The 55345-nt window shown below is 71.4% G+C and carries 54 protein-coding genes and 1 pseudogene (1 of these 55 cut by a window edge); 23 read left to right on the top strand and 32 right to left on the bottom strand.

All coding sequences use genetic code 11. The features are described 5' to 3' along the window. The 13 genes from fxsT (ACIRR9_RS29005) to ACIRR9_RS28945 all read right to left on the bottom strand — a co-directional run. Positions 1-776, bottom strand: partial view of an FxSxx-COOH system tetratricopeptide repeat protein gene (fxsT, locus tag ACIRR9_RS29005; protein ID WP_403757594.1) — the start only. Its footprint begins 2821 nt before the window's first position; 776 of the gene's 3597 nt are visible here — the first part of the coding sequence; the start codon lies at positions 774-776; the stop codon falls past the left edge of the window. A gap of 5 nt (positions 777-781) precedes the next feature. Next, positions 782-2086 carry a CHAT domain-containing protein gene (locus ACIRR9_RS29000; protein WP_403757591.1) on the bottom strand — a complete coding sequence of 435 codons (1305 nt, stop codon included), beginning with the start codon at positions 2084-2086 and terminating at the stop codon, positions 782-784. Further along, a complete protein-coding gene (locus ACIRR9_RS28995) occupies positions 2076-3890 on the bottom strand; it encodes a magnesium chelatase (RefSeq protein WP_403757589.1) in 1815 nt (604 codons plus the stop codon). Before ACIRR9_RS28995 ends, ACIRR9_RS29000 begins: the two co-directional genes overlap by 11 nt. 9 nt (positions 3891-3899) lie before the next feature. Further along, complete coding sequence (locus ACIRR9_RS28990; protein ID WP_403757586.1) at positions 3900-4841, bottom strand: AAA family ATPase; 942 nt, start codon at positions 4839-4841, stop codon at positions 3900-3902. Further along, positions 4838-5215: a CU044_2847 family protein gene (locus ACIRR9_RS28985; RefSeq protein ID WP_403757583.1), complete on the bottom strand. Its 378-nt coding sequence runs from the start codon at positions 5213-5215 to the stop codon at positions 4838-4840. The genes ACIRR9_RS28990 and ACIRR9_RS28985 overlap by 4 nt, the downstream gene beginning before the upstream one ends. 99 nt (positions 5216-5314) lie before the next feature. After that, positions 5315-8317: an FxSxx-COOH system tetratricopeptide repeat protein gene (fxsT, locus tag ACIRR9_RS28980; RefSeq protein ID WP_403757580.1), complete on the bottom strand. Its 3003-nt coding sequence runs from the start codon at positions 8315-8317 to the stop codon at positions 5315-5317. Positions 8318-8438: 121 nt separating this feature from the next. Continuing rightward, complete coding sequence (locus tag ACIRR9_RS28975; RefSeq protein ID WP_403757940.1) at positions 8439-9839, bottom strand: aKG-HExxH-type peptide beta-hydroxylase; 1401 nt, start codon at positions 9837-9839, stop codon at positions 8439-8441. Continuing rightward, on the bottom strand, positions 9839-10993 hold the full coding sequence (locus ACIRR9_RS28970) for an FxsB family cyclophane-forming radical SAM/SPASM peptide maturase (RefSeq protein ID WP_403757578.1): 1155 nt from the start codon (positions 10991-10993) through the stop codon (positions 9839-9841). The genes ACIRR9_RS28975 and ACIRR9_RS28970 overlap by 1 nt, the downstream gene beginning before the upstream one ends. A 178-nt stretch (positions 10994-11171) precedes the next feature. Next, positions 11172-11324, bottom strand: coding sequence for an FxSxx-COOH cyclophane-containing RiPP peptide (gene fxsA / locus ACIRR9_RS28965; RefSeq protein WP_123974197.1), 153 nt, complete (start codon positions 11322-11324; stop codon positions 11172-11174). Positions 11325-11351: 27 nt separating this feature from the next. Continuing rightward, a complete protein-coding gene (locus tag ACIRR9_RS28960) occupies positions 11352-15137 on the bottom strand; it encodes an SAV_2336 N-terminal domain-related protein (protein ID WP_403757575.1) in 3786 nt (1261 codons plus the stop codon). A 7-nt stretch (positions 15138-15144) separates the two neighbouring features. Next, positions 15145-16176, bottom strand: coding sequence for an AAA family ATPase (locus ACIRR9_RS28955; RefSeq protein WP_384571118.1), 1032 nt, complete (start codon positions 16174-16176; stop codon positions 15145-15147). 112 nt (positions 16177-16288) lie between these two features. Continuing rightward, positions 16289-18547: a trypsin-like peptidase domain-containing protein gene (locus tag ACIRR9_RS28950; RefSeq protein ID WP_403757572.1), complete on the bottom strand. Its 2259-nt coding sequence runs from the start codon at positions 18545-18547 to the stop codon at positions 16289-16291. Further along, entirely contained in the window at positions 18544-19005 is a 462-nt protein-coding gene (locus tag ACIRR9_RS28945; RefSeq protein ID WP_403757569.1) for a CU044_2847 family protein, read from the bottom strand. The genes ACIRR9_RS28950 and ACIRR9_RS28945 overlap by 4 nt, the downstream gene beginning before the upstream one ends. A 226-nt stretch (positions 19006-19231) precedes the next feature. Here ACIRR9_RS28945 and ACIRR9_RS28940 point away from each other — a divergent pair, with 226 nt between their 5' ends. Then, positions 19232-19414 carry a DUF6104 family protein gene (locus tag ACIRR9_RS28940; protein ID WP_018571400.1) on the top strand — a complete coding sequence of 61 codons (183 nt, stop codon included), beginning with the start codon at positions 19232-19234 and terminating at the stop codon, positions 19412-19414. A gap of 159 nt (positions 19415-19573) precedes the next feature. Here the strand turns inward: ACIRR9_RS28940 and ACIRR9_RS28935 are convergent, their stop codons facing one another. Then, positions 19574-20377 carry a hypothetical protein gene (locus ACIRR9_RS28935; RefSeq protein WP_403757566.1) on the bottom strand — a complete coding sequence of 268 codons (804 nt, stop codon included), beginning with the start codon at positions 20375-20377 and terminating at the stop codon, positions 19574-19576. A gap of 268 nt (positions 20378-20645) precedes the next feature. Between ACIRR9_RS28935 and ACIRR9_RS28930 the strand changes: the two genes are divergently transcribed. After that, entirely contained in the window at positions 20646-21584 is a 939-nt protein-coding gene (locus ACIRR9_RS28930) for a DUF4097 family beta strand repeat-containing protein (RefSeq protein WP_365350914.1), read from the top strand. A gap of 1 nt (position 21585) precedes the next feature. Further along, positions 21586-22656: a PadR family transcriptional regulator gene (locus ACIRR9_RS28925; RefSeq protein WP_403757563.1), complete on the top strand. Its 1071-nt coding sequence runs from the start codon at positions 21586-21588 to the stop codon at positions 22654-22656. 51 nt (positions 22657-22707) lie between these two features. On the opposite strand, the gene ACIRR9_RS28920 is transcribed toward ACIRR9_RS28925, so the two are convergent. Together ACIRR9_RS28920 and ACIRR9_RS28915 are read right to left on the bottom strand one after the other, a co-directional pair. After that, positions 22708-23673 (bottom strand): zinc-binding dehydrogenase, encoded by a 966-nt coding sequence (locus ACIRR9_RS28920; protein ID WP_365350912.1) that lies wholly within the window; start codon positions 23671-23673, stop codon positions 22708-22710. A gap of 290 nt (positions 23674-23963) precedes the next feature. Then, positions 23964-25196, bottom strand: a complete 1233-nt coding sequence (locus ACIRR9_RS28915; RefSeq protein WP_365353061.1) for an NADP-dependent malic enzyme — start codon at positions 25194-25196, stop codon at positions 23964-23966. Between the two features lie 582 nt (positions 25197-25778). Between ACIRR9_RS28915 and ACIRR9_RS28910 the strand changes: the two genes are divergently transcribed. From ACIRR9_RS28910 to ACIRR9_RS28900, 3 genes are read left to right on the top strand one after another with little or no spacing between them, the layout of a single operon-like run. Beyond that, on the top strand, positions 25779-26741 hold the full coding sequence (locus ACIRR9_RS28910; protein WP_365353060.1) for an ABC transporter substrate-binding protein: 963 nt from the start codon (positions 25779-25781) through the stop codon (positions 26739-26741). A 39-nt stretch (positions 26742-26780) separates the two neighbouring features. Continuing rightward, positions 26781-27710, top strand: coding sequence for an amino acid ABC transporter permease (locus ACIRR9_RS28905; protein WP_403757559.1), 930 nt, complete (start codon positions 26781-26783; stop codon positions 27708-27710). Beyond that, positions 27707-28507 carry an amino acid ABC transporter ATP-binding protein gene (locus ACIRR9_RS28900; RefSeq protein WP_123974209.1) on the top strand — a complete coding sequence of 267 codons (801 nt, stop codon included), beginning with the start codon at positions 27707-27709 and terminating at the stop codon, positions 28505-28507. The genes ACIRR9_RS28905 and ACIRR9_RS28900 overlap by 4 nt, the downstream gene beginning before the upstream one ends. 69 nt (positions 28508-28576) lie before the next feature. On the opposite strand, the gene ACIRR9_RS28895 is transcribed toward ACIRR9_RS28900, so the two are convergent. From ACIRR9_RS28895 to ACIRR9_RS28885, 3 genes are all read right to left on the bottom strand, one after another. Beyond that, entirely contained in the window at positions 28577-29305 is a 729-nt protein-coding gene (locus tag ACIRR9_RS28895; RefSeq protein ID WP_403757556.1) for a hypothetical protein, read from the bottom strand. Next, positions 29302-29790, bottom strand: a complete 489-nt coding sequence (locus ACIRR9_RS28890; RefSeq protein ID WP_365353053.1) for a SigE family RNA polymerase sigma factor — start codon at positions 29788-29790, stop codon at positions 29302-29304. Before ACIRR9_RS28890 ends, ACIRR9_RS28895 begins: the two co-directional genes overlap by 4 nt. Before the next feature lie 146 nt (positions 29791-29936). Beyond that, a complete protein-coding gene (locus ACIRR9_RS28885) occupies positions 29937-30707 on the bottom strand; it encodes a class I SAM-dependent methyltransferase (RefSeq protein ID WP_403251016.1) in 771 nt (256 codons plus the stop codon). A gap of 100 nt (positions 30708-30807) precedes the next feature. Between ACIRR9_RS28885 and ACIRR9_RS28880 the strand changes: the two genes are divergently transcribed. Beyond that, positions 30808-31449 (top strand): CGNR zinc finger domain-containing protein, encoded by a 642-nt coding sequence (locus ACIRR9_RS28880; protein ID WP_403757553.1) that lies wholly within the window; start codon positions 30808-30810, stop codon positions 31447-31449. On the opposite strand, the gene sodX is transcribed toward ACIRR9_RS28880, so the two are convergent. After that, positions 31341-31787, bottom strand: coding sequence for a nickel-type superoxide dismutase maturation protease (gene sodX, locus ACIRR9_RS28875; RefSeq protein WP_403757937.1), 447 nt, complete (start codon positions 31785-31787; stop codon positions 31341-31343). The genes ACIRR9_RS28880 and sodX overlap by 109 nt on opposite strands. Before the next feature lie 145 nt (positions 31788-31932). On the opposite strand from sodX, the gene sodN reads away from it, so the two are divergent. Then, positions 31933-32328, top strand: coding sequence for a superoxide dismutase, Ni (gene sodN, locus ACIRR9_RS28870; protein ID WP_055634112.1), 396 nt, complete (start codon positions 31933-31935; stop codon positions 32326-32328). A gap of 146 nt (positions 32329-32474) precedes the next feature. Here sodN and ACIRR9_RS28865 read toward each other — a convergent pair whose 3' ends face one another. Beyond that, positions 32475-33173: an IclR family transcriptional regulator gene (locus ACIRR9_RS28865; RefSeq protein ID WP_403757550.1), complete on the bottom strand. Its 699-nt coding sequence runs from the start codon at positions 33171-33173 to the stop codon at positions 32475-32477. A 139-nt stretch (positions 33174-33312) separates the two neighbouring features. Here ACIRR9_RS28865 and ACIRR9_RS28860 point away from each other — a divergent pair, with 139 nt between their 5' ends. After that, on the top strand, positions 33313-34689 hold the full coding sequence (locus ACIRR9_RS28860) for an MATE family efflux transporter (RefSeq protein WP_403757547.1): 1377 nt from the start codon (positions 33313-33315) through the stop codon (positions 34687-34689). Positions 34690-34699: 10 nt separating this feature from the next. On the opposite strand, the gene ACIRR9_RS28855 is transcribed toward ACIRR9_RS28860, so the two are convergent. The 4 genes from ACIRR9_RS28855 to ACIRR9_RS28840 form a co-directional block, all read right to left on the bottom strand. Beyond that, positions 34700-35197 (bottom strand): GNAT family N-acetyltransferase, encoded by a 498-nt coding sequence (locus ACIRR9_RS28855; protein ID WP_403757544.1) that lies wholly within the window; start codon positions 35195-35197, stop codon positions 34700-34702. 152 nt (positions 35198-35349) lie between these two features. Continuing rightward, a complete protein-coding gene (gene ppk2, locus ACIRR9_RS28850) occupies positions 35350-36255 on the bottom strand; it encodes a polyphosphate kinase 2 (protein ID WP_403757541.1) in 906 nt (301 codons plus the stop codon). Positions 36256-36296: 41 nt separating this feature from the next. Continuing rightward, on the bottom strand, positions 36297-36527 hold the full coding sequence (locus tag ACIRR9_RS28845; protein WP_365350591.1) for a hypothetical protein: 231 nt from the start codon (positions 36525-36527) through the stop codon (positions 36297-36299). Positions 36528-36541: 14 nt separating this feature from the next. Further along, complete coding sequence (locus ACIRR9_RS28840; RefSeq protein WP_403757538.1) at positions 36542-37696, bottom strand: anion permease; 1155 nt, start codon at positions 37694-37696, stop codon at positions 36542-36544. 106 nt (positions 37697-37802) lie between these two features. Between ACIRR9_RS28840 and ACIRR9_RS28835 the strand changes: the two genes are divergently transcribed. The 6 genes from ACIRR9_RS28835 to ACIRR9_RS28810 all read left to right on the top strand — a co-directional run bounded on the left by ACIRR9_RS28835 (position 37803) and on the right by ACIRR9_RS28810 (position 41809). Continuing rightward, entirely contained in the window at positions 37803-38201 is a 399-nt protein-coding gene (locus ACIRR9_RS28835; RefSeq protein WP_362725594.1) for a helix-turn-helix transcriptional regulator, read from the top strand. Positions 38202-38374: 173 nt separating this feature from the next. Beyond that, complete coding sequence (locus ACIRR9_RS28830; protein ID WP_403757535.1) at positions 38375-38743, top strand: hypothetical protein; 369 nt, start codon at positions 38375-38377, stop codon at positions 38741-38743. Between the two features lies 1 nt (position 38744). Next, the gene (locus tag ACIRR9_RS28825) at positions 38745-40061 is read left to right on the top strand and encodes a tetratricopeptide repeat protein (RefSeq protein ID WP_403757533.1); all 1317 of its coding nucleotides are present in this window, start codon (positions 38745-38747) and stop codon (positions 40059-40061) included. Then, a complete protein-coding gene (locus ACIRR9_RS28820) occupies positions 40042-40539 on the top strand; it encodes a Clp protease N-terminal domain-containing protein (RefSeq protein ID WP_403757530.1) in 498 nt (165 codons plus the stop codon). Before ACIRR9_RS28825 ends, ACIRR9_RS28820 begins: the two co-directional genes overlap by 20 nt. Positions 40540-40576: 37 nt before the next feature. Then, on the top strand, positions 40577-40996 hold the full coding sequence (locus tag ACIRR9_RS28815; protein ID WP_403757528.1) for a VOC family protein: 420 nt from the start codon (positions 40577-40579) through the stop codon (positions 40994-40996). A gap of 39 nt (positions 40997-41035) precedes the next feature. Then, positions 41036-41809 carry a VOC family protein gene (locus tag ACIRR9_RS28810; protein ID WP_403757525.1) on the top strand — a complete coding sequence of 258 codons (774 nt, stop codon included), beginning with the start codon at positions 41036-41038 and terminating at the stop codon, positions 41807-41809. Here the strand turns inward: ACIRR9_RS28810 and ACIRR9_RS28805 are convergent. The 4 genes from ACIRR9_RS28805 to ACIRR9_RS28790 form a co-directional block, all read right to left on the bottom strand. Then, complete coding sequence (locus tag ACIRR9_RS28805; RefSeq protein WP_365350578.1) at positions 41769-42107, bottom strand: DUF952 domain-containing protein; 339 nt, start codon at positions 42105-42107, stop codon at positions 41769-41771. The two genes, ACIRR9_RS28810 and ACIRR9_RS28805, sit on opposite strands and share 41 nt — an antisense overlap. Positions 42108-42116: 9 nt before the next feature. Then, a complete protein-coding gene (locus ACIRR9_RS28800; protein ID WP_403757521.1) occupies positions 42117-42347 on the bottom strand; it encodes a hypothetical protein in 231 nt (76 codons plus the stop codon). 179 nt (positions 42348-42526) lie between these two features. After that, positions 42527-43627 (bottom strand): family 2 encapsulin nanocompartment cargo protein polyprenyl transferase, encoded by a 1101-nt coding sequence (locus ACIRR9_RS28795; RefSeq protein WP_403757519.1) that lies wholly within the window; start codon positions 43625-43627, stop codon positions 42527-42529. Between the two features lie 113 nt (positions 43628-43740). Next, complete coding sequence (locus tag ACIRR9_RS28790) at positions 43741-45147, bottom strand: family 2B encapsulin nanocompartment shell protein (RefSeq protein ID WP_403757516.1); 1407 nt, start codon at positions 45145-45147, stop codon at positions 43741-43743. A gap of 285 nt (positions 45148-45432) precedes the next feature. On the opposite strand from ACIRR9_RS28790, the gene ACIRR9_RS28785 reads away from it, so the two are divergent. Together ACIRR9_RS28785 and ACIRR9_RS28780 are read left to right on the top strand one after the other, a co-directional pair. Beyond that, positions 45433-46023: an N-acetylmuramoyl-L-alanine amidase gene (locus ACIRR9_RS28785; protein WP_403757513.1), complete on the top strand. Its 591-nt coding sequence runs from the start codon at positions 45433-45435 to the stop codon at positions 46021-46023. Between the two features lie 33 nt (positions 46024-46056). Then, on the top strand, positions 46057-46938 hold the full coding sequence (locus tag ACIRR9_RS28780; RefSeq protein WP_403757511.1) for a 1-aminocyclopropane-1-carboxylate deaminase/D-cysteine desulfhydrase: 882 nt from the start codon (positions 46057-46059) through the stop codon (positions 46936-46938). A gap of 79 nt (positions 46939-47017) precedes the next feature. On the opposite strand, the gene ACIRR9_RS28775 is transcribed toward ACIRR9_RS28780, so the two are convergent. Further along, positions 47018-48613, bottom strand: coding sequence for a Na+/H+ antiporter (locus ACIRR9_RS28775; protein WP_403757508.1), 1596 nt, complete (start codon positions 48611-48613; stop codon positions 47018-47020). A gap of 61 nt (positions 48614-48674) precedes the next feature. Between ACIRR9_RS28775 and ACIRR9_RS28770 the strand changes: the two genes are divergently transcribed. The 3 genes from ACIRR9_RS28770 to ACIRR9_RS28760 all read left to right on the top strand — a co-directional run bounded on the left by ACIRR9_RS28770 (position 48675) and on the right by ACIRR9_RS28760 (position 50748). After that, entirely contained in the window at positions 48675-48935 is a 261-nt protein-coding gene (locus ACIRR9_RS28770) for a UBP-type zinc finger domain-containing protein (protein WP_365350564.1), read from the top strand. A gap of 272 nt (positions 48936-49207) precedes the next feature. Continuing rightward, positions 49208-49621, top strand: coding sequence for an anti-sigma regulatory factor (locus ACIRR9_RS28765; protein ID WP_004925829.1), 414 nt, complete (start codon positions 49208-49210; stop codon positions 49619-49621). After that, positions 49618-50748: an RNA polymerase sigma factor SigF gene (locus tag ACIRR9_RS28760; protein WP_403757505.1), complete on the top strand. Its 1131-nt coding sequence runs from the start codon at positions 49618-49620 to the stop codon at positions 50746-50748. The genes ACIRR9_RS28765 and ACIRR9_RS28760 overlap by 4 nt, the downstream gene beginning before the upstream one ends. Before the next feature lie 103 nt (positions 50749-50851). Here the strand turns inward: ACIRR9_RS28760 and ACIRR9_RS28755 are convergent, their stop codons facing one another. Continuing rightward, the gene (locus ACIRR9_RS28755; protein WP_123974241.1) at positions 50852-51292 is read right to left on the bottom strand and encodes a hypothetical protein; all 441 of its coding nucleotides are present in this window, start codon (positions 51290-51292) and stop codon (positions 50852-50854) included. 137 nt (positions 51293-51429) lie between these two features. Here ACIRR9_RS28755 and ACIRR9_RS28750 point away from each other — a divergent pair, with 137 nt between their 5' ends. Both ACIRR9_RS28750 and ACIRR9_RS28745 read left to right on the top strand, forming a co-directional pair. Further along, positions 51430-52398, top strand: coding sequence for a diacylglycerol/lipid kinase family protein (locus ACIRR9_RS28750; RefSeq protein ID WP_403757502.1), 969 nt, complete (start codon positions 51430-51432; stop codon positions 52396-52398). 320 nt (positions 52399-52718) lie between these two features. Beyond that, positions 52719-52976 carry a WhiB family transcriptional regulator gene (locus ACIRR9_RS28745; protein ID WP_010353616.1) on the top strand — a complete coding sequence of 86 codons (258 nt, stop codon included), beginning with the start codon at positions 52719-52721 and terminating at the stop codon, positions 52974-52976. 185 nt (positions 52977-53161) lie between these two features. Here ACIRR9_RS28745 and ACIRR9_RS28740 read toward each other — a convergent pair whose 3' ends face one another. Beyond that, positions 53162-54628: a sensor histidine kinase gene (locus ACIRR9_RS28740; protein WP_403757934.1), complete on the bottom strand. Its 1467-nt coding sequence runs from the start codon at positions 54626-54628 to the stop codon at positions 53162-53164. Between the two features lie 602 nt (positions 54629-55230). On the opposite strand from ACIRR9_RS28740, the pseudogene ACIRR9_RS28735 reads away from it, so the two are divergent. Beyond that, positions 55231-55345 (top strand): annotated as a pseudogene (locus ACIRR9_RS28735) (glucosamine-6-phosphate deaminase); the annotation flags it as partial.

Below are 55345 nucleotides of genomic sequence, written 5' to 3'. Positions count from 1 at the left end.
AGGTCCACCAGGGTCTCCTCCGCCGGGGAGTCCCAGCGCACATGGGAGACCCGGACGCCCCGCCGCTCCAGCCTGTCCCCGATCCACGCCGCCCAGGCCCGGTCGAACCCGGCGAAGCTGACGGTTACCGTCACGCGTCCGTCCTGTTCGCCTCGTTCGGTCCGCCGAGGTGGCACGGGCGCTTCGGCCCGGACCTCAGGGCCGGACTGATCGCTCGTCGCGCCCCCTGCGAGCAGGCGCGACAGCACTCCGCGGAAGCCGCGCCGGTCCCGGTCGGCGGACGGCGTCCTCGGCCCTTCCTCCTCGACCGTGATCGCCGGCTGTTCCCGGACCGGACGGGCCTTCGGTACGCGGTCGGGCTCACGTCCCTGGATCTCCGAGCGCAGCTCCACCTTGCGCACCGGCACGCCCCACTGGTTGCTGATCGTCAGCCAGAGGGAGGCGGTCCCCGGCTCGCTCCCCGTCGACACGGCGAAGCGTGCCGGACCGTATGTGCCACCGAAGCGGTGGAGTACGACGACGGGTTCGTCGAGGGCCGCGCACACGAGGGGCCCGGCGCCTTCCAGGGCGACCGAGAAGGTGAACTCCTCCTCCGCCCAGGGCCAGTTCGGCTCCGTGTCGTCGTCGGCCGGCAGTGGGCCGCGCAGGTCGACGGTGACCAGGTAGTCGCAGTCGGTCTCGGCCTCGCGCGGCCATGCGACGACGGGCTCGATCAGCAGTGGCGCTTCGTCGGCGCCCCTGGCTTCCGTCCCCTCCTGTGCGGCGTGGCCGTTCATCCTCCTCAGCTGCTCCGTCCTTCGTCGTGGTCGACGAGTCGCAGCGTGGTGAGCGGGTGCCCGTAGTAGTGGAACATGAAGGCGTAGAGGAGGCGCAGGACCCGTTTCTGACCGACGGCGTCGACCTCTCCGTCGTCGTTGCGGACGTTCGGGATGGCGGCCAGGCCCCCGAACTCGCGCACCGCGTCGGCCCGGAACGCCCGAAGCTTCTCGGTGAGAGGCTGCTGCGACCGGGCGGTGACCTCTCGTACCAGTCGGTGCACCATCGCCCGCGCCTCCGGATCCCCGATCGCTCCCGCCGTGACGATGCAGCCGCCCGCCCCCTTGCGCAGGAACAGTTCGGCGAACCCCCGCAATGCCTCCTCGCCCTGCGCCCGGTTGTCGACGAAGCGGCCGGAGTGGCAGGCGTTGAGACAGACCAGGGAGTGGTCCCTGCGCAGCAGGTGCATCTGCTCGCCGTTGAACTCGGCCCAGGTCCGTCCCGCCAGTTGCAGTCGGGTGACGGTATGGCCGTACTCGCCGTGGCAGCCCATGTAGACGAGGCCGGTCCGGTCCGTCGACGCTTCAAGGGCCCTGAGGAACGGGGTGATCTCCTTGTGCGGCCGTGGGGCATAGGGCTTGAGTGCGATGTGATCGCGTTCCATGTCCCGGTGCAGATAGGCGAGGACGCCGCCATGGAACGCGCCGGTCTCACGCGGCAGGTCGTACCCGGTGTCGTGGACGGTGGTCCAGCGGGCGACCGCGACCAGGGCGCCCAGCAGTCCGCCTCCCAGGCCGAGTTCCGGATCGTCCGGCAACCGGAAAAGCTCCCACGGCAGTTCGTACCCGGTGTCGTCCCAGACGATGAGGCGCAGCCGCGCCCCGTGCCGTCGCCGGGCCTGGTTGATCCAGTGGGCGAGTGCCCGCTGGTTGTCCGACCAGTGCAGGACGGCCCGCAGGACCTCCGAGGGGAACTCGCCGTCGCCCCGCCTCAGGGTGCCGAGGCTGACGGCCGGGGCGATCAGCCGGGTCGGCCCGGGCGCGCAGCTGACCTTGAGCGAGCCGCACCAGCCGTGCAGCCGGTATCCGTCCCGGGAGTCGCGGGTTTGGCTGCGCTGCACCCGCAGGAGTGCGAAGCCTTCCGGCAGCCGGGAGCCGGGCCGGGCGTCCGTCCTGCCGAGACCGGCCGTCGGCTCCTCGGACCGGCGCAGATGCAGCACGGAGCTCTTCTCCCGGCGCACCGCCGCCGTCAGCCCCGGCAGTCCGGCTCGGCGTACGGCACTGCCGGCCTCGGCCATCCAGCGGGGAGCGCGCGGCTGTTCACCGATCACCCTGGTCCCCCTCGTCGTTCAGGGGGGCACGCCCCACGATCACCATCCCGCCGAGCGCGTCGGCGAGTTGGCCCGGCAGGTGTCCGTAGGCCGCCGGAGCCGGGTCCACGACGGCCGTGTGCACGCGGGTCCGGTCCATGGCCGCAATCCGCCGCGCCGTCTCCAGCGCGTCCGTGATGCCGGCCGCGCCCACCTCGTACGGCGGCCGCCCGCCATGGCTGACGCTCAGCGGCACGTTGCCCCGGCCGTCGGTGACCACGACCACCCAGGCCTCGGCGAGCCCGTTGCCGTGCTGGCGGAAGGCCCGCCGAAGCACCCGTGACGCCTCCTCGATGCCATGGGCGAGCGGGGTGGCCCGGCCCGACTGCCGGTACAGGGAGGCAACCACGTGCGGGTCGAGGACACTGCGGGCCGAGAACGATGAGGCCCGCAGTTCGTCGGTGGTCCGGGCGCCGCCGACCTCGATCATCTGTACGGCGGCCCGTTCGGTGTAGGCCCACTGCAGGAACGGGGTCAGCGCGTCCTGCCAGTCCCAGTCGTCGTCCCGGCAGGTGTGGTCCAGGACCAGTACCAGCATGCGTTCGGGGGCACCGGCCCGGACGTGGCTGTGCAGGTCGACCGGCGAGATGGTGAACCGCCTGTTGTGGCGCAGGCGTTGGTGCACGGCGGCTTCGCGGACCGTGCGGACATGGGCGAGGTCGCGCAGGTTCCCGGCGCGCCTGGTGCCGATGACCGCGCCGCGCGCCGAGGCAGGACCCACGGTCCGCTGCCATGGGCTGCGCAGCGGCGCGAAGTCGCGGGGTTCCCCGGTCTCGTCCTCCGGGAAGGGGGTGGCGAGGACGACGGGGGTACCGCCGGGGGTCCTGCCGATCGGCTCGGCGGGCTCCGTTTCCAGGAGCGGCTGCACCGCGGGGGCCGGTTCGCGCGCAGGAACGGTCTCCTCGGCCGTGCTGCGCGGCGGCGAGATGCGGAACCGTCCGGCAGGCGGCAGGGGCGCATCCTGGCCATGGGCCTGGGAGGGGGTGGGGCGCGGGGGGTCCGGCACGGTCAGGCCCATGAGCCGGGCGGCCGCTTCGCAGTGCGCGACCCCTGCGGTGCGATCGCCCTGCAGGGCGGCGACGGCACGGGCGAGGCGGGCCAGGGCGAGCTCTCTGCGGACACCGGACGCGGCGCCGAGGAGGGTGCGCACGCGGTCGAGAGCGTCGTCGGTGACCGGCACGGCGGGAGCCGTGTCGCGGGCGACCGCCCCTGTGTCCGGCAGCGGAAGCCGGAGACCCGCCACGGACAGCCGTACGGCGAACCTGTCCAGCAGGTGGGGGCTGAGCCGTCCGGCGTCGGCGGACGGGCAGGCCGCCAGCCAGCGGCCTCGGGGGCGGGCCGTATGGCTCAGACCGGTGTGCTCGACCACGGCGACGTCGGCACCCAGGAGTTGTACGGCCGCGCGCATGCCGGCGACGCTGAGCCGGGCCAGATCGGGCACCACGATCAGCGGCGGCGCCCCGAGGCGGCCGTCACCCGCTATCAGTGGCCCCGGCTCGACACGAAGAGTGATGCCGTCGCGTGCGCGGTGGAGCCGGGCACGGGTCCAGAAGTCCTCGTCGCGGCCGGTCGCACCGAGCATGACCGGCGCCCCGGCAGTCCCGAGAATGCCGGCGAAGTGGCGCGCGACCGGGTCGACCAGCCGGGGTTCCAGATCGAAGAGCAGGACGCCGGACAGGGCGGGGTCCAAGGCGGCGCAGGTCAGCGCGAGGGTGAGTCTCTCCGTGAGGTCGTCCGGATCCACGCGGATCCCGTCGGTGGCCATGGTCCGCCCTCAGTCCGTCCCGAAGAGGTCCCCGAACTGGGCGTCGTCATCGGGCCCCCAGTCGAACTCGGCGCCGTGCGCGGTTTCGGGTCTGCGGTGCCTCAACGCCATGGGCAGGACCCTTCGCAGGTGTTCGGGCCCCACCTCGTCCGCTCCGTCCAGCGCCGCCAGGGCGCGGGCCGCCAGCATCGCGACGATCTCGCCGCGCTGCCCGACGGCGTCCACCCGCTCGGCCGTCGCGGCGCACAGCCGCAGGACCTCGTCGGGGACATGGACGTGCGGGGCGCGGCTGCGGGCGGCCGCCAGGCGCTCCCGGACGTCCGTGTCGTCCTTCTCGGCCGCGGCCAGCCAGTCGGACCTGTCCTTCGTCAGTTCCTGGTCGAAGTCGAGTACGGTCCGGAGCATGCGCCGGCGGGCGTCCGCGTCCAGCTGCCCGGCGGTCACCATCAGACCGAAGCGGTCGAGCAGTTGGGGCCGTAGCCCGCCCTCTTCCGGGTTCATGGTGCCGACCAGACCGAACGAGAGGTGCTTCGCGGTGTCGAGACCCTCGCGCTGCACGGACAGCACGCCGGTGGAGACGACGTCGAGGATGATGTTGACGAGGTGGTCGTCGAGAAGGTTGACCTCGTCCACGTAGAGCAGTCCCTTGTCCGCCTCTTCCAGCAGGCCCGGCTGCGGGCGGGTCTCGCCCCGGATGAGGGCGTCGAGGTCCCAGCCGCCGAGGACGCGGTCGTCGGTGGCGTTGATGGGCAGCGTGACGGGGAATCCGCCGTACGCCATGAGCGTGAACGCCCGGACGAGGGTGGACTTGGCGGTACCGCGAGGGCCGGCGATCAGCACCCCGCCGATGCGCGGCACGATGTGGTTGAGCTGGAGCGCCAGCTTCAGCTGCTCCTGCCCGACCACCCTCGAGTACGGCAGGATGTGCACACCGTTCGCGGCCCGGGTCATGAATCGGCTCCGGTCCCGGTGCGCCACCGGAAGGTGACCTGGAGCTGGGCCTCCGCCCCGCTCTTGACCAGCGCGACCACCCCGGCGTCGACCTTGATGGCGAGCTGCATCTCGATCTCGTCGGGCCGGACGTCCTCGCCCAGTTCCCCGAACCGGCGGACCGCCTGGGCGGCACACCGGCGGGCCAGATCGAGGGCGTCGGTGTACGCGTCACGGGCGACCCGCACTACGCGCTGCGCCGCTCCGTCCCGGGTGGCCTCGTCGCCGTATACGAGGTCGAGACCGTCGTGGGCGGCCGGGCGCAGGTCGGTCTCCACCTCTATGGGAATGGGGCCGTCCACGCCGTCCGGCTCGGGCCCGACCAAGATCACCACACGTCCCCCTGAGTGAACTCACGTGTGTTGCATGCTTGTTGGACCCGACTCCTTCCCCGGCGGGCGGCGTTTATGCGCGCCGGGGAAGTACCGCGGCCGTCAGCTCGCCTGGGGCTCGAAGTCCCAGTACGGCCTGTTGCGGGCGCGGGCCGAGATCGTGTGGACGTGCTGCCTGCCCAGCGTCGTCTCCAGGTCGGACAGTGCCTCCTGCTCGACCTTCTCGGCCTGTTGCCGGGAACGCAGTCCGCGCAGGTCGGCCGCATGGGCGATCCTGGCCGACAGGGTGAGCGGGTGGGTACGGCCGAGGACCTCGGTGGCCCGGGCGACGGTGATCCTGCTCAGTTCGGCGGCGGACTCCGTCTCACCGATGAGGTTGCGCAGAGCGGAGGCGTTGATGGCACAGCCGAGTGTGTAGGGGTGGTTCTCACCCACGGCCTCGGTCATGTCGGCGAGCGCCTGTTCGATCAGGACATGAGCGGCCTCGCGTTCACCGACGTTGCGCAGGACCAGGGCCTGGTTCGCCCGCGCGCCGACGGTGAACGGATGCCCCTCCGCGAGCAGTTCCTCGTAGCGGGCGAGGATGGACTCGCTGGTCTCGCGGGCCAGGTCGATGTCACCGTGCTCACGGTTGAAGCAGCTGTGGCTGACGGCGGCGGACAGTGTGCGGAGGTGGTTCTCGCCGAGTTTCCGCTCGTACCCCTCCAGCACCTGGGTGAGCAGCAGCCCCGCCCCGGCACGGTCCCCGCCCCGCAGCTGGCAGAGCGCCAGGTTGAGCTGGGCCCGCAACGCGTCCGGACTGCCCAGGCCGCCGACGTTCAGGTACTCGCGGACGTTCCGCTGGTGAATGGACTCGGCCTCCGCGTAGCGGCCCAGCAACCTGAGGTCGATGGCGTAGGACACCTCGGAGAAGAGAGTCATGAGGTGCCGGCCGGTCAGCACGAGGCGGCGTGTCTCCAAGGTCTGCCGGTCGGTCTGCATGGCCTCCTCGTACCGGCCCATGAGCCGCAGCGTGTACCCCTTGTTGTTCAGGGCGTTGAGGGTCCGGGAGTCCTGTTCGCCCAGGAGCTCCCGGTAGGCCGGGTACAGCCAGTCGTCGAGTTCGAGGGCCTCCTCGTAACGGGCCAGTTCACGGAGGTCGGCCCCGAGTCCGTTGGCCGCCCGAAGGTACTCCAGGGACCGCTCCCCACCCCGGCGCAGGTGCTCCATGGCTTCCCGGTCGAGCGCTTCGGTGTCCTCGAACCGGCCTGCCGACCGCAGCAGGTTGGCGTAGTGGTGCGTGGCCTCCCACACCCGCGGGTCCGACTCGCCCAGCAGCTCACGCCAGGCGTTGACGGTCCGCCTGCCGAGCTTCCAGCCCGAGGTGTACTCACCCGCCCACCACATGTACCGCAGGCAGTTGAGGACCAGGTTCTGTACTTTGCGGTCCGTGCTGTTGAGGACGTCGGCGTACTTCAGGTGCGGCACGAGTTCCGCGTACGCCTCCCAGTTGCGGGTGTCGGTCGGACGGCCGGGGTCGGCCTCGGCCAGCGCGCGCCGCACCACTTCGATGAACTCCCGCCGATTCTCCTCCGGCATGTCCTTGCCGACGATCTGGTGGACCATCCGGTGGAGGTACACCGACTCACCGGGCGAGGGGATCTCCTCCGAACCGACCTCGTGGGACTCCAGCCGGACCACGGAGTACTGCCGCAACTGGTTGATCGCCTTGTTCCAGAGCAGCGGATCGTCGAACAGCCTGGTCAGCTGTTCCGGCAGGTCGTCGGTCGACATCTCCCGCAACATGCGTACGGGGATGAACCCCGGCGCGAAGAACGTGCACAGGCGCAGCAGGTCGACCGACTCCGGAACGGTCTCGCGCAGCTTGTTCAGCAGTATCGCCCACGCGGTCTGGAAGGCCAGCGGGAAGTCCGCCGACACCTTGACGACGTCCGGGTCGACGCCGTCCTCCAGCAGGGCGATGTAGTCCTCGACCGAGAGGTCCGAGTCGTTGAGCCAGCCCGCCGTCTGGTCCAGCAGCAGGGGCAGGTCCTCCAGTGCCTCGGCGAGCTGGTCGGCTTCCGGCTCGGTCAGCCGGGGCGCGCGGCGCCTGATGAAGGCGACCGACTCGTCACGGTCGTAGACGTTCACCTCCAGCAGCTTGCTGTTGTGCTCATTCCACTCCGGGTTCCGGGAGGTGATGATCACATGCCCGGGGCCGGTCGGGACGAGGTCCCAGATCTGTTCCGGCTCGTCCGCGCCGTCCAGGATCAGCAGCCAGCGGGAGTAGGGATTGCCCCGCCGCAGCGAGTCACGCACCGCGCGCAGCCGCTCTCCGTATTCGTCACCCGTGGAGAGACCGAGTCTGGCGGAGAGTTCGGCCAGCACCCGGCGGTAGGTGACCCGGCTCTCCGAGTTGACCCACCACACCACGTCGTACTCGGAACCGAAACGGTAGACGTACTCGGCGGCCAGCTGGGTCTTGCCCACTCCGGGCATGCCGTGCAGCGTGAGGACGCCCGCGCCCGAGTCGCTGCCCTGGAGCAGGTGGTACGCGTCGTTCAGGACCGGCTCACGCCCCGTGAAGCGCGTGTTGCGACGCGGTACGCCACCCCATACCTCCGGCAGTGCGGCCGGGAACCGCGGGCCGCGGGAGCCGTCCAGCACCGGCCGGCCGTCGGTCGGCAGGTCCAGCCGGTCCAGCAGGCGGCGCTCCGCCTCGTCGGCGCCCATGTTGGTCAGGTCGACCGGGCCCAGCACCGCGATCGCCGCGGGCACCTGCGTGTTGGTGACGGAGACGGCCGCGAACTTGGACGGGTCCGGCCCGACCACTTCGCGCAGCGCCGCGTTCCACTCCTCGAAGGTCCGGGGACCGAGCTGGAAGTACCGCTCACTGACCAGGATCAGGATTCGGCCCTCCGCGAGCGCGAGACCGCGCAACAGGTCCACCAGGGTCTCCTCGGCCGGGGAGTCCCAGCGCACATAGGAGACCCGGACGCCCTGCCGCTCCAGCCTGTCCCCGATCCACGCCGCCCAGGCCCGGTTGAACCCGGCGAAGCTGATCGTGACGGTCTGCCTCGCGGCCCCCCTCTCGGTCGACCTGACCGGCGTACGAGTTTCAGACATGCGACGGCCTCCACGCGTAGTCATAAAATCCTAGAACCTCGGTGCGGCCCTGGGGAGTCCGCCGACTTCGGAACCGGCACCTCGGCTCGACGATCTTTGCGCAGCAGCGCCTGAGAAGTCGTCATTTCCGGGATTCACCACGGGGTTGACGCTGAGTCCACAGCGTACGCACCGCCTTGACGTACTCCTGCGCGCGCGCCGCGTGTCCCCGGGGCGCGGGGTGCGTCGTGTGCCGTTCGTGCGCCGCCGCCATCTCGTCCACGAACCGCCGGCCCACCGCCGTGAGGTCCGAGGACGCGACCAGCGCGGGCAGCGCGGCCCCCACCTGGGCGTGGTAGCGCGCGTACTGCGCCCACGCGCCCTCGCTGAGCGCCGGCTCCACGGTGAGCGCCCGGCGCTGGAAGAAGTCCGCCAGGGCGAGATGCGAGTACGCGCCCTGCAGCAGGCCGTCGTACGGCCTCGGGTCCGGGCGCCAGGGCGCGAAGTACAGGGCCCCGGGACCCGCCCGGTGCAGCTCCACCATCTCGCTCAGCGCCGCCAGTTTGGTGTGCTGGAGCTCATGGACGAGGGTCGCGGCGAAGGCGACCGGGGTCACGGGAGCGCTGCTGAGCAACGCGCCGAACGCCTCCCGCCGGGTTCCGCTGCAACTGCCCCGGCTCCCCGCCCCGGGCGGCATCTCCAGCGGGACCAGGCATCGCAGCAGCGCCAGCGCCTCCGTGAGCCGCCCCTCGCCGCCCGTACGGAGTACCGCGGCCGTGCCGGACCAGCTCTGCAGCCACCGCTTGCGTTCGGCGTCGTCCGGGCGGGCCGGACCGCTCAGCGCGTACTGGTCGGGTTCGCGGGGCGGTACGCGGTAGGGGTCGAGGTCGTCCAGGGGCATGGGGGCCGCGCCGGGCACCAGGCCCGGCAGCGCGTACGCCGAGGTCCAGGCGTGCGAGCCGGACCAGGCGCCGGTCCCGTTCTCCAGGAAGACAGTGGTGTCCTGGCCGAGGGTCATACGTGACCGGTCGTAGGACACCCGGACCCGGACGTCCCCCTGTTCCGCCGTGCGCAGGGCACCCAGCGACGGAAGGACCAGGATGCCGTCACGGGCCGTCAGGTCCACGGCGAACGGGATCCCGGCGCGGGCCGCGGCCACCGCCGCCACCGCGCTGAAGTAGGCCAGATCGCAGGCGAGTTCGCGGCGCTGTTCCTGCGTCGGGGGACCGGTCCGCGGGTCGAGGCCGGTCAGGCAGCGGCGGACCCAGGGACCGAGCAGCGGATACCCCAGCCTGGTCCGCGCCGGGGAGTCCGGGCCGCCGGCCCGGTCCGCCGCCGTCAGCAGCGCCCAGTCCTCCCGCAGCCTCGCCTTCGCCGACGGCGGGCACAGCTCCGGATCCGCCGTCTCCGCCGCGTCCAGGACCGCGCGCAGCAGGAGCAGCCGACGGGTGTCCTGGTCCCGGACGAGCAGGGCCAGCGTGTCGGCGTCGCCGTCGGTGCGCCCGAGTTCGGCGAGGGCCGTCTCCGGGACCGCCGGAAGTATCACGGGGTGCCCCCTTCACCAGAGGCCACAGCCGGCACCGCGTCCGCGGCGAGCCGGCCGGCCGCATGTCGGATGAAACGCTCCAGGTCGGCGCAGTACACCGAGGGATTGCGGAAGCCGTGCCCGGCCCGGTACCGGTGGGCGTAGTGGCCGCCGCCGCACACGGACAGCAGCGGACAGGACCGGCACTCGTCGGCGAGGGCCGCCGCGCCCGCCTGCCGGGCGGCGACCCCCGGGTGCCGCAACGCTTCGTCGAACGCGTGCCTGAAGACGTCCAGGCCGGTTCGCGCGGCCCCCTCGTACGCCGACTTCAGCGAGTCGACCTGCTCGATCGACCCGTCCGTCTCCACCACGAGCGCGTCGAAGGGGGCCAGGCCGAGGGACTCGGTGGCCGCGGGCAGGCCGAGCAGCAGGGCGAGACACTCCTCGAAGAGGCGGACCCGGGTCTCCCGGCGGCCGGCCGACCACCAGCGGTCGAAGACCGCACAGAGCCAATCACCGTACCGGACACCGGACTTGTGCGGCGGCGGCACCGACCAGTTGCCGTGCGGGAGGAGCAGGTCGATGACGGGTGGCCCCAGTTCGAGCAGGGACTCGTACGTCTCCACCGGATCCAGCATGGGGTCCACGACCGTCAGGAGGCCCGCGTACGACTCCGGGAAGCGGTCGGCGACCAGGCGCACCCCGCGTGCCGCGGCAGGCCAGGACGGGCGGCCCGCGTGGTCGACGCGACGCGCGTTGTGCCGCGCGCGGCCGCCGTCGAGGCTGATGCCGATCTGGATACCGTGCCCGGCCAGAGCGCTCACGCGGTCCTGCGTCAGCAGGGTGGCGTTGGTCTGGACGGTGGCCCGGACCGTGCAGTCCTCGGGGACGCGCAAGCGTACGGCTTCAGTGAAGCCGGCGAGCGTGCCGACGCCCGCCAGCAGGGGTTCGCCACCGTGCAGGACCAGGGAGACCGTGGTCAGGCCGTGGGTGCGGGCGTGTTCGGCGATACGGTCGGCGGTGCGGTCGAGGACGGCGGGCGGGGCGGTGGCGGGGCGGGTGCGCCAGGTGCTGTCCGGACCCTCGTAGAGGTAGCAGTAGGTGCAGGCCAGGTTGCAACGGCCGTGCACCTTCACTATGAACTGACGGAAAGGGTGACCGGTCGCAGACACTCCAGCACCCCCATGCCGTACGCCTTTCCACCCGTTTCAGGCCGCATCAGGCCGCATTCCCGGTCGAAGGCCGGACGCAAACCCGCCGCGATCGAAGTAGCCCTCTTCTGATTCCATTTGACCGAACGCGACCGTTTTTCGCTGCGCCATCTGGCTCACAGCGCGGCCTCCGCGCGGTTCACATCGCGTTGTTGAAACCCCAGAGCATCTCGCTCGGCCGTTCCGCCCGTTCTCGCAGCCCCTCCAACACCTCGCGCAGGACCGGGTGCTGAGCCGTCCTCAGCTCCTCCAGGTCCAGATCCAGCAGCTCCGGCAACGGCTCGTCCGACATGTCCCCGTTCCTCTCCCTCGTCCCCGCTCACTCCAGCGCAGCCAGCCGCTCCGCCGTGTCGTGCGCCGTCGGCTCGCCCGTGCTCAGCGTGCCGTCCGGCAGTCGTGACCACTCCGTGCGGGCGGCCCGGTAGGCCTCGCGGGCCGCCCTCGGGCGGGCGGCCGCCTCATAGGACATACCCCGCCAGTGGTGGGCCTGCGCGCCCAGCACCACCGCTTCCTGGCGGCCGCGCTCGGTGCGGGCCTCCTCCTCCGCCTCGCGGGCCGACTCGGCGGCGAGCCGGAAGGCGTCCACCGCCTCGTCGAGCCTGGTCGGACGGCCCAGGCTGCGGTAGGCCTCGTACTGCGCCTGGCCCAGCTCCAGCCGGCAGCGGGTGGCCAGCAGCGGGTCGTCGGCCGAGATCGCCGCATGCGCCGCGAGGCCGAAGAGGTACTCCGCCTCGCGCAGGTCCACCCGGTCGCCGCGCCGGTGGTAGCGCAGGATCAGCGCCCTGCCGAGCAGGAGCAGACGGTAGCCCGTCTCACGGTGTCCGGACGGGGTCTCCCGGCGGCAGTCCCGGAGCACCCGGATCGCCTGGGACAGGGGTGCCCAGGCGCGGTCGCCCGTCTCCGAGGCCGCCCGGCGCAGCAGGGCCTCGCCCCACTCGGCCAGGACCTGGGAGTAGGCCGGGTCGTCCCGGGGTACCTCCGCGGCCGCGTCCGCGAACGCGGCCGCCGCCTCCTGCAGTTCGCGCGGGTCGCCGGTCTCGGTGTACCGGGCGACCCGGATGCGCCCGGCCCTCAGGTGCAGGGCGGCGCGCCGGCCGCGCTTGCGGGTGACCGCCAGCGCCTCGTCGACCCGGTCCTGGGCCTCGTCCAGGGCGCCCCCCGCACGCAGCAGGGCGTCCACCAGGTCGAGCCGTACCGTCCCCCGGTCGGGGGCCTCGGCGCCGGACTCCAGGGCGTCGCGCAGCGAGCGGGACGCCTGTTCGGCGTAGCCGCGGGCCAGTTCGGGGTCGGCCGTCGCGTCGGAGAGGCGGAGGAGGAGGCGACCGTGGGCCCGGGGCAGTTCGGGCGGGCGGTTGCGGCGGTCCGGCCAGGCGTCGGCGAACGCCTCCAGCATGCCGACCGCGCCCTGCAGCAGCGCGCTGTCCCCGCCCAGGCTCCACTGCGCCTCCAGCGCGCCGACCCGTTCCAGGGTCAGCCGCAGCGCCTCCCGCTGGTCGAGGTCGGGGGCCCCGCAGGCCACCACGTACTCCCGGTCGGCGCGGCGCAGCAGGTCGAGGGCGCCCTCCCGGTCGCCGCGCCGCCTGCGGTCGGTGGCCGCCGCCCGCAACACCCTTGCCAACACGGCCCGTTCCCGCTGGGCGTGCGGATGGGCCACGGCCCGTTCCGCCGCCTCCTCGGCCTCGCGCAGCAGATCGGCGCCGCCCTGGACCTCCCACAGCCGCAGGGTGCAGAGGGCGTACTCCGCCCACAGCTCCGGGTCGGCGTCCACGGGATCCTCGTGCTCGGTGGCCCCGCGCAGCAACTGCACGGCGTCGATGAGGTCCTGGACCATGCCCTCGGTGTCGAACCGGGCGAGCAGGGCGCGGGCCCGGCCGACCGCCTGGTGGGTGGGGCGTTCGCCCGGTCGTACGGCGGTGTCGCGGCCGCCGTAGAGGCGGAACTGCTCGGGGAGCGGCATGAAGCGCTCCAGCACCCGGGCGGCGACCTCGGCGAAGGGCTGCGGGACCAGGGTCGCGTGACCGTTGTCGCCGTTACGGACCGGGTAGCCGGTGCCGGGCGGGGTGTACGGCCGTCCGGAGCCGCCGTCGCCGAGCTGGGCGAGGGCGAGGGCCGGGAAGTTGGGCCCACCCTTGCCGAAGCGCTGCTCGATGTACTCGGAGCAGTGCTTGAGGACGAGGAGGGCCTCGTCGCGGCCGAGGGTGGAGAGGAGGGCCTCCTGGACGTCGGGCTCCATCTCGTACCACTGGGTGCCGTCCGTGCCCTGGTCGACGTGGTCCTCTCGGGCGCGGCTGACCAGGCCGCCGAGCAGGACCTCGGCGAGTTCGGAGGGGCCGGAGTCGGGCAGCATGGTCCGCTGGACCAGTTGCATCACCGGCAGGCAGAGCGGGGCGGCGGCCAGATAGACGGCGAGGCGGCCGGCGCTCGGGGAGGCCACGGACTGGAACCTGCTGACCCGCTCGATCGGCGACGGCTGCCGCCCGGGGCGGGCCGCCGGCGCGGGCGGCTGGTCCGCGCGCACCCAGCCGACCGCGCCCGCGACCGGCCCGGCGCCGATCCCGGAGAGCAGCCTCGCCCACGCCCCGAGCGCCACCGGCTCGGGCGGCAGCACCGGTACCGGTACGGCGCCCCGAGGCCCGCCCGAGGCGGCACCCGCGAAGGTGCGCACATGCAGCGCGGTGGCGCCGCCCAGCGTCTCACCGCGGCTCAACTCGCCGTACGTCACGGGCAGTCGGGTGCGGCTCCACATCCGCTGCGGCAGTGGCTGGAGCACGGCGACCGGGGCCTGCCGGGACAGCTGGTACAGCAGCCGGTGGGCCCGGCCGCTGCGCCACAGCGGTCCGGCGCAGTCGCTGACGAGGACGGTGATACGGCGCCCGGTCGGGTCGCTGAGCCGGTCGGCGGTGTGCAGCGGGGCCGCGTGCACGTCGGCGCTGCGGCCGACCGCCGCCTCGCCGTCGGGCCCGGTGTGCAGATGGCTGATCTGGATGTCACCGAAGGCACCCAACTGACCGAAGACCTGGACCAGTTCGGCGAACATCCGGTCCCAGACCCGCATCGACGGGGAGGCCTCCAGGACCAGTTGGAGCCGGGCGTCGCCCCGGGTCACCGCGCGGTACACGGGCAGGATCAGGCCGCCCGCGCGGGCGCTGTGCTCGGCGGTCCCGGTCTCGTCCAGCTCAGTCCGCAGCGGCGGCGCGGCGCTGCGGTAGGCCTGCAACGGCCGTAAAGCGCGCTGGAGTTCGAGTGGTGCGGGCAGGGCAGGGGCCGCGGGTACACCGACCGGCAGCCCGGCGATCCGCCCGGCCGCCCGACTGTGCCCGGCGCCGTGCTGCGGCAGGGGATAGAGGGAGGCCCGGCGGTCGGCTCCGGTGGCCTCCGCGCCGGCGGGTCGTGTCCGGGACGGCGTGCCCGGTCCGGCCTCGGACGGGGTGTCCCGCCGCGGCTCGCTCACCGGCACGGCGGACCCGGACGAACCCCCTGGGCCGGACCCGCTGACCGACGGCTCCTCGGGCACCTCAACCGCGGGCCGCGCCCACCGGGCCAGCCACAGGGCGTCGCTCAGCCCCTCGGTATCCGGATCGAGCCCGACCTCCCGCAGCCTGCGGACAAGCTCGGCGAGCGGATCCCCGCCGGAGGACCCACCCGGGTCACCACCACCGCCGTCACCGTCACCGTCACCGAACCCACCGGGCTCACCCTCCCCAGAGCCCCCGCCGGAGTCACCGACACCATCCGCCCGCGAACCACCACCGGACACATCGGCACCATCGACCCCGGGACCACCACCGGACACGCCGAGGCCATCCGGCCCAGAGCCGCCATCGGAACCACCCACACGATCCGCTGCAGGACCGGCGCCGGACACGCCAGGGCCACCCGGCCCAGGAACCCTGTCGTCGACGTCAGTGAACCCGGCTGCCGAAGCCACCGCCGACGCGACGGAGCCACCCGTCGGCCCGGCGAAGCCCCCCGTCGGCGCGGTGAAGTCGCCTGCCGGCGCGGCGGAGTTGGGCGGTGGCGGGGTCGTGGTCGGTGTGGGTGGCCCGCTCGGCGGCCTGCCGGGGGTGGGTGGGACCGGGCCGTGTCGCGGTGCTGCGTCCGGCATCAGCGGCTCACCTCGGGCGGTCGAGTCGCTGGATGAGCAGGTCGGCGAGACGGTCGCGGCTCGGCGGGGCGGCCGCGTCGGTGAGGTAGATCGCGTTCAACAGCTGGTCGGCGGCGAGGAGTTCACTGCGGGAGCGCTCCAGGAACCGGTTGATCAGGTCGTCGCCCGCGCGGGCCGCCTCGTCGCCGAGGTGGGCGCGGACGAACGTGGCGAGCCGGTTGTGGTCGGGGCGGTCCAGCTGGAGATGGATGCAGCGGCGCATCAGCGGGGCCGGGAAGTCCCGCTCGCCGTTGCTGGTGAGGACCACGAACGGGAAGGCCCGGCAGCGCACCCGACCGTCCCGGACCCGGACCTTCGTGCCGTCGGCGGTCAGCACCTCGGCCTCGCCGTCCGGCAGCCGGTCGGCGATCCGCTGCAGCTCGGGTATCTCGAACTCGCCCTCCTCCAGTACGTTCAGGAGGTCGTTGGGCAGGTCGATGTCGCTCTTGTCGAGCTCGTCGATCAGCAGGACGCGGGGCGTGTCGGAGGGCAGGAGCGCGGTACCGAGCGGGCCGAGGCGGATATAGCTGCCGATCGCCTCGACGGCACCGGGGTTGCCGCCCGCCGCGCCGTAGCCGCCCTGCGCGGCGATCTGCACGTCCTGGAGGCGGGCGATGGCGTCGTAGTCGTACAGACCGTCATGGAGTGCGGAGCGGCTGACGATGGACCAGCGGAGCACGTTGCCCAGGCCCAGCTCGTACGCCACCGAGTGCGCGAGGGTGCTCTTGCCCGCGCCGGGGCTGCCGGTGACGAGGAGCGGGCGGCGCAGATACAGCGCCGCGTTGATCATCTCCAGCTCCTCGGCGCCGGGCCGGTGCAGCTCGGCCAGATGCCGGTGCGCGCCAAGCCTGCGGTCCCGGGAGCCGTCGCCGCCGTCGGCGCCTTCCTCGGCGTCCCGGCCGGAGAAGTCCCGCCAAGGGGGCGGCGGGGGCAGCCGGTCCATGCCGTCGTGAGGTTCCCCGGCGCCTCGGTAGATGAGCCACTCACTGGATTCGGTCATGTCCGGTCCTCGTCGTCACTCGTCCGTCCCGTCCCCACGGCAGCCGTCGAACGTGCATCACGTTATCGACCTTCACGAGACCTCGTAAGGGCCTCACACAGGGCGCGTGAGTTCACGGCGCCTCCAGCAGGTCACCGGCACCGGGCAGGGGTCGGTGCGGGTCGTCGTACAGGAGAGCGATGTCCTTGGCCCAGAACGCCTCCGTGAGCCCCTCGCGCACCTGTTTGCGCAACCCGTACACCAATTCGGGCAGCGCCCCGGCGCCGACCGCGTCGTAGACGGTCATCCGGGCGCCCCGGTGGAACTCCCCGCACACGGAGTCGGTCTGGCGGTTCCAGCGGCGCCACAGCACCACGCCGTACCCCGCCCGGACGATCCGCCCGAGTGCGGTGGCGTCGTCCGGGTAGCGCTGGTCGCCCTGGCGGCACAGCACCGGGACGGTCCCGTGCGCGAGGCCGCGCAGCACCGCCACGTCCGACACGGGCCGGCGCACCGCGTCGTCGCAGTCCAGTATCTCGGCCCTGGCGCGGGTGTCCGGGCGGTCGTGCCGGTCGTGCACCCACTGCCAGCGTTCGCGGCGGTCGGACTCCTCTTCGTCGCCGGGGAGTTCACCGCCGTAGCCGCCGGAGCCGTCGTAACTGCCGTAACCGCCGTAACCGCCGGAGCCGTCGTAACCTCCGTCCTCGGCCGGCAGTTGGTCGCGGTCCTTGCAGCGGACCACCACCGGCCGTTCTGCGCCCAGTGGTTCGGCACCGGACCGCAGTCGCCACTCGTCCACCGGCAGGTCGAGCAGCAGGTGCGGAAGGGCTGCGTGCAGCGGGACCGGGCGCCCGGGCTCGTCACAGCGCCGGAAGGCCTCGACGAGCGACTCGGCGACCCGGCCGGCGAGATCGTCGAGCGGGGCGCCCTGTCCGTCGCTCAGCGGGGTCGCCTCGCCTTCGGGCCCCACCACGGCGATCGACCAGTCGCAGTGGCCGCGGTTCCAGGCCAGATGCTCCACGTCGAGCAGGACGGAGAGGGAGAGCGGGACGGCCTCGTCCCGCGAGGTGCCGGGCGGGTGCGCCCGGGCCTGCTCCGGCGGCGCGCCCCCGGTCCGGTGTTCGGCTCGGTCGCGGCCGGGCCGCTCGCGCCGCCGGTCGCCGACGTGCTGCGCGCGCCTGCGGGCGAGATCGCTGCGGGTGTCGCTGTCCAGCCGGGTCGCCGCCTGCTTGATCCACTCCCACAGGGCTTGTTCGGCGTCGAGCACGAAGGGCGTGACCGGGCGCTCCGCGGTCATGACCCGCATCGCGTACTCGGCGACGAGCCGGAGGGTGCCGTCCTGCCGCGCGTTCTCGTACAGCGCGCCCAGTCCGTCGCGCCAGCCGCGCGGTGCGGGCGACAGCGTCGGTAGCCGGAAGCCCGGCAGCGAGTGGAGGATGTCGAGAAGGCCGCGGGTGCTCTCCGGAGGCGGCAGATCGGCGAGCCGGCCGAGCAGGTCGACCCGCTCGTCGGGGCTCAGCGTCCGGCCCGGACGGGTCCCCAGTTCGGCCTGGAGGTCGGTCCAGGTGGGGCGCCCGGAGTCGGTGGGCTGCTGCCGGTCGCGGTGGTAGCGGTCGTGGGCGTGGAAGACGGCCTGGTAGAGGTCGTGCTGGTACGGATCGTGATGGCGCAGACCGTGCCGGTACAGGTCGTGCGGCCGGTCGCCCGGCGCCACCGGCAGGGTGCGCAGCCGCTCGATCCCGATCGACGTGCCGCCCGATCCGTGGTCCGCACGGGACTTCAGCACGCCGACGACCTCGCCGCGCGCCGGGTCGATCACGGGCCCGCCGGAGACGCCGAGCGGCAGGTCGTTCTCCCCGAGGCGCAGCTGGGCACCCGTCGACCAGCCGCCGATGGTGCCGTGCACGGTCAGCGAGCCGTCGTGCGGCTGCGGCTGCCCCTGGAAGGGGGCCCAGCCGGCGTAGAACACCCGTCCCTCGGTGTAGTGCGGCATCGGCCGCTCGGACACGTAGACACACTCGTGCTCCACCGGCTCACGCAGCCGGACGAGCGCCAGGTCGGGAGCGGGCCAGCTGCCCTGCCCCGGGCGGTCGACATGCTCCGGAAGGGTCGCCGCGACCTTGCCGGGCACGGCTCGGGGCTCGTCGTAGGGACCGGGCTGGTAGATCACGGTGACCTCGCCCCCTTCCCCGCCGTGGATCACATGGGCGCAGGTCAGCACCCAGTTCGGCGCGATGAAGAAACCACTGCCGAGAAACGCCCCGGACTCCTCCGGGGCATACCCGACACCTGTGCGATGAATGCGCACGGTGGCCGCCATCACGAGTTCACGCAGCGCGTGATGGGCCGGCTCCGAGCCGCCGGACGCGCCCCAGTCGTACCGGTCCGTCATTCCGCGCCCCCGGACCCGGCCCCCTGGGCGCCCCCTTGCACCGGGGCGCCGTGCGACGCGCCCGCGTGCGAGGCCGGGGAGCCGTCGTGGCCGACGGCGTCCGGATCGGGCGGACCGCCCCCGTGCCAGGTCAGCGTCACCGTGATCGCGGCCTTCGCCTCCCCGTCCGCGAGCAGCCCCACGACCTTCCCGGCCTTCGCGGTCAGCTCGATCCCGAACTCGACGCTCACCTCGTCGGGCCGCACGGCACGCAGCGGCTCGGCGAGCGACCGCGCCACCCCGTTCACCAGCGAGTGCAGACTCTCCACGCTCGCCTCCACCCGCTCGGCGAACCCGGTGTCCGTGTACGACAGCTCCCCCGTCGGCACGGTCAGTTCCTCGGCGCCGGAGATCCGCGCCCACACCGGCGTACCGTCCGGCAACCGCACCCGCGCTATCCGCGTGGCGTCCTGCTCCATCCCGCTCCCCCGTTCCCCCGAGCCCCGTGTGCTCCCTACACCCTGTCGATCGTGGTTTCCCGCCCTCTCCGCACGGGAACACATCGCCGTTTCCGTCCCACGGGGAAAGACTCCTTCCCTCCGGAGACGAGCCCTACCCTTCGGCGACGGCACACCTTCGCCGTCCGCCTAGGCTGGTAGGCGCCCATCACCGGGCACCCACACTTGTCATGCAGGAGAGCACCCCATGTACTTCACCGACCGAGGCATCGAGGAACTGGAGAAGCGGCGCGGCGAGGAAGAGGTCACCTTCGAGTGGCTCGCGGAACAGCTCCGCACGTTCGTCGACCTGAACCCCGACTTCGAGGTCCCGGTGGAGCGGCTGGCGACGTGGCTGGCGCGACTGGACGACGACGAGGACGAGGAGTAGGCGGCTCCTGGGCCGGCCTCGGGGGCGGTGCTCCGCCGCACCGGGAGGGGAGAGCGCCCCGCAAGGGGCGCTGGGGGTCCCCCGGCCGAAGGCTGGGGGAGGAACTGCGCGGGCGACCACGGACGGCCCGCAGCCGAAGTACGACGTGCACCCGCCCGATCAATCACGCGGAAACACGGTCTCGTACGACAGCTCCAGCCCTCCGTGCGCCATGAGCACCATCCCCACCGCAGCCCACCCCGCACTGCGCCGCCGCACCCCCCACGCCGCGACCGGCACCCCCACGGCCACCTCGGCCAGGGCCAGCCGATGAGCCCTCGGCATCCCTCCCGCCACCGCGACACCCCGGATACACCCGACGCCCCCGACATGCCTCACGTCGGCCCCGGCGCCGGCCACCTCGCGGAGACGGTCGCCGGGCTCACCCGGCGCGAACCCCTCCGGGAGTTCCACCCCCGCGTGCGTGAGGACCGCGATCAGCCCCCGCAGGCGCGCGCGGGCGTCGGCCGCCGGATCCCGCGCGGTCAGCCTGTCGAGGAGCTGCCCGTCCAGCACGGGGTCCAGCCCCAGCCGCGCCGCGAACGCGTGCATCGCCTCGCTCTGCCCCGCCGGCGTGCCGTCGGCGAGCCACGCACAGCCGACCGGGCGGCGGAAGCCGGACGCGAGGACGCAGCCGGCCCGGTCGGCGTCCCACCACAGCGCGAGCACGGGCCACGCGGAACCCACCGCGAGCGCGGCGGCCCAGCCGGTGAGGACGCGGTCGACGGGCTCACCCCCGCGCAGCCACGGTGCGCCCTCGGGGACCAGGACGCTCCACTCGCCGGCCCTGGTCAGCAGCATCCGTTCCCGCAGCAGAGGGGCGAGCGGGGCGACGGCGTCGGGGGCGGCCCGGCACAGCAGCAGCGCCCCGGGGGCGGGCGCGGAGGCAGGCCGGGAGGCGGCCTTCGATTCGTCCGGCGGCATGAACACACGCTAAGCAATTCATCCGCCTACCGCCCGATATGCATCCCTGCACGCCTCTACATGCCCTCTACATGCCCTCTACATGCCCTCTTGCATACACCCCGCCAAGCCCGCCCGAGGTCAACCTCGGATCCAACCCATCACGCGAAAGGGTGTCTTGACTTCCCACAGCCACGATATATCGTGTTTCACGGAAGACGCGATATGGCGCGAGCCGTGCATGCGCGTCCTTGTCAGCCGTAGTGCCCGGCCGAGGGAGGTCCGCACCATGTCCAAGTCCGAGTGGTCCGTCGCCAAGCCCAGCAAGCTCGACTTCGATACCCCCGTGAGCGATCTGCACGTCCGCATCGTCAACGGAACAGTCAACGTCGTGGGCACGGACGAGGGTTCCGCCCGCCTGGAAGTCTCCGAGATCGAGGGCCCGCCCCTGATCGTCACGCATGAGGGCAACACCCTCACGGTGGCCTACGAGGACCTGCCCTGGAAGGGCTTCCTCAAGTGGCTCGACCGCAAGGGCTGGCGGCGCCACGCGGTCGTCTCGCTCGCCGTCCCGGCGGACACCCGCGTGGAGGTCGGCGTGGTCGGCGCCGCCGCGGTCGTCTCCGGGATCAGCGGCACCTCGGTGGTCAGGGGCGTCACCGGCGACACCACCCTGGTCGGCCTCTCCGGCGAGGTCCGCGCGGACACCGTGTCGGGGAACCTGGAGGCCCAGGCCGTCACCGGCGACCTGCGGTTCAACTCCGTGTCCGGCGACCTGACCGTCGTCGAGGGCTCGGGCCCCGCCGTCCGCGCCGACTCGGTCAGCGGCTCCATGATCATCGACCTGGACCCGGACGGCCCGACCGACGTCAGGCTGACCAGCGTCTCCGGCGAGATCGCCATCCGGCTTCCGCACCCGGCCGACGCCGAGGTCGAGGCCAACACCGCGAGCGGCACCATCTCCAACGCCTTCGACGGACTGCGGGTGCACGGCCAGTGGGGCGCCCACAAGATCACCGGCCGCCTCGGCGCGGGCACCGGAAAGCTCCGCGCCACCACGGTCTCCGGCTCCATCGCCCTGCTGCGCCGCCCGCCCAAGGAGGACGACGACGAGAGGGCGGCCTGGGAGGCCGAGCCGCCCACCGGCGCCGGGCCGCACAGCGAGCCGGGAGACAATGCCGACGCCGCTGCCCCGGCCGACGGCACGACCGACAAGAAGGTGCTCTGACATGCCTCCCGTCTTCGCCCATGGCCGCCTCCGCCTCTACCTGCTCAAGCTGCTGGACGAGGCCCCGCGCCACGGCTACGAGGTGATCCGCCTCCTCGAAGAGCGCTTCCAGGGCCTGTACGCCCCGTCGGCGGGCACCGTCTACCCCCGCCTCGCCAAGCTGGAGGCCGAGGGCCTGGTCACGCACACCACCGAGGGCGGCCGCAAGGTGTACGCCATCACGGACGCCGGCCGCGCCGAGCTGGCGGACCGCAGCGGCGAGCTGGCCGACCTGGAGCTGGAGATCCGCGAGTCGGTCGCCGAACTGGCCGCCGAGATAAGGGCCGACGTGCGCGGCGCGGCCGGCGATCTGCGCCGCGAGGTGCGCGCGGCCGCCTCCGAGGCCCGGCACGGCGGCGCGGGGGCCGGGGCCGGGGAGTACGGCGACCTCGGTGACAAGGAGTCGTGGCGGGCCGCCAAGGAGGAGATGCGCCGGGTCAAGCAGGAGTGGAAGGAGCAGGCCCGCCGCGCCAAGGACGAGAGCCGCCGGGCGCGTGACGAGGCCCAGCGGGCCCGCCGGCAGGCCCAGGAGGCCCAGGCCCGGGCGCGGGCCCAGGCCCAGGAGGAGATGCAGCGCATCGGCCGCCGGGTGCAGGAGCACGTCCAGGACCACTTCACGCGTGGCGACTGGCCGACGGGGGTCCGCGAGGGTCTCGCCGAACTCGCCAAGGAGTTCGGCGAGTTCGGGAAGGACTACGGCAAGGAGTTCGGCAAGGACTTCGGCTTCGGCGGCCGTACCGAGCCGGAGCCCGGAACCGGCCCGGACCTGCGCAAGTCGGCACCGGCGCCGGAGTACTCGGGCACCCCGGAGGACTTCCCGGCGCAGTACGCCCCGGCGTGGGCGCACGGCGACGAGACCGGCACCGGTGACCCGGCCCGTGACCTCGACCGGCTCCTGGACCGCTTCCGCGACGACATCCGCGACGCGGCCCGCGACCACGGGGTGACGGCGGACCAGCTCCGTGACGCCCGCGGCCATCTGTCGACGGCGGCGGCCCACATCGGAGCGCTGCTGCGCGGCCCGAAACCCTGAGCGCCGGTGGACGAAGGCGGGCCCGACCGCGTAGCGCGGGCCCGCCCCCGTTCAGGAATTCGTCAGCACGATCTTCCCGAACTGGTCGCCGGACTCCAGCCGCTCGAAGCCCTCGCGAGCGCGGTCGAGCGGGAGCAGTTCGTCGATGACGGGGCGTACGCCGGTGGCGGCGCAGAAGGAGAGCAGGTCCTCCAGCTCGTCCTTGGTGCCCATCGTCGAGCCGACCACCTTCAGTTCGAGGAAGAAGATCCGGGTCAGCTCGGCGTGCGAGGGGCGGTCGCCGCTGGTGGCGCCCGAGATGACGATGGTGCCGCCGGGCCGCAGCGACTTCACCGAGTGGGACCAGGTGGCGGCACCGACGGTCTCGATGACGGCGTCCACGCGCTGCGGCAGCCGGGCCCCCGGCTCCACGGCCTCGACGGCGCCCAGTTCCAGGGCCCGCTTGCGCTTCGCCTCGTCTCGGCTGGTGGCGAAGACCCGCAGCCCCGCGGCCTTGCCGAGCACGATCGCGGCCGTGGCGACACCGCCGCCGGCGCCCTGCACGAGGACCGAGTCGCCGGGGCGTACACCCGCGTTGGTGAAGAGCATCCGGTACGCCGTCAGCCAGGCGGTGGGCAGACAGGCGGCCTCCGCGAAGGAGAGCTCCCTGGGCTTGGGCAGGATGTTCCAGGTGGGTACGGCGACCTGCTCGGCGAAGGTGCCCTGGTAGCGCTCGGTGAGGATGGAGCGGGGCTCGTCCGGCCCGACCCCGTGACCGCTCTGCCCGATCACGGAGTGCAGGACGACCTCGTTGCCGTCCGCGTCGACGCCGGCGGCGTCACAGCCGAGGATCATCGGCAGCCGGCCCTCCGGGAGGCCGACCCCGCGCAGGGACCAGAGGTCGTGATGGTTGAGGGAGGCGGCGCGGACGTCGACGGTACTCCAGCCGGGCCGGGCGGCGGGGGCGGGACGGTCCCCCAACTCAAGTCCGGAGAGCGGCTGGTCGCGGTCGATTCGGGCGGCGTAGACGGCGAACATGAAGCCGACGATAGGTTTTCGCGGCCGAGCGCGAAACCGGGGACCGCTGTGACACATACCCTCTTGCGCACAACGCGCCCCGTAAGGGGCGCTGGGGGTACCCCCGGCCGAAGGCTGGGGGAGGAACTGCGCGCCCAGCCCCCACCCACCGGCACCAGACAACGGCCCTGCCAACCCCAACGCGGGGGTCTGGGGGCGGCAGCCCCCAGCACAACGACGACCTCGTAAGCACCCGATCGGGTGGGCGGGCAAAGAAATGGCCCCGCCCAAGCAGGACGGGGCCATAAGGGCTAGCGCCGGGCGACACCCTCGGCCCGCGCGGCCGCGGCCACCGCCGCGGTCACGGCAGGAGCGACCCGCTCATCGAAAGGAGACGGGATGACGTAGTCGGCGGCCAGATCGTCGCCGACGACCGCCGCCAGCGCCTCCGCCGCCGCGATCTTCATCCCCTCGGTGATCCGGGAGGCCCGCACCTGGAGGGCACCGGCGAAGATGCCGGGGAACGCCAGCACGTTGTTGATCTGGTTCGGGAAGTCCGACCGCCCGGTGGCCACGACCGCCGCGTACTTGTGGGCGACGTCGGGGTGCACCTCGGGGTTCGGGTTGGCCATGGCGAAGACGAAGGACCCCTCCGCCATGGAGGCGACGGCCTCCTCCGCGACCGTACCGCCGGAGACGCCGATGAAGACGTCCGCGCCGGCCAGCGCGTCCTCAAGGGTGCCCTTGAGCCCGGCCTTGTTGGTGAACCCGGCGACCTGGCGCTTGACCTCGGTGAGGTCGTCGCGGTCGGCCGAGATGATGCCCTTGCGGTCGGCGAGGGCGACATCCCCGATGCCGGCCTCGACCAGCATCTTGGCGATGGCGACCCCGGCCGCACCGGCGCCCGAGATCACCGCCCGCAGCTGACCGATCTCGCGTCGGCTGAGCCGCGCGGCGTTCCGCAGCGCCGCCAGCGTCACCACGGCCGTACCGTGCTGGTCGTCGTGGAAGACCGGGATGTCGAGCCGCTCCTGGAGCTTGCGCTCGATCTCGAAGCACCGCGGTGCCGAGATGTCCTCCAGGTTGACCCCGCCGAAGGAGGGGGCGAGCCGGACGACGGTCTCCACGATCTCGTCGACGCCGGTGCAGGCCAGGGCGATCGGGACCGCGTCCACGCCGCCGAACTGCTTGAAGAGGATCGCCTTGCCCTCCATCACGGGGAGGGAGGCCTCGGGGCCGATGTCCCCGAGTCCGAGCACGGCCGTGCCGTCGGTGACGACGGCGACGACGGACGACTTCCATGTGTAGTCGTTGACCAGGTCGGGCTGTTCCGCGATCGCGGTGCACACGCGCGCGACTCCGGGCGTGTACGCGAGGGAAAGGTCGTCCTTGTCACGGAGCGGCACGGTGGCCTGCACGGCCATCTTGCCGCCGCGGTGCAGCGCGAACGCCGGATCGAAGGAATCGAGGGGCTCGGCCCCGCCGTCCTGGTCCGAACTGCCCGACGCGCTGTCGCTGCGAGGATTGACGATCTCCGCTGCCACTTGTCTTACCCCTTAGGTATGCATGGTTTGAGGGTCGGCCACTCCCGGTGAGGGGGTGGACGGGCACCGCGCAGGGCCCGATCACTGATACGTACGAGTGGCACGTACGAGCGCCTGCGCGACGGACGCGCCGCACACGCGCCCTGAGCCCCGGATGAGGGGTGTAAAGAACCTTCCTACCGGACCGACGGCACCCACGACGAGTCGAATAGGTGCAAGGTCACATCACGAATGTCGTAGACAACCGACAGATGAGCGGGCAGATGGCCGGTATGTACCGTCGGCCGCATCCCGAGATGAACCGGAGATGAACCGAAGATCCTCCGGCCGGAAGGTCAGATTCCCGCAGATGTACGGGGACGACGGGCCGAGGAAGGACCGACCTGACGGGGTTCGGGGGTCACCCGTTATGCGATTTTGACATGGTCGCACGCCTGAATGGGGCAATCCCAATGGCAGGATGCCGTAAACCCACGAGGTCGCGACACCCGAAGGTGTGTGTTTCCGTCGACCCAACGGCTTATCGACATATCAGACATATCGGTATATCGGCTGTTCAACCCATCGCCGGAGGAGCCCACCATGACCGCAAGCACCACCCGTCGTACCACCGCCTCGCGCTCCAAGGTTGCCGCGTTCGGTGCGATCGCGGTCGCAGGCACCCTGATCCTCACCGGCTGCGGTGACCACACGGACAAGGGCAGCGGCAGCGGCTCCTCGTCGGCCTCCTCCTCGGCCCCGCTGGCGAGCAAGCTGCCGGCGGACATCCGCAAGGCCGGCGTGATCAAGGTGGGCTCGGACATCGCCTACCCGCCGGTCGAGTACATGGAGAACGGCAAGGCCGTCGGTGTCGACCCGGACATCGCCGCCGCGCTGGGCAAGCAGCTGGGCGTGACGTTCGACTTCCAGAACGGCAAGTTCGACCAGCTCATCGTGGGGCTGCAGGCCAACCGCTTCAACGCGATCATGTCGGCGATGAACGACACGAAGGACCGCCAGAACGGCATCGACTCCGACACCGGCAAGAAGGTCGGCAACGGCGTCGACTTCGTCGACTACTTCACCGCCGGTACCTCGATCCTCGTCCAGAAGGGCAACCCGAAGGGCGTCAAGTCCCTGGACGACCTGTGCGGCCAGGTCGTGGCGCTGCAGAAGGGCACCACGTCCGAGGGCATCGCCAAGGCGCAGAGCACGAAGTGTACGAAGGACGGCAAGAAGGCCATCACGCTGCAGACCTTCGACACCGACCCCGAGGCGCTGCTCCGTCTGAAGCAGGGCGCCTCCGTCGCCGACCTGAACGACTTCCCGGTGGCCGCCTACAACGCCAAGACCTCCGGCAGCGGCAAGGACTTCGAGGTCGTCGGCGACCAGATCGAGGCCGGCCCGTACGGCATCGCGGTCAGCAAGGAGAACACCCAGCTGCGTGACGCGATCCAGGCCGCGGTGGCCGCCATCATCAAGAACGGCGACTACCAGAAGATCCTGGAGAAGTGGAACGTCTCGCAGGGCGCGGTCACCGAGGCGAAGATCAACGGCGGCTCCTGAACGGCCCGGGCACGACTGAAGGCATGAAGGGCTGTCACTGTGACTGACACGGTCGACAAGACTCCGGCGCCGTCGGTGCCGCCGGAGCAGATCAAGGCCATCCCGGTCCGCCACTACGGCCGCTGGGTGGCCGCCGCTGTGGTCATCGCCGTCCTGGTGCTGATCGGCATCGCGTTCTCCAACGCGAAGATCAACTACAGCATCATCCCGGACTACATCACCGACGGGACCATCCTGTCGGGCGCCTGGCACACGCTGTACATCTCGGTGCTCGCCATGGCGCTCGGCCTGGTGCTGGGTGTGATCCTGGCGATCATGCGGATGTCGTCGAACCCGGTCACCAGCACGGTGGCCTGGTTCTACGTCTGGTTCTTCCGGGGCACCCCGGTCCTGGTCCAGCTGCTGCTCTGGTACAACATCGCGCTCGTCTTCCCCATCCTCAACCTGGGGTTCTACAAGGACGAGATGAACCAGGTGATGACGCCGTTCCTGGCGGCGCTGCTGGGCCTCGGCCTGAACGAGGCCGCGTACATGTCGGAGATCGTCCGGGCCGGCATCCAGTCGGTGGACGAGGGCCAGACGGAGGCCTCGCACGCACTCGGCATGACGCAGAGCAAGACGCTGCGCCGGGTGATCCTGCCGCAGGCGATGCGCGTCATCGTGCCACCGACCGGCAACGAGTTCATCAACATGCTGAAGACCTCGTCGCTGGCGTACGTGGTCCAGTTCAACGAGCTGATCAAGCGGGCCACGGACATCTCCAGCACCTCGCTCGCGGTGGTCGAGATGTACTTCGTGGCGTCCATCTGGTACCTGATGCTGACCACGGTCTTCAGCATCGTCCAGTACTACATCGAGCGCCGTTACGCCCGCGGCTCCTCGCGCAGCCTCCCGCCGACCCCGTTGCAGCGCCTGCGGAAGAACCTGTCGCAGTGGGCTTCGTTCCGTCGCCCGGAGGTGGCCCGATGAGCGGTCTCGCCAAGGACATCACCCCGCCCAGCAGCGGCGCCCCCATGGTCAAGGCCGAGGGCGTGCACAAGTCGTTCGGCCTGGCGCACATCCTCAAGGGCATCGACCTGGAGGTACTCCCGCGCGAGGTGTTCTGCCTGATCGGCCCCTCCGGTTCCGGCAAGAGCACGTTCCTGCGGTGCATCAACCACCTGGAGAAGATCAGCGCCGGCCGCCTGTACGTCGACGGCCAACTGGTCGGCTACCGCCAGCACGGCGACAAGCTCTACGAGCTGAAGGAGAAGGAGGTGGCGGCGCAGCGGCGGGACATCGGCATGGTGTTCCAGCGCTTCAACCTCTTCCCGCACATGACGGCCCTGGAGAACGTCATGGAGGCGCCGGTCCAGGTCAAGCGCGAGACCAAGGCGGTGGCCCGGGAGCGCGCGGAGCGCCTCCTCGACCGGGTCGGCCTCGGCGACCGCACCGGGCACTATCCGGCGCAGCTCTCCGGCGGCCAGCAGCAGCGCGTCGCGATCGCCCGCGCGCTCGCCATGCAGCCGAAGCTGATGCTCTTCGACGAGCCGACGTCCGCGCTCGACCCGGAGCTGGTCGGTGAGGTCCTGGACGTGATGCGGGACCTGGCCGAGGACGGCATGACGATGATCGTCGTGACCCACGAGATGGGCTTCGCCCGCGAGGTCGGCGACAGCCTGGTCTTCATGGACGACGGCGTGGTCGTCGAATCCGGCCATCCGCGCGACGTCCTGACCAACCCGCAGCACGACCGGACGAAGTCGTTCCTGTCCAAGGTGCTGTAGCCGGGGGGCCACCACGGGGAAGGGGCGGTACGACATCCTCGTACCGCCCCTTCCCCGTCCCGCGTGCCGTCACGGCAACAGGTCGTCCTTCAGCACCAGTTCACGCAGTTGCGCCCGGGTGAGCGGGTAGTTCTCCAGCACCGGGCCGAGCGATCCCGGCCCGGCGAAGCCCGTCCAGTCCCGGACGCTCAGCAGGGTGCCGTTCTTCAGCAGCAGCGTGGCGTACAGCTCGGGCCCGCTGTACGCCGGCTGGACCGCCTTCTGCGCCGGCCATCGCCAGATGGTCAGCACCGCGCCGCCGGACACCGTCTCGCGGGTGCACTGTTCCTTGCGCGGCGTCTCGTGGGGCATGCCGCACGGATCCGGTTCGGGATTCTTCACGTGCTTCGCCGTGTGCACGGAGACGAATCCGGTGCCGCCGTCCCGGGAGACGGCGTAGTCCCCGTCGTAGGGCCCGACCTTCTTCCCCCCGAACGGCTTCTCGGTCTCCTTGAGGAGCTGCCCCAGCGACACCTGACGCACCTTCCCGACACCCGGCGGGAGGAGTTTCCCGAACCCCGTCTGCTCAGCGGTCGGCGAGGCGGGGACAGTCTGCCCCTGCCCGCCCGGCAGCACCCCGGAGCCGAACACGACCGCCGTCGCCACGGCCACCGCGGCGACCCCGGTCACTCCCGCCCGGCGACGCCACCGCAGCCGCGCGGCCCGCGCGAAGACCGACTCGCTCCCCCTGCTCTCCGGCACCGGTACCGTGCCCGCCGCCTTCCAGAGCAGTTCCCGCACCATCTCGTTCTCGCTCATACGAATTCCTCCCGCACCGCGGCCCGCAGCGCCGCGAGCCCCCTGGCCGTGTGGCTCTTGACCGTGCTCTCCCGCATCCCGAGCAGTTCGGCGGTGGCGGCGACACTGAGGTCCTCCCAGTAGCGCAGCACCAGCACCGCCCGCTGTTTGGGCGCCAACGAGGCGAGCGCGGCCCGCACCATCACCCCGGTGTCGCTGTCGACGTCCTGTCCCGGCACGTCCGGCAGCTCGCCGTACGCCTGCTCACGCCGCCAGAAGCGGCGGCGGGCCGAGATGAAGGTGTTGACCAGCGTCTTGCGCGCATAGGCGTCGAGGTTCTCCAGCCGCCCGTGTCTGCGGGCGCCGAGAACGACCCTGACCAGCGTCGTCTGGACGAGGTCCTCCGCCTCGTCGCGGTTGCCGCACAGCAGATACGCGCTGCGGAACAGAGCCGTACGTCTGCCCTCGACGAAGGCATGCAGCTGCGCTTCCGCGCCCCGCGTCATCCCTCCCCCTTCCCCGGCCCACCGGTTGACGGACCGTCTCACCCGTATCAGTGCGGTGACACGGGTCTGGGGACGCGGAAGAGGCGGTACGAATTTCTCGCACCGCCTTCTTCGCTTTCTCGCACCGCCTCGTGCGCCGTGGACCCCTACTTCAGCGCGAGCAACAGTGTGTCCGAGGGCGAGCACCACACCGCGCGGGCCTCCCCGAACCCCTTCTCCCGCAGTGTGCGCGCGTGCCATGCCGCCGAAGGCATGTCACCGTCCGCGTGCTCGCCGTAGATCTCGAACCGGCGCGCCGTCGGCCCGGCCAGCACCGGGTCCTGAGCCGCCAGCTGCCACCACTCCGCCCAGTCCAGCGCGCCCGCCGCCTTGGCCTGATCCATCTGGCGATGGCGCAGCGCCCGCTCCGCCGCGTTGATCCGGGGCGTGCTGTCGTCGATCATGTGGTCCGCGTTCATGAAGACACCGCCGTCGCGGACGAGTCCCGCGACCTGACCGTAGAGGACCGCGAGGGGTTCGCTGTGCAGCCAGTGCAGGGCCGTGGCGGTCAGGACGGCGTCGTACGAGTCGTACGGCAGCCCCGCCGCCCACCGCGGGTCCTTGAGGTCGGCGGTGACGAACGAGACCCGGTCGTCGCCCGCGAAGGTGCCCTCGGCGATGGCGAGCAGGGCCGGGTCGAGGTCGACGCCGGTGCTGACCGCGTCCGGGAAGCGGGCGAGCAGCCGGGCGGTGATGCTGCCGGTGCCGCACGCGAGGTCCAGGACCCTCGGGGCCGTACCGACGAGCGCCTCCACCATGTCGAGCATGATCCGGAACCGTTCCTCGCGGTCCGGCATGTACCACTCCTGCTGCCGGTCCCAGCTCTCCTGCCAGGCAGCCCAGTCGGCACCGGCATCGGTCGTCGTAGCGTCCGCCATGACACCCCTCCACACCGCTTGTCGCGTAATACCCTGGAAGCACGACCGGCTGTTACCCGCCCGCACCACCGACCATAGAGCGCCCCGGTAAGGACTACAAGTGGAACTGGCCTATTACTCGGATTACGCCGTCCGTCTCGTCAACAGCGAGGAACCGGCCCGGGGCAAGGACTCCCTGACCTCGGTCGAGGCCGTCCGCGGCCTCTTCGGCGGCAACCAGCAGGCCGCCCGGCGCGCCACCGAAGCCGACGTCACGCGCTTCCGCTCGGTACGGGCCCGGCTGCGCGCGGTCTTCGAGGCGGCCGACAAGGGTGAGGAGACCCTCGCGGTCGACCTGCTGAACTCACTCCTGCTGGAGTTCCCGGTCAGCCCGCAGATCTCCGGCCACGACCACCGGGACGAGGACGACCGCCCGCTGTGGCACATGCACCTGGCCGACCACCCCTCCAACGCCACCGCGGGCTACGCGGCGATCGCGGCGATGGGCCTGGCCTTCCACCTCACCGAGCACGGCGTCGACCGGCTCGGCCTGTGCGAGGCAGCACCGTGCCGCAACGCCTACCTCGACACATCCACCAACCGCTCCCGGCGCTACTGCTCGGACCGCTGCGCGACCCGGGCCAACGTGGCCGCCTACCGGGCCCGCAAACGCCTGGAGGCGGAGCGGCCCGAACGGTCCGACGACAGCACCGGCCTCGCGGCCGAGACCGCCCAGCGCATCAGCGCCAGCGGCGAACGCTGACCGGCCCCGCGCGGCCGCCAGCGGAACAGGGCCCGCCCGAGGATCAGTTCCTCCGGCACGGTCCCGTAGTCCGTGCTGTCCCCGCCCGCGTACGCGTTGTCCCCCAGCACCCACCAGCCGCCCTCGCGCGGCTCCACGGCCCGCTTGACGACCAGCAGGTCCTGCTGGAACGGATGGCGCAGGACGACGACGTCACCGGCCCGCACCCGGGCCCCGTACCGCACCAGGAGCTGATCCCCCTGGTACAGCGTGGGCACCATCGACGGGCCGGTCACCTCGGCCAGTCCGAAGGGCGCGGCACCCCTCCCCCGCTCGGTCTCCTGCGACAGCTCCGGCATCCCCGGCACCTCCCCGGTCCGTTCCTCCACCAGTCTCAGTCTGACCCTGGACTTTTGTCCTAAGCCCATGGGGGCACTCGCGAAATCACGCTTCCCAGGGAGTAATGTCCCACCTGAGAAGACGATCACGAGGAAGGAATGCTCCATGCTTTCCCGCCTGTTTGCCCCCAAGGTCAAGGTCAGCGCGCACTGCGACCTGCCCTGCGGCGTGTACGACCCGGCCCAGGCCCGCATCGAGGCGGAGTCGGTGAAGGCCGTGCAGGAGAAGATGGCCGCCAACGACGACCCGCACTTCCAGGCGCGCGCCACCGTCATCAAGGAGCAGCGCGCCGAGCTCGCCAAGCACCACGTCTCGGTGCTCTGGAGCGACTACTTCAAGCCCCCGCACTTCGAGAAGTACCCCCAGCTGCACGTCCTGGTGAACGACACCCTGAAGGCCCTGTCCGCCGCCAAGGCGTCCACGGACCCGAAGACCGGCGAGAAGGCCCTGGAGCTCATCGCCGAGATCGACAAGATCTTCTGGGAGACCAAGAAGGCCTGATCCTCGATCAGACCTTGTGCCCTGCGATCACTTCGGTCGCAGGGCCTCCCGGTCCGCACCCGGCCCGCAGGCCGCCGAGAACGGCGTCCATGACGGTCCGGGTGCGGTCTTTTCCGCCCGGCCGCAGGCGCCGGGTCTGCCGTGCCTCACGGGTGGTCGGCGCCCAGACCGTGGGAGAGCGCACGGGCGCAGGACCTGATCGCGGAGAGGACGGAGCCGCGTACCCTGCCGTCGTCGCAGACGCGCCCGGCCGTTCCTGTGACGCTCACCGCGGCGACGGTCGCTCTGCTTCTGTCGCGGACCGGTGCCGCGACGGAGACCATGCCGGCGCATGCCGGTTCGGGGGCACAGGCCCAGCCCCGGTCGCGGACGATCCGCAAGGTGTCCTCGGGAGCCACCGTCCTGTGCGCGTCCAGAACCATGCCCAGGGCGGTCCGTTCGACGGACATCACTCTGCCGGTCTCCGGAACCGGCCGTTCGGCGCCGGGGCGGGAGACATGATGGACGATCAGCACACCGGACCGGTGGGGCACACCCACGTGCACCGTCTCCCTGGTGGCCCTGGCCAGGTCGTCGGCCCAGACCAGAGCGTGGGCACGCAGCTCGTGGTGGTGGAGGTAGCTGCCGCCCATCCTCGCCAGCTCGGCACCTGATCGGTACTTGCCGGAGGCCGGATCCTGCTCCACGAGCCCCTCCCGCTGGAGCGTGCGCAGAATGCCGTAGACCGTGCCCTTCGGGAGACCGAGAGACAAGGCGGTGTCAGTGAGACCGAAATGGCGTTCGCCTGCGGCAAGCAGCCGTAGCACTGCCGCGGCACGGGACACGGACTGGATGGGACCTGGCATGTAGCCGCCTCCATTGGCTCGGCCGGCATCGCGGGGCACCGCTTCGTGGCACTACGGGTGCGAGTGTGTCATGCACCCGTTGCCGGCGCGGTGGCGCGAAGTCGATGTCGTTGTCCACTACAGGCTTACGCTCGGTCAGATGACCGAAGGCGAAGGGGAGCGCCACTTCGCGAACGCGAAACGGCGCCGTACGGAACTGCGGTCGACACTCGGGTTCAGCCTCCCGATGTCGGTCGCCAACTATGTGCAGCAGTCCTACCTGTTGGCCGACAGCATCATCGTCGGGCACTACGTCGGCGTCGGGGGCCTCGCTGCCGTGGGCGCCGCCCAGCCGATCTTCTACCTGGTCAACGCCGTCTTCCTCGGCCTGGTCAGCGGCTTCGCGATCCGGTTCGCCCGGATGACCGGGGCCGGGCAGACGGAACGTCAGCACGACGCCGCCGTCGGCCTGGCGGCCTTCGCCGTCGTCTGGGCCGCGCTGTGCATCGTGCTGGTCTTCTCCGCCACCGGGTTCCTCCTGAACGCGATGGGGATCCACGGTGCCGTGGCCCACGGCACCACGACCTACCTCCGCACCCTGTCCCTCGGGTTCGTCGGCATGTTCGGCATCGGCGCGCTGGGCGGCTTTCTGCGGGGGCTCGGCGACTCCCGCACGGTCATGTACATCATGGTGTCCAGCAGTCTCCTCAACACCGTTCTCGCCTGGAGCTTCGTGGCCCTGCTGGGGCTGGGCCTGCGGGGAGCGGCCCTGGGGACGGTGACGGCCGGGTCGGTGGCCTTCGTGGCCGGCCTCGTGCTCGTGGCCCGTCGGCACGGGGTCCATCGCTACCGCAGCGCCCTTCCCGAGCTGGCCCGGCAGGCCGGCTCGTCCCTGCGGCTCGGCTTCCCCGTGGGCGTCCAGCACGTCATGCTCTCGCTCGGCACCATGGTCCTGACGTCGCTGATCGCCCCGTTCGGAACGGCGGCGATCGCCGCGTTCAGCATCGCCGCCCGGCTGGAGGCCCTCGCCGGGCGGTTCTATCTGGACCTGTCCGGCGCGGTGACGGTCTTCGTCGCCCGGTACGCGGGAGCCGGGGACCCGGAGCGGGCCCGGCGAGTGCTGCTGCAGGCGCTGCGGGTCTGCCTGTGGGCGACGCCGGCGGAATCCCTGCTGGTCATCCTGGTACGGCAGGACATCGCCGCCGCCTTCACCACCTCCGGCCCGGTCCGCGGGATCGTCGGCTCCTACATCCTCATGACGTATCCGTTCCTGCTTCTGTACACGGCGATGGCGGTCGTCCACGGCTTCCTGAACGGGATCGGCCGGACGGTCTTCCCGCTGGTGTGCACGATGCTGTCGTTCCTCGTCGTCCGCATCCCCTCCGCGTCGCTGCTGAAGGAGCCGCTCGGGCTGGACGGCGTCATCTGGGCGGTGCCCATCGGCTGGTTCGTGGGCCTGGCCTACACCGCGTACGCCGTGCGCCGGTACGTCCGGGACGCCCGGCGGTTCATCCCGGTGCCGACGTCCGCCGCGTGAGCCCTCCGGGTCACCGAGGGCCGGTGTCCGGAGCCTGGGCCGCCAGGGCCTTGAGCGGTTCGCCGGTCAGGCGGCAGACCCGCCACTCGTCCAGGAACTCCGCGCCGAGCGACTCGTACAGGCCGATCGCCGGCTCGTTCCAGTCCAGCACCCACCACTCGAAGCGCTCGTAGCCGTCGCGCAGACAGAGCGCGGCGAGGGCGGCGAGCAGGGCCCTGCCGTGGCCGGCGCCGCGGGCGTGCGGGCGTACGTAGAGGTCCTCCAGGTGCATGCCCCGGGTTCCGGTCCAGGTCGAGAAGCGTGGGAACCACAGGGCGTGGCCCACGACCTCGCCGGTGGTGTCGTCCTCGGCGATCAGCGCGTAGGCCGCCGGGTGGACGCCGAACAGGGCCTCGCGGAGCTGCTCCTCGGTGGCCCGGGCCTGCTCGACGGCCCGTTCGTACTCGGCGAGTTCGCGGATCATCGCGCGGATCGCGGCGACGTCGTTCTCGGTGGCGGCCCTGATCATGCTGCAGATACTCGTCGATCGCGCCGAGTCGTGTCCATCGCCGGTCCGTCCGTTCCGAAAGGCATAGAAGGGCCCAGAAAAGAACAGAAAAGCACAGAGGCCGCCCGGTCGTCCGGGCGGCCTGCGCGGTGTGGTGCCGGACAGGACAGGTCCTAGTGCCGGTCGTCGTGGTCGTCCTCGCCGGCCTCCAGCAGGCCGGCCGCCGCGCCCACGATCCGCGGGTCGGGGCTGCCGACGACCTCCTCGTCCTTGTCGGCGTAGTCGAAGCGGGCGAGGACGCTGCGCATCGCCTCGACGCGCGCGCGCTTCTTGTCGTTGCTCTTGACCACGGTCCAGGGCGCGTACTCGGTGTCCGTCTCGCGGAACATCGCGACCTTCGCAGCCGTGTAGTCGTCCCAGCGGTCCAGGGAGGCCAGGTCCATCGGGCTGAGCTTCCACTGCCGCACCGGGTCGACCTGGCGGATGGTGAAGCGGGTCCGCTGCTCGCTCTGCGAGACCGAGAACCAGAACTTCACCAGGTCCACCCCGTCGTCCACCAGCATCCGCTCGAACAGCGGCGCCTGCCGCATGAAGCGCCGGTACTGGTCGTCCGAGCAGAAGCCCATGACCCGCTCGACGCCGGCCCGGTTGTACCAGGAGCGGTCGAACATCACGATCTCACCGGCGGTCGGGAGGTACTGCACATAGCGCTGGAAGTACCACTGGCCGCTCTCGCGTTCCGTGGGCTTCTCCAGCGCCACGACCCGGGCGCCACGGGGGTTCAGGTGCTCCGTGAAGCGCTTGATCGTGCCGCCCTTGCCGGCCGCGTCGCGTCCCTCGAAGACGATGACGATCCGGCGTCCCGTCTCCTTGATCCAGCTCTGCAGCTTCAGCAGTTCGATCTGCTGCAGCCGCTTGTGCCACTCGTACTCCTTGCGCTCCATGCGGTGCGCGTACGGGTAGTTCTCCCGCCAGGTGTCGATCGGGGATCCGTCCGGGCGGATGAGTACGGGGTCGTCCGGGTCGCTGTAGTCGACCTTCAGGTCGGCCAGGTCGGACAGCAGGTCCGGCGTCGTCATCCAGTCCTCCTCAGCGGCTCATGGGTTCGGGGTTTCAGGGGTCAGTGGAACTGCGGAACGATCAGGTAGATGCCGTACGCCACCACCGCCGCGCAGGCGAGGAAGCACAGCCCTGCCTGGGCGGCGCCGACGGTGCCGGTGCTGCCCTGTTCCTTGGCTCCTTCGTAGCGTGCGAGGCCGAGGACGCCGAAGGCGAAAACGACCACCACTGCGACTGTAACTCCGATGCTCACCGCGGTGACCTGGCCGAGTGCGGTCCAGTCGATGGTCATGGGAACTCCCTCACTCAGGCTGCGGTGTCGACGTGGGACGGGGGCGTGGTGCGGATGGCGACCTCGTGGTGGTCGTTCACGTTGTCGGCGTGGATCGGGTTGCGGCGCGACAGCAGGACGATGCCCACCGCGAGCGCGGCGCCGACCAGCGCGACGACGACCGTGCCGAAGTTGCCGCCGTGCTTGACCGCGGCCGCGGAGACGCCGCCGACCAGCGCGGCGCACGGCAGGGTGATCAGCCAGGCGGCCACCATGCGGCCCGCGACGCCCCAGCGGACCTCCGCGAGCTTCCGGCCGAGGCCCGCGCCGAGGATGGAGCCGGAGGCGACCTGCGTGGTGGACAGGGCGAAGCCCATGTGGGCGGAGGTCAGGATGACGGCCGTGGAGGCGGTCTCGGCCGCGAAGCCCTGCGGGGACTGGATCTCGGTGAGGCCCTTGCCCATGGTGCGGATGATCCGCCAGCCGCCGATGTAGGTGCCGAGGGCGATGGCGAGACCGGCGCAGAGGATCACCCAGACCGGCGGTCCCGCGCCGTCCGGGAGCGCGCCGACGGAGATCAGGGTCAGGGTGATGATGCCCATGGTCTTCTGGGCGTCGTTGGTGCCGTGGGCGAGCGAGACCAGCGAGGCGGAGCCGATCTGCCCGAGCCGGAAGCCCTTGGTCACGGAGTCCGCGCGGCCCCGGGTGGTGAGCTTGTAGGCGGCGTAGGTGGCGATCAGGGCGGCGACGCCCGCCACGACCGGCGAGGCGAAGGCCGGAATGATGATCTTCTCGACGACCTTGTCGAAGTTCACCGCGCCGGAGCCGGCACCGACCCACACCGCGCCGATCAGCCCGCCGAACAGGGCGTGCGAGGAACTGGAGGGAAGTCCGACCAGCCAGGTCACCAGGTTCCACAGAATCGCACCCACGAGCCCCGCGAAGATCATCGCCGGACTCACCTTGGCGTCGTTCACAATGCCGCCGGAGATCGTCTTGGCGACCTCCGTGGAGAGGAAGGCCCCTACCAGGTTCAGCACACCACTGATCAGAACAGCCGTCTTCGGTTTGAGCGCACCGGTCGCGATGGACGTGGCCATCGCGTTCGCCGTGTCGTGAAATCCGTTGGTGAAGTCGAAAGCGAGTGCAGTGACGATCACGACCGCCACGAGGAACGTGATGTGGTCCATTCCTTTATGCAAACAAGGATGCGCCAATTGCGCGAGAACTGGAGGGAAACGGCCGCACAAGAACAATCCCGGTCCGTGTGCACAATGTGCATGTCATCCTGGTGGGATGACCCTGGAGGACCTGAGACGGCTGCGCCGGGCCCGCGACCGGATGGACCGCGAGTACGCCGAGCCGCTCGACATGACCGAGCTCGCCCGGACCGCCCTCATGTCCCCCGGCCACTTCCAGCGCAGCTTCCGCAAGGCCTTCGGCGAGACGCCGTACAGCTACCTCATGACCCGGCGCGTGGAACGGGCCAAGGCGCTGCTCAGGAGGGGCGACCTCACGGTGACGGAAGTGTGCATGGCCGTCGGCTGTACATCGCTGGGGTCCTTCAGTTCGCGCTTCACCGAACTGGTCGGGGAGACACCGAGCGCCTACCGGGCTCGGGACCACGAGGAGAGCACGGTGATCCCGTCCTGCGTGGCCCGCACGTTCACCCGCCCGCGCCGCCGGCCGTACTGACCGGCCGTACTGACCGGCCGTACTGACCGGCCAGGAAGCGTCCGGGAAGCGGTGCGCACCGCGCCGACCCAGGTCACTCCGCGCTCCCCGGCCGTACACTGGGCGTCATCATCAACTCCGTTGCCCGACAAGGCGTGTGGACGACCAGGCCTTTGCACACATCCGGGGGAGCCGTGGCAACCGCGTTCATCTGCGTCCTGAGCCCCGACCCGGTCATGGACGCCGAGTCCCTGACCGACTGGCTCCGAGGCGAGCCCGAGCTCTCCGGCAGGGTCCGGCTGACCGGGGGCGCCCCGGCCGCGGGCCAGCTGGGCGTCCCGCTGGACACCGTGTCCGTCCTGCTGGGCGCGGGCGGCCCGCTCACCGTGCTCGCCTCCTGCCTGCGCGCCTGGATCACCCAGCCGCGCCGCAGCGACGTCAAGCTCAGCGTCAGTCGCGAGAACGGCCCCGCGATCGAGATCGACGCCAAGCGGGTCAGCCGCGAGGACATGGCGGAGCTGCTGCGCCAGGCCCTGGACCCACACCAGGATCCGCAGGCGTGACGTGCGCCTTCCCGACCCCCTCCGCTCCCGGGTCGTGCTGATCGGCGCGAGCCGCTACTCCGACCCGGCCCTGCCCGATCTGCCGGTCGTCGAGAAGACCGTCACCGATCTCGCCGGGCTGCTCACCGAGCCGCACCACGGGCTCGTCCCCGAGAGCCACTGCACGGTCCTCCTCGACGACGGCGACCTGCGCACGGTCGGCGACCGGCTGCGCTCGGCCGTCGCCGGGGCCGAGGACCTCCTCCTGGTCCACTACGCCGGTCACGGCCTGGTCGCCGGCCGCCGCCACACCCTGTACCTGGGCCTGCCGGACAGTCGCTGGGAGGCGCCCGAGTTCAACTCCCTGGAGTACGACAAGCTCCGCGACGCCGTCCTCGACTCCCCCGCCGAGACCAAGGTGGTGATCCTCGACTGCTGCTTCTCCGGCCGGGCGGTCGGCGACCCGCTCGGCGGCGCCGTCGGCCGGATCGAGCAGCTGGCGGTGGCGGGCACCTATGTCCTGACCTCGGCCCAGCGCGACCAGGTCGCCCTCGCCCTCCCGGACGAGGAACACACGGCGTTCTCCGGCCGGTTGATACGGCTGCTGCGCGAAGGAGTGGTCGGCGGCCCCGAGTTGTTCACGGTCGACGACCTCTACCGCCGGCTGCGCGCCGTCATGGCCGCCGAGGGCCTGCCCACCCCGCTCAACCGGGGCGCCGGCACCGCCGCTTCCATCGCCCTCGGCGTCAACCGCGCGTTCGCCGCGACCGCGGGACCCGAACTGCGCCGACGGCACGGCGCCGCCGTCGAACAGGGCAAGGCCGGGGACTGGGCGGGAGCCGCCGAACAGCTCCACAAGACCGTCGCCGAACAGACCAGGATCCTGGGCGCCGAACACGAGGACACCTTGCGCGGCCGCCAGTCCCACGCGCACAGCCTGGGCGGCGCGGGCAGTCCGGCTCAGGCCGCGGACCTGCTGCGCCGGCTCCTCGCCGACCAGCTGCGCCTGCTCGGCCCCGACCACGAGGACACCCTGCGCACCCGGCAGTTCCTCGCCGTCAACCTCGGCGAGGCGGGGCACCGGGAGGAGGCGGCCGGCCTGCTCCGGCTGCTGCTCGCGGACCGGGAGCGGGTGCTGGGCGGGGAGCATCCGCACACGCTGCGGACCCGCCATCTGCTGGCCCGGAACCTGGCGTTCACGGGCGGCCGGGAGGAGGCGCAGGCGCTGCTCGGTGAGGTGGTGGCGGTGCGGGAGCGGCTGCTGGGGACGGACCACCCGCACACCCGGCGGGCTCGGGAGGATCTGGCGGGGGTGAGCGGTGTACGAGAGGTTCGGTGAGCGGGCCCAGGGCGTGGTGGAGACCGCCCGCGATGTGGCACGGCGGCTCAGGCACTGGTACGTGGAGCCGGGGCATGTCCTGCTGGCGCTGCTCGAACTGGACGAGGAGGACACCGTACGGATGCTGGGCGCACCCGCCGAGGCGCTGCGCGGCGGGGTGATCGGCGCGCTCGGCAGGGGAACCGTGACACCGGGCGACCACCTGCCGCTGACGGGCGAGACCGTCGCGGTGTTCGAGCTGGCGCCCCGGGAGGCGGACCGGTTCGGCGACCGGACCGTGGAGCCGTTCCATGTCCTGCTCGCCCTGTTGTCCGCCGCGAACACCCTGGTCATGGACGTCGTCGCGGCCCACCGGGTCGCCCCGGGGCGGATACTGCGGCCGGCCGCGGGATCGCCGGCTCCCACCCCTGCGGACTCCGGGTCCCGGGACCCGGCCCTTGCCCCGGCCCACGACCCCTATGTCTGGGCCATGAGCTGACCGGGCACGGCGGCCCGTTTGCTCCTAGCCTGACCCCATGGACGTAAAACTCGCGCAGTGTTTCATCGCCGTCGACGACCACGACAAGGCGCTGGCCTTCTACCGTGACGTCCTCGGTCTGGAGGTCCACAACGACGTGGAGTTCGAGGGGATGCGATGGGTGACCGTCGGGTCGCCGCAGCAGCCGGGCGTGGAGATCGTGCTGGAGCCGCCCGGTGCCAACCCGGACGCCTCGCCCGCCGACCGTCAGGCCATGGCCGAACTGCTCGCCAAGGGCATGCTGCGCGGGGTCATCTTCTCCACCACCGACTGCGACGCGTTGTACGAACGGGTGCGGGAGTACGGCGGTGATGTGATCCAGGAGCCGATGAACCAGCACTGGGGCGTGCGGGACTGCGCGTTCCGGGATCCGGCGGGGAACCTGCTGCGTTTCACGGAGCGCCGGGACGCCAAGTAGCCCACTCGGGACTCCGAGTAGCGCACTTACGATCACCGTATGACCATCCGCTGGACGTACGCCTTCGCCGACCGCCCCACCGCGCACCTCGCCGCCGCCCGGGACTTCTGGACGGCCGTCACCGGCACCCGGCTCTCCGCACCCCGCGGTGAACACGACGAGTTCGCGACCCTGTTGCCCGCCGCCGGCGCGGACGCCTGCGTCAAACTCCAGGGCGTCGGGGCGGGCCCCGGCGGAGCCCACCTGGATCTCTGCGTCGAGGACGTGCCGGGCCTGGTGGAGCGGGCCCGGGAACTCGGCGCCGCGCCGGTCGCCGAGCACGAGGGGTGGGCCGTACTGCGGTCGCCCGCCGGGCAGTTGTTCTGCGCGGTGACCTGGCACGGCGAGTCGGTACGGCCACCGGTGGTGGCCGGCAGCCGGCTGGACCAGGTCAGCCTCGACATCCCGCCGTCCGGGTACGACGCGGAGACCGCGTTCTGGGCGGAGCTGACCGGCTGGGAGCTGCTGACCGGTTCGCTGCCGGAGTTCCGGGTGCTGAGGCCACCGGCCGGCCTGCCCGTCCGGGTCCTGCTCCAGCGGCTCGACGACGAACGGCCTGCCACCGCCCATCTCGACCTGGCCTGCGCGGACATCGCGGCGACCCGGGCCCGGCACGAGGAACTCGGTGCCGTGCACCTGGCCGAGGGCCGGCACTGGAGCGTGCTCCGCGACCCGGCGGGCGGTGTCTACTGCCTGACCGGCCGGGACCCGGAGACGGGCGGTCTGCCGGCCGTCACCCCCGGGGCCACGGCTCCACATCCACCACGGCCGTGACCGGGATCGGCCCGTACACGTGCGGGAACTCCTCGCCGTCCGGCTCCGGCGCCTCCCACTTCACCGGTACGCCGACCCGGGCCGGGTCCACGACCAGGACCACCAGCTCGTCGGGCCCGTCGTAGGAGCCGTACAGGAAGGCGGCGATGCGCGGGAGTTGGTCGCGGGTGGAGCAGTGGATGAAGCCCTCCTCCTGGAGGGTGCGGCCGCGGGTGGAGATCTCGTAGCCGCCCCGCGCGCGGGCCTCCTCCCACAGGGAGCGCTCGGTGATGTGCAGGATGTTCGGGAGTTCGGTCATACGGTCACGCTACGGCGTCGGCCGGGCACGGGGCCCGGGATTTTGTGCGTCGGCTCCGGGCGGAGCCGACGACCGCCGCTCCTGCCCGCGCGGCGGCCCGGTGTACTCGGCGCAGTCGGGGTTGCGGCAGGGCCCGGGCCCCCACACCGGAACCCAGGCGCCCAGCGTCTTGTGCCGCCGCACCACGCTCTCGACGGGCTGCCCGCAGACCGGACAGGTCTGACGGCCCTGGCTGTCCATGTCCCCAGCGTAGGCCTGGGCGGTGCGTGGCGCCCGCCGCCCGCTGCTCGCGCTGCCCGCGGGCGGGGCGGAAGCGGCGGGCCCCGCACACCGTGGGGATGTGCGGGACCCTTCGGACCGGAGCCCCCGGGGGGCCGTGCGGGGTCAGGAGCCGCACGGTCCCGGGGACCCCGGGGTCTTCACCTGCTGCGCCGGGTCACGAACTCGGCGAGCGCGAGCAGGCCTCCGGCCGGCTCGGGGTCGGGCACGGCGCGGGCGAGCTCCTGCATCGCCCGGGCCATCCGGTCGGCCGCCTCGGCCTGCGCCCAGTCCCTGCCGCCGGCCCGCTCCACGGCCAGTGCAATACGCGCGATCGCGTCGGCGTCGGCCCGCACATGCGGCTCGGCGTACAGCTCGGCGAGCTCGGCCGCGGCCGGTGTGCCGGAGGCGAGCGCCGCGACGACCGGCAGGGACTTCTTGCGGGCCGCCAGGTCGGCACCGGCCGGCTTGCCGGTGCGCCGGGGGTCGCCCCATATCCCGATGACGTCGTCGATCAGCTGGAAGGCGAGTCCGGCCTGCCGGCCGAAGCCGTCGAGGGCCGCCACCTCGTCGTCGCCCCCGCCCGCGTACAGCGCGCCCAGGGCGCAGGCGCAGCCGAGCAGCGCCCCGGTCTTGGCCTCGGCCATGGTGAGCACCTCGTCGAGGGTGACCTCGTCGGGGGCCCGGTCCTCCATGGCCGTGTCCGTGTGCTGCCCGGCGCACAGTTCGAGGACGCAGTCCGCGAGCCGGGCGGCGGCCGCGCCGGACGCGGGGTGCGGGTCCCCGGCCAGCAGCCGGAGGGCCAGCGCCTGGAGGGCGTCCCCGGCGAGGATCGCGTCGGCGTCGCCGAACACGGTCCAGGCCGTGGGCCGGTGCCTGCGGGAGGTGTCCCGGTCCATGACGTCGTCGTGCAGCAGTGTGAAGTTGTGCACCAGCTCCACGGCCGCCGCGGCCCGTACGGCGGCCACGCGGGCCGCCGGGCCGCCGAGCGCGTCGGCGGCGGCGAGGACCAGCGCGGGCCGGATGGCCTTGCCCGCGTTGCCGGAGGCCTCGGTGCCGTCCGCGTGCTCCCATCCGAGGTGGTAGCGCGCGATCCGCCGCATCGAACCGGGCAACGACTCGACAGCAGCACGCAGTTCGGGGTCGACGGACGCCCGGGCACGCTCCAGTATGGCCACCGCCTCGCCACCGTCGAGCGGCTCGGCGTGCTCCGGCGGCACCCCCGCGGAACGCTCCTGCCTCTCCGTCACGAACTCGGCCATGACCTCCCCCTCGCGGAGTGCGCATACGGTGGCGTCTCCGCCCCGGCTCGGCACGTACCCCGAGGGTGTACCCGCCCCGGAGGGCGGGGACACGGCCACCAAGTGCGGAAACGTCACCTCCAGCGGCCGATTTCGACGTTCTCCAGCACGCCGAGGGCGTCCGGGACCAGGACGGCGGCCGAGTAGTAGGCCGTGACCAGGTAATTGATGATCGCCTGCTCGTTGATGCCCATGAAGCGGACCGAGAGACTCGGCTCGATCTCGTCGGGGAGCCCGGACTGCCGCAGTCCGATGACACCCTGGTCGGCCTCGCCCGTACGCATGGCGAGGATCGAGGTGGTCCGGGCCTCGGTCACCGGGATCTTGTTGCACGGGTAGATCGGGACTCCGCGCCAGGTCGGGATGCGGTTGCCGCCGATCTCGACGCTCTCCGGGACCAGTCCGCGCTTGTTGAGCTCACGCCCGAAGGCTGCGATCGCGCGCGGGTGGGCGAGGAAGAGCTTGGTGCCGCGCCGGCGGCTGAGCAGCTCGTCCATGTCGTCCGGGCTGGGCACGCCGTCGTGCGGCTGCAGCCGCTGGTCGTACTGGCAGTTGCTGAGCAGGCCGAACTCCCGGTTGTTGATGAGTTCGTGCTCCTGGCGCTCCTTCAACGCCTCGACGGTGAGCCGCAACTGCTGCTCGGTCTGGTTCATCGGCTGGTTGTAGAGGTCGGCCACGCGGGTGTGGATCCGCAGCACGGTCTGGGCGATGCTCAGTTCGTACTCACGCGGCCGGGCCTCGTAGTCGACGAAGGTGTGCGGGATGTCGGGCTCGCCGCTGTGGCCGGCCGCCAGGGCGACCTCCTTCTCGCCGTACTTGTTGGTGCGCTGCTCGGGGATCGCGCGCAGCTCCTGAAGGTGCTCGCGCAGCGAGTCGGCGCGCTCCGCGACCTGCTCGAAGTCCTGCCGGGACAGGGTCAGCACGGTGCAGGCGGTGTCCGCGCGGGCCGTGTACTCCCAGATGGCGTCGGGGTCGAGCAGGCCCGCCTCGCCGAAGTACGCGCCGTCGGCGAGGACGCCGAGCACCGCGTCGTCGCCGTACGGGCCGGTGCCGATCTTCTCCACGCGGCCGTGGGCGAGCAGGTACACCTCGTCCGTCTGGTTGCCGAACGAGGCGATGACCTCGCCCGGGGCGAAGTCGCGCTGCCGGCAGCGCTGGGCCAGCTCGCCCAGCACCGCGTCGTCCTCGTACGCCCGCAGGACCGGCAGCTCGCCCAGTTCCGCGGGGATGACCTCGACACGGTCGCCGGTCTTCACGAACGTGATACGGCCGTCGCCGACCGTGTAGGTGAGCCGCCGGTTCACCCGGTAGGTACCGCCCTGGACGTCGACCCATGGCAACGTGCGCAGCAGCCAGCGGGAGCTGATCTCCTGCATCTGTGGTGCGGACTTGGTGGTGGTGGCCAGGTTCCGCGCTGCCGCCGTGTCCAGAGACTGCTGCGGCTTGCCCTGATCCGTGCGGACCTCTTCGCCTACCGACATAAGGAAATGCCCTCCCATACCTGCGCGGGCGCCGAACTGCCCGCGCATCGGTCTCACGGGCCACCCTGTCATCACCGAGCGTGTCGGGACCATTACCCGAAAGAGCGGGAATAGATCATCGGACTACTGGGCATGCCGAGCGATTGCACGATAAGGAGCCCGTGATATACGGACTTGTCCTGATCGGTTCGCACGCGATACGAACGGACTTGAGGGGTCTGGCCCGAAAAGACCGACTTCTGTAGAAGTTCCCTGACAGCCGGCACGAATGCGAAGGAGGCAGTCATGGCCCCACCCATGTCCGCGGATGCTTTCCTCGACACGCTGCGGAGCACGGGCGTCAGGGTCGTCGAGGTCGGCGACTGGAGGGAACACAACCGGAACCACAAGGGCCCCTGGGGCCCCGTCCACGGCGTGATGATCCACCACACGGTGACCCATGGCGCCGAACACACGGTCCGGCTCTGCCACGACGGCCGCCCCGGCCTCCCCGGCCCGCTCTGCCACGGGGTCGTCACGAAGGACGGCACCGTCCACCTCGTCGGCTACGGCCGTGCCAACCACGCGGGCCTCGGCGACGACGACGTCCTGCGTGCGGTGATCGCCGAGAAGGCCCTGCCTCCGGACAACGAGGCGAACACCGACGGCAACCGGCACTTCTACGGCTTCGAGTGCGAGAACCTGGGCGACGGCGCGGACCCCTGGCCGCAGGCCCAGCTGGAGGCGATCGAGAAGGTGGCCGCGGCGGTGTGCCGGCGGCACGGCTGGTCGGAACGGTCGGTGATCGGACACGCGGAGTGGCAGCCGGGGAAGGTGGACCCCCGCGGCTTCACCATGGCCTGGCTGCGCGCCCGCGTCCGGGACCGCCTGAAGTGAGCCCGCACCGGTCCCCCGGGCGACAATGACGACGTGACCAGCGCCGACATACTCACCCCCCGGCTCCCCTCGCCCCTCGACGAGGTGACCGACGACCGTTTCGCCCGTCACGGCGTCCGCCTCCTCCTCAAGCGGGACGACCTGATCCACCCGGACCTGATCGGCAACAAGTGGCGCAAGCTGGTCCCGAACATCGAGGCGGCGGCGGGCCGGCCGGTCCTCACGTTCGGCGGCGCGTACTCCAACCATCTGCGGGCGACGGCCGCCGCCGGCCGCCTCCTCGGCTTCCCCACGACGGGAGTGGTGCGGGGCGAGGAACTGGCCGGCCGGCCCTTGAATCCGTCCCTCGCCCGGTGTGCGGCCGACGGGATGCGGCTGCACTTCGTCGACCGGCCGACATATCGGCGCAAGGCCGAGCCGGAGGTGCTGGCCGCTCTGCTGCGGGCGGCGGGGGCCGAGGACGCGTACGTGGTGCCGGAGGGCGGCAGCAACGCGGCGGCCGTACGAGGGTGCCGGGCCCTGGGCGAGGAGCTGCGGGGGCGGGCCGACGTGGTGGCGGTCGCGTGCGGCACCGGGGGCACGCTGGCCGGCCTGGCCGCCGGACTGGGGCCGGGCGGGCGCGCGTTGGGGGTGCCGGTGCTCAAGGGCGGCTTTCTGGCGGGGGATATAGCGAGACTTCAGGTGGAGGCGTTCGGGGGGCGGCGGGGGGAATGGTCGCTCGACGAGCGCTTTCACTTCGGGGGATACGGGCGTACGCCACCGGAACTCCACGCCTTCGCGGAGGACTTCGAGGACCGGCACGGGCTGGGGGTGGAGCGGTTGTACGTGGCCAAGCTGCTGTACGGACTCGTGACGATGGCGCAGGCAGGGGCGTTCGGGCGGGGGACGGCCGTGGCGGCCGTGATCACGGCCTGACCGGCGCGCGGGAACGGCCTGACCGGCGCGCGGGAACGGCCTGACCGGCGCGTGGGAGCGGCCCGCCGACGGCTTCGGCTCACGCCGCCTCCCGGTACGCCGCCGCCTCCTCCAGGTCCAGTCGGCGCAGCAGTGTGCGGAGCATCTCGTCGTCGATGTAGCGGTGGTCCCGGAGGCGGACGAAGACCTCGCGTTCGGCGCTGATCATCTCGCGGGACAGCCTGCGGTACGTGTCGTCGACCGTCTCGCCGGTGACGGGGTTGGTCTGGCCGAGGCGCTCCCAGACGGCGTTGCGGCGGCGTTCCAGGACCGTGCGGAGGCGGTCGGCGAGCGGCGGCGGGAGTTCGTTGCGGTCGTCGGAGAGGAGCTCGTCGAGCCGGTTCTCGGCCGCGCGGGAGGCCTGCGCCTGGGCGTTCGCCTCGGCGAGGGTCTCGGCCTGCACGTCCCGGGGCGGGAACTTCATGAGGCGGATCAACGGGGCCAGGCTGAGGCCCTGGACCACGAGGGTTCCGATGACGGTGGTGAAGGTCAGGAACAGGATCAGGTTGCGCTGCGGGAACGCGCCGCCGCCGTGCACGGTGAGCGGCAGCGAGAAGGCGATGGCCAGCGAGACCACGCCCCGCATGGCCGCCCAGGACGCGACGACGGGGCTTCTCCAGGTGGGGTTCTCCTCCCGCTCGCGGATCCGCCGGAACAGCAGCCGCGGCAGCAACGCCGCCGGGTAGATCCACACGAACCGGGCCACGACCACCACGACGAAGAGGGCGATCGCGTACCAGGCCGCGTCGACGCCCTCGTACGCCCCGAGTCCCTTCAGGACCACCGGCAACTGCAGTCCGATCAGGGCGAAGACCGCCGATTCCAGCAGGAACGCCACCATCCGCCACACCGCCTCCTCCTGGAGACGGGTGGCGAAGTCGACCTCCCAGGCGCGGTGGCCGAGATAGAGGGCGACCACCACGACCGCCAGTACACCGGAGGCGTGGAACTGCTCGGCGACACCGTAGGCGACGAACGGGATCAGCAGCGACAGTGTGTTCTGGAGCAGGGGCTCCCGCAGATGCGTACGCAGCCAGTGGATCGGCACCATCAGCAGCACACCGACCACCACGCCGCCGAACGCGGCCAGCAGGAACTCGCCGATTCCGTCGACCCAGGACGCGCCCTCGCCGAGGGCGGCCGCGACGGCCACCCGGTAGGCGGTGATCGCCGTGGCGTCGTTCAGCAGGGACTCGCCCTGCAGGATCGTGGTGAGCCGGGACGGCAGCCCCACCCGGCGGGCGATGGCGGCGGCCGCGACCGCGTCCGTGGGCGCCACGACCGCGCCCAGCGCGAGCGCCGCGGGCAGCGGCAGTCCGGGCACGATCGCGTAGGCGGCCCAGCCGACGACGAAGGTGGCGAACAGGACGTATCCCACCGACAGCAGCGCCACCGGCCGCATGTTCGCCCGCAGGTCGAGATACGAACTCTCGGTGCCCTCCTTGTACAGCAGCGGGGGCAGCACCAGCGGCAGCACGATCTCCGGGTCGAGGGTGTAGTCCGGGACTCCGGGGACGTACGACACCAGCAGTCCGACCGCGACCAGCAGCAGGGGCGCCGGCACCGGGGTGCGCCGGGCCGCACCGGCGATCGCGGCGCTCCCCGCCACCAGCAACAGCAGTGGCATCACGTCCATGGTCCTCGCCCACCCTCATTTTCCGCGCGGCCACCCGCACGCCCGTCGTAATCTGGCAATCATGAAACAGTGCACGCACCGCGACGCGCTGCCGCACCCGGAACCCGAGCCGCTGAACGAGACCTGCCCGGAGTGTCTCGTCAAGGGCTGGCACCCGGTCCAGCTGCGGCTCTGTCTGACCTGTGGCCACGTCGGCTGTTGCGATTCCTCGCGAGGAAGACACGCGACCGGCCACCACGAGACGTCCGGTCACCCGGTGATGCGGACCTTCGAACCCGGCGAGGACTGGCGCTGGTGCTTCGTGGACCACGTCCTCGTGTGACACTGCACTACGGCTGGTGAAGTACGCCGCACCGACGGTTCGACGGTTCGACGCCGGGGTACGTCAACCCGGCGCGCGCTCTTCCCAATTGGGCAGGGCAACCCCCTAGACACGGAGCGTATCCACAGGTTTACTGTGAGTGACGCCAGGGGGTTGGGGTCCCGGGGACAGAAAAGTTCGGAGCGCGGTAGCGTCACCGCTGAACCACGTAGTGCGTTACCCCGGGGGGCGACCCTCGGCCCCGAATAGCTTGTACCACCATGGAGGTGAGGGTGTCCCAGATCGCAGGCGAGCCCGCGACCCAGGACTTCGTGGAAGTCCGGCTGCCGGCTGCGGGTGCCTACCTGTCGGTGCTGCGCACGGCCACGGCCGGTCTCGCCGCCCGCTTGGACTTCACCCTGGACGAGATCGAGGACCTGCGCATCGCGGTGGACGAGGCCTGCGCGATCCTGCTCCAGCAGGCCGTTCCCGGCTCGGTGCTCAGTTGCGTCTTCCGCCTCGTCGACGATTCGCTGGAGGTCACGGTCTCCGCCCCGACCACGGACGGCCACGCCCCTTCGCGCGACACCTTCGCCTGGACCGTGCTCTCGGCCCTCGCGGGCAAGGTCTCGTCGGCCGTCGACGAGGACAAGACCGTGTCGATCAGCCTGTACAAACAGCGCGGCGCGGGACCCGGGCCGGCGTGAGGAACGGGGACGGGCCGGTGCGGGACGAAGAACGCGGCACACGGGGGCTGTCGGCCGGGGGCGAAGGCCCCGAGGCCGGCTCCCGCCGCATGGCTGACGGCATCGACGGCATCCCTGAACAGGCCAGGCAGCACCCGGAGGACCCCTCCGCGCCGCTCGGCCCGGACGGTGCCGTGCAGAGCACGCCTCCGGACGAGCGGAACGGGGTCGCGGCCCTGGACCATGGGGGTGCCCCCGCTCAGGCGAAGTCGAGAGTGGCGGAGGCGGCGAGGGCTCGTGGAAGGGCAACGGGCGGGACGATGAGCGAGCACGAGCGATACGCCGAGGACCAGGCGCTGGCCGCGGAGGTCGTGCAGGCGACCCAGCACACACCTCAGGACCGCAGTGGGGCGCGCGCCTTGTTCGTCGAGCTGCGCGCGCTGAAGGAGGGCAGCGCCGAGTACGCGGAGCTGCGCAATCGGCTGGTCCGGATGCATCTGCCGCTCGTCGAGCACCTCGCGCGCCGGTTCCGCAACCGCGGCGAGCCGCTGGACGACCTCACCCAGGTCGCCACCATCGGCCTGATCAAGTCGGTCGACCGTTTCGACCCGGACCGGGGCGTGGAGTTCTCCACGTACGCCACCCCGACCGTGGTCGGCGAGATCAAGCGTCACTTCCGCGACAAGGGCTGGGCGGTCCGCGTACCGCGCCGGCTGCAGGAGCTGCGCCTCGCTCTGACGACCGCCACGGCGGAGCTGTCCCAGCAGCACGGCCGCTCCCCCACGGTCCACGAACTGGCCGAGAAGCTCGCGATCTCCGAGGAGGAGGTCCTGGAGGGTCTGGAGTCGGCCAACGCGTACTCCACGCTGTCCCTGGACGTCCCCGACACCGACGACGAGTCCCCGGCGGTCGCCGACACGCTCGGCGCGGAGGACGAGGCCCTGGAGGGCGTCGAGTACCGCGAGTCCCTCAAGCCGCTCCTGGAAGACCTCCCGCCCCGGGAGAAGCGGATCCTTCTCCTCCGCTTCTTCGGCAACATGACCCAGTCCCAGATCGCCCAGGAGGTCGGCATCTCCCAGATGCACGTCTCACGGCTGCTGGCCCGGACACTGGCCCAGTTGCGAGAGAAGCTGCTGGTCGAGGAGTAAAACTCTCTGACGCCCGGAACCGGAGCGCCCCTTCAGGGGCGCGGGGCTGTATTCATACGCGGCTCCGCCGCGTGGGCGCGACCAGCCCCGACCGGCCCGCAGATCAGCTACTGCGCCCGGGTCCCTTGATCCCAAGGGCCTGGGTGGTAGCCGAGTTCACCAGCAGCACCAGCGAGGCGATCGAGACCACCGCGAGAGCGATCCCCACCGGGATCGCGATGCTGTCGGCCTGCAGCAGGTTGTAGGCCACCGGCAACGCCATGATCTGCGTGATCACCGCCGGCCCCCGGCTCCAGCTCTTCCGCAGCAGCAACCCGCGCGCGGCGAGCAACGGCAGCAGCGCCAGCACGATCACGGTGACGCCCCCGGTGACCGCCTGCCCCCGGTCGTCCGGCGACCCGGTGAGCCCGAGCACGAGCATCCACACCCCGCCGGCCACCAGTGCCAGCCCTTCCAGCCCGGCCAGCGCGGCGGCATACGTCAGCCGCCGCGGACGGGGTCCGTCGGTCACGTCGGCCTTCTCAGCCGTAGGCGCATCGCTCACGCCGAGAAGAGTAGCCCTCGCCCCGGAACGCCGGCCGCGGCCCCGCGGGGACACGTGTTCAGACTCACGCCCCTTTCTCTTACCCGATCCCTAACTCGGTCTGGGCCGGGTACTTCCCAGTAGGTACGCTGCAATCCATGCGTGCACTTCTCGTGGTCAATCCGGCGGCAACCACCACAAGCGCACGTAGGCGCGATGTCCTGATCCACGCACTCGCCAGCGAAGTGAAGCTCGAGGCGGTCACCACCGAGTACCGCGGCCACGCCCGCGACCTGGCCCGGCAGGCGGCGGAGAGCGACGACATCGACCTCGTCGTGGCACTCGGCGGCGACGGCACGGTCAACGAGGTGGTCAACGGCCTGCTGCACGGCGGCCCCGACCCGGACCGGGTGCCCGGCCTCGCCGTGGTCCCCGGCGGTTCCACCAATGTCTTCGCCCGCGCCCTCGGTCTGCCCAACGACCCCGTCGAGGCCACCGGCGACCTGCTGGACGCGCTGCGCGAGAAGCGTGAGCGGTTCGTCGGTCTCGGCCTGACCGCGGGCACGCCCGGCACCGTGGACGAGGCGGTCCCGGCCCGCTGGTTCACCTTCAACGCGGGGCTCGGCTTCGACGCCGGTGTGGTCGGCCGGGTCGAGCAGCAGCGCGAGCTCGGTAAGAAATCCACGCATGCGCTGTACGTTCGTCAGGTCGTCCGGCAATTCCTCGGCGAGCAGCACCGCCGGCACGGCACGATCACCCTTGAGCGGCCCGGCGCCGACCCGATCAACGATCTTGTCGTGGCGATAATCTCGAACACCTCGCCCTGGACGTATCTCGGCAATCGCCCGATGTACACGTCGCCTAAGGCCTCGTTCGATAAGGGCATCGACGTACTCGGTCTCAGCCGCCTGTCGACGGCCGCGGCTGCCCGGTATGGCACACAGTTGCTCACTTCGTCCCCCGAGCGCGGACCCCATGGAAAGCACGCGGTGTCCCTGCACGACCTGGACCAGTTCACCTTGCATTCGAAGGTGCCCCTCCCCCTCCAGATGGACGGCGACCACCTAGGACTGCGTACGAGCGTGACGTTCACAGGCGTACGCCGCGCACTGCGTGTGATTGTGTGAGCGGAACGGGCCAAAGTCCTTTCACTCGAACGTTTAGGCCAGGGTCCACCCCATGGAAGTACGGCTGTGACCCAGTCGACACCGAGGAATCAAAAAAAACTTTCCGGAAGGGGTTGTATCCGTCGCTGAGGTTTGCGAGGCTCTACGTGGCGATCGGGACGGCCCGCAAGACCGGCCTCCACTGATCACCGGAATCCCCCTTCAACTCACAGGACCCCTGCCAGGGAACCTGGCGGTCGGCCCTTCACTTGTTGAGGGATTCGTGAAAGCGTTCACATTCACAAGCAACTTGCATGTAATACCAAGGAGAGGTAGCAGCCATGGACTGGCGTCACAACGCCGTTTGCCGCGAGGAAGACCCCGAGCTCTTCTTCCCCATCGGCAACACTGGTCCTGCGCTGCTGCAGATCGAGGAAGCCAAGGCCGTCTGCCGTCGCTGTCCTGTTATGGACCAGTGTCTGCAGTGGGCGCTTGAGTCCGGCCAGGACTCCGGCGTCTGGGGTGGCCTCAGCGAGGACGAGCGTCGCGCGATGAAGCGCCGTGCCGCCCGCAACCGGGCCCGTCAGGCCACCGCCTGACCCGACCCACCCCGCTAGCCTGAGCTTGGCGGCGCGTACAGCGAGTACGCATCTCCCGCCCCCGAGCCGCAGCGCGCAGTACCCCCGATGCGCTTAGCAAGAGCGAGAGCAGCAACGAGCGAGCAGCCCCGGACCCACCAGGTTCGGGGCTCTTTGCTGTCCGCGAGACCTACTTCTCGGGAGACCTACTTCTGCGGACGCACCGGCAGGTCCAGGATCACCCGGGTCCCCCGTTCGGGCGCCGGCACCATGTCGAATGTTCCGCCCAACTCGCCCTCCACCAGCGTTCGTACGATCTGCAGACCGAGGTTGCCGGAGCGGTGCGGGTCGAAGCCCTCGGGCAGGCCGACGCCGTCGTCCTGGACGGTGACAAGGAGTCGGGCCTCCTTGGTGGTGCCGCCGCGGACCGCCGTCACCTCGACGCTGCCGGTGTCGCCCTCGCGGAAGCCGTGTTCCAGGGCGTTCTGCAGGATTTCGGTGAGAACCATCGACAGCGGGGTCGCGACCTCGGCGTCGAGTATCCCGAAGCGGCCGGTGCGCCGGCCGATGACCTTGCCGGGTGAGATCTCGGCGACCATCGCGAGCACCCGGTCGGCGATCTCGTCGAACTCGACCCGCTCGTCCAGGTTCTGGGACAGCGTCTCGTGCACGATGGCGATGGAGCCGACCCGCCGTACGGCCTCCTCCAGGGCCTCCCGACCGCGCTCGGACTCGATACGCCGGGCCTGGAGGCGCAGCAGCGCGGCGACCGTCTGGAGGTTGTTCTTCACCCGGTGGTGGATCTCCCGGATGGTCGCGTCCTTGGTGATCAATTCCCGCTCACGGCGCCGCAGTTCGGTGACGTCCCGGAGCAGCACCAGTGAACCGATGCGGGTGCCCTTGGGCTTGAGCGGGATCGCCCGGAACTGGATCACCCCGTCCTCGGACTCGATCTCGAACTCGCGCGGCGCCCAGCCGCTGGCGACCTTGGCGAGCGCCTCGTCCACCGGCCCCTTGGTCGGGGCGAGTTCGGCCGTGGTCCGGCCCAGGTGGTGGCCGAGCAGATCGGCGGCGAGGCCGAGGCGGTGGTAGGCGGAGAGGGCGTTCGGGGAGGCGTACTGGACGACGCCGTCCGCGTCCACCCGGATCAGTCCGTCGCCGACGCGCGGCGAGGCGTCCATGTCGACCTGCTGGTTGGCGAAGGGAAACGATCCGGCGGCGATCATCTGGGCCAGGTCCGAGGCGCTCTGGAGGTAGGTGAGCTCAAGGCGGCTCGGGGTGCGCACGGTCAGCAGGTTGGTGTTGCGGGCGATGACCCCGAGGACCCTGCCCTCGCGCCGTACCGGGATGGACTCGACCCGTACGGGGACCTCTTCGCGCCACTCCGGGTCGCCCTCGCGGACGATCCGGCCCTCGTCCAGGGCGATGTCCAGCATGGGGCGGCGGCCGCGCGGGACCAGGTGGCCGACCATGTCGTCCTGGTAGGAGGTGGGGCCGGTGTTGGGGCGCATCTGCGCCACCGAGACATACCGGGTGCCGTCCCGGGTGGGGACCCACAGGACCAGGTCGGCGAAGGAGAGGTCGGAGAGCAGCTGCCACTCCGAGACCAGCAGATGGAGCCACTCGAGGTCGGAGTCGTCGAGGGCGGTGTGCTGGCGGACCAGTTCGTTCATGGAGGGCACGTCTGTGAGCGTACCTGGCGGTATGTGGATGGCCGAAAAAGAGCGGGCCGGGGAAGCCGGAGGGGCCCGGAAACACCCGCGGGCCGCGGCGCCTGGGAGGGACCCTCAACCCTCCCGGCACCGCAGCCCGGAGCAGCAACGGCCGTGGGGTGTGCGGTCCCGGTCGGCCGAAGGTGAGGATCCGGGGCAGTCAGGGCAGAGAGCACCGGTTCCTCGGTCCGCCTTCCTGTGCGGGGAAGACGGAAGAATGCACCTACGCAATTGTGGACTAGACCACGATGTGTGTCCATGCGTTGGAGTCTGTTCACAGTTGGTGCGGTCGCAGCCTAGCCCGCCACGGTCGGCCGTGGGGGCGGATGGCCAGGGCAATTTTCCGGGACCTGGCAGGGCCTCCACCCCACCCCGAGGAAGTTTTCCGTTATTCACCCCATCTGAGGTATTCACGTAACCTCACCCTTGTCCCCTATCTCTGTTTCCTCTGCACCGGACCCATCGGCGCCGGGGGCTGGTTCTGTTAGATTGATCCCATCAGATTGGTCTAAACCACATAGCACTCCAGACCCCCCAGCCCTCTTCAGAACGGCAGGCCCAGCGTGGAAGTTGTCATCGTTCCGGATGCCGCGGCGGGTGGCGAGCTGATCGCCGAGGCCATGGCGCGGCTGCTGCGGCGCAAGCCGGACGCGCTGCTCGGGGTGGCCACGGGTTCCA

The sequence above is a fragment of the Streptomyces sp. NPDC101234 genome, from assembly GCF_044767525.1.
Classification (GTDB): Bacteria; Actinomycetota; Actinomycetes; order Streptomycetales; family Streptomycetaceae; genus Streptomyces; species Streptomyces sasae.
Note: the sequence above shows the minus strand (reverse complement) of the source record. Positions and strands in the feature narration are given on the sequence as shown.

Coding starts and splice junctions, on each gene's coding strand:
- ACIRR9_RS28995 (WP_403757589.1), bottom strand. CDS start 3,890: ATGGCCACCGACGGGATCCGCGTGGATCCGGACGACCTCACGGAGAGA.
- ACIRR9_RS28990 (WP_403757586.1), bottom strand. CDS start 4,841: ATGACCCGGGCCGCGAACGGTGTGCACATCCTGCCGTACTCGAGGGTG.
- fxsT (WP_403757580.1), bottom strand. CDS start 8,317: ATGTCTGAAACTCGTACGCCGGTCAGGTCGACCGAGAGGGGGGCCGCG.
- fxsA (WP_123974197.1), bottom strand. CDS start 11,324: ATGTCGGACGAGCCGTTGCCGGAGCTGCTGGATCTGGACCTGGAGGAG.
- ACIRR9_RS28960 (WP_403757575.1), bottom strand. CDS start 15,137: ATGCCGGACGCAGCACCGCGACACGGCCCGGTCCCACCCACCCCCGGC.
- ACIRR9_RS28955 (WP_384571118.1), bottom strand. CDS start 16,176: ATGACCGAATCCAGTGAGTGGCTCATCTACCGAGGCGCCGGGGAACCT.
- ACIRR9_RS28950 (WP_403757572.1), bottom strand. CDS start 18,547: ATGACGGACCGGTACGACTGGGGCGCGTCCGGCGGCTCGGAGCCGGCC.
- ACIRR9_RS28945 (WP_403757569.1), bottom strand. CDS start 19,005: ATGGAGCAGGACGCCACGCGGATAGCGCGGGTGCGGTTGCCGGACGGT.
- ACIRR9_RS28940 (WP_018571400.1), top strand. CDS start 19,232: ATGTACTTCACCGACCGAGGCATCGAGGAACTGGAGAAGCGGCGCGGC.
- ACIRR9_RS28935 (WP_403757566.1), bottom strand. CDS start 20,377: ATGCCGCCGGACGAATCGAAGGCCGCCTCCCGGCCTGCCTCCGCGCCC.
- ACIRR9_RS28930 (WP_365350914.1), top strand. CDS start 20,646: ATGTCCAAGTCCGAGTGGTCCGTCGCCAAGCCCAGCAAGCTCGACTTC.
- ACIRR9_RS28925 (WP_403757563.1), top strand. CDS start 21,586: ATGCCTCCCGTCTTCGCCCATGGCCGCCTCCGCCTCTACCTGCTCAAG.
- ACIRR9_RS28920 (WP_365350912.1), bottom strand. CDS start 23,673: ATGTTCGCCGTCTACGCCGCCCGAATCGACCGCGACCAGCCGCTCTCC.
- ACIRR9_RS28910 (WP_365353060.1), top strand. CDS start 25,779: ATGACCGCAAGCACCACCCGTCGTACCACCGCCTCGCGCTCCAAGGTT.
- ACIRR9_RS28900 (WP_123974209.1), top strand. CDS start 27,707: ATGAGCGGTCTCGCCAAGGACATCACCCCGCCCAGCAGCGGCGCCCCC.
- ACIRR9_RS28895 (WP_403757556.1), bottom strand. CDS start 29,305: ATGAGCGAGAACGAGATGGTGCGGGAACTGCTCTGGAAGGCGGCGGGC.
- ACIRR9_RS28890 (WP_365353053.1), bottom strand. CDS start 29,790: ATGACGCGGGGCGCGGAAGCGCAGCTGCATGCCTTCGTCGAGGGCAGA.
- ACIRR9_RS28885 (WP_403251016.1), bottom strand. CDS start 30,707: ATGGCGGACGCTACGACGACCGATGCCGGTGCCGACTGGGCTGCCTGG.
- sodX (WP_403757937.1), bottom strand. CDS start 31,787: ATGCCGGAGCTGTCGCAGGAGACCGAGCGGGGGAGGGGTGCCGCGCCC.
- sodN (WP_055634112.1), top strand. CDS start 31,933: ATGCTTTCCCGCCTGTTTGCCCCCAAGGTCAAGGTCAGCGCGCACTGC.
- ACIRR9_RS28865 (WP_403757550.1), bottom strand. CDS start 33,173: ATGCCAGGTCCCATCCAGTCCGTGTCCCGTGCCGCGGCAGTGCTACGG.
- ACIRR9_RS28860 (WP_403757547.1), top strand. CDS start 33,313: ATGACCGAAGGCGAAGGGGAGCGCCACTTCGCGAACGCGAAACGGCGC.
- ACIRR9_RS28855 (WP_403757544.1), bottom strand. CDS start 35,197: ATGATCAGGGCCGCCACCGAGAACGACGTCGCCGCGATCCGCGCGATG.
- ppk2 (WP_403757541.1), bottom strand. CDS start 36,255: ATGACGACGCCGGACCTGCTGTCCGACCTGGCCGACCTGAAGGTCGAC.
- ACIRR9_RS28845 (WP_365350591.1), bottom strand. CDS start 36,527: ATGACCATCGACTGGACCGCACTCGGCCAGGTCACCGCGGTGAGCATC.
- ACIRR9_RS28840 (WP_403757538.1), bottom strand. CDS start 37,696: ATGGACCACATCACGTTCCTCGTGGCGGTCGTGATCGTCACTGCACTC.
- ACIRR9_RS28835 (WP_362725594.1), top strand. CDS start 37,803: ATGACCCTGGAGGACCTGAGACGGCTGCGCCGGGCCCGCGACCGGATG.
- ACIRR9_RS28815 (WP_403757528.1), top strand. CDS start 40,577: ATGGACGTAAAACTCGCGCAGTGTTTCATCGCCGTCGACGACCACGAC.
- ACIRR9_RS28810 (WP_403757525.1), top strand. CDS start 41,036: ATGACCATCCGCTGGACGTACGCCTTCGCCGACCGCCCCACCGCGCAC.
- ACIRR9_RS28805 (WP_365350578.1), bottom strand. CDS start 42,107: ATGACCGAACTCCCGAACATCCTGCACATCACCGAGCGCTCCCTGTGG.
- ACIRR9_RS28800 (WP_403757521.1), bottom strand. CDS start 42,347: ATGGACAGCCAGGGCCGTCAGACCTGTCCGGTCTGCGGGCAGCCCGTC.
- ACIRR9_RS28795 (WP_403757519.1), bottom strand. CDS start 43,627: ATGGCCGAGTTCGTGACGGAGAGGCAGGAGCGTTCCGCGGGGGTGCCG.
- ACIRR9_RS28790 (WP_403757516.1), bottom strand. CDS start 45,147: ATGTCGGTAGGCGAAGAGGTCCGCACGGATCAGGGCAAGCCGCAGCAG.
- ACIRR9_RS28785 (WP_403757513.1), top strand. CDS start 45,433: ATGGCCCCACCCATGTCCGCGGATGCTTTCCTCGACACGCTGCGGAGC.
- ACIRR9_RS28775 (WP_403757508.1), bottom strand. CDS start 48,613: ATGGACGTGATGCCACTGCTGTTGCTGGTGGCGGGGAGCGCCGCGATC.
- ACIRR9_RS28770 (WP_365350564.1), top strand. CDS start 48,675: ATGAAACAGTGCACGCACCGCGACGCGCTGCCGCACCCGGAACCCGAG.
- ACIRR9_RS28750 (WP_403757502.1), top strand. CDS start 51,430: ATGCGTGCACTTCTCGTGGTCAATCCGGCGGCAACCACCACAAGCGCA.
- ACIRR9_RS28745 (WP_010353616.1), top strand. CDS start 52,719: ATGGACTGGCGTCACAACGCCGTTTGCCGCGAGGAAGACCCCGAGCTC.
- ACIRR9_RS28740 (WP_403757934.1), bottom strand. CDS start 54,628: ATGAACGAACTGGTCCGCCAGCACACCGCCCTCGACGACTCCGACCTC.